The organism is Arthrobacter sp. Y3223065, assembly GCF_059090885.1.
In genome coordinates this window covers 1-56512 of record NZ_JBNHGC010000005.1, presented here as the reverse complement: position 1 = coordinate 56512, position 56512 = coordinate 1, and the positions used below count along the sequence as shown (strand labels likewise).

The following is a 56512-nucleotide window of genomic DNA, read 5'->3' as shown; positions in this document are numbered from 1 at the left end:
TCGTCCGGCCCAATTCAGAGACTTGAGCATCGGTCCACAGCCCCGGGATGTCGGGTTCGGCCCACTCCTGCGGGAGAAATGGCGGTTCCTTCCGCAATGATCACTTGCTGGCCGGGTCTGGAAACGGTGGTCCACCCTGAGTCGCTTGACGGCACTCCGAACGCCTCCACTGTCTGAATCCTGTTCCACGGTTCATGATTCGTTTCCGCCCTTCCTCGGAAACACCCGCTCCTATAGAAATCGATTTAACATTCATTAAGGAGATGCGTCAAGAGTTTGTGAATATGTCTTCGTTCTGGTTCAGCACAGGCTCCCTGACCGAATAGTCACTCGGCATGGGCCTAACTCGGGCTTCGATCGGCGGAGTGGTGTAGAAAGCCCAGCCGATAGCATGTCCGGAGCGGTGTCGGCGCGACCGGAGGATAGCGACACCCCGATATCAGCTGAGAATGCTCCTGCGTTAAGCGGCCTGCCGCGACAATGCAGCTATTCCTTCCAGCCCAACCTTCGGTGCGGCAGAGCACGGCGGCTCATATCCCCCCGGCGGGCAGGTGCAATAGAACGCGGCACAGGTTAGCTGCCGCGAGCTCGAGGAACCCAACGCCGTCACTCTGGGAAGGCCCGTCGGCCGTGGTCATCGCTGCGGAAGCGGAGAGGCAGGATTATCGCTCCAGAATCCGGCCTGTACGGGGAGCAGGTGGCGGGCAAACCAATCTGCTGCAGCAGAACTTGCCACGTCAAAATAGGAGGAGTACACGGAGTAGTGGTCTCCAGAGACCAGAAGCAGCTGTTTCGGGTGATGCGCCCTCTGATAGGCCTCCTGCTGGAGATTTGTTGGGGTCACCGTGTCCGAATCCGCAACGATCATCAGGAGCGGGGTGGGCGCGATCCGTTCGACGAAAGCGCCGGGTTCGTAGCCGCGCGATAGTTCCAGTGAGCGGACCGTCACCGAGTTGCGCCAGTTCTCGCAGACCTGTCCCTGCCCCCACATGTACTCATAGGAGTCTCGGCCCGGGTAAGCGACGGCTGCAGCCGGTTCCGGACTGACCATCGGGATGGCAGCAGCATCCGCTCCGGCAAACCGGGCCTCGCGTTCTTCCTCGAACCAGCGCTGTTGGTGGAGCAAGTCCTTGCTCGACAACTTCTGCCGCGCCGCGCGCCAGCCGCTGATCGTGGGCACCTGTGCCACGACGCAGCGAACCCGTCGGTCCAATGCAGCAACCACGAGAGCGTGACCGCCGCTGTAACTGCTCCCCCATACGCCGATGCTTCCACCGTCCACATCCGGCCGGGAACGAACGTAGCTGATAGCCGCTCTGAAGTCCTCCACCTGCCGGTGCGGATCTATCTCCTGACGTGGCTCGCCGTCACTGGCTCCGAGATTGCGGAAATCGAAGGTCAAGGCAGCGAAGCCACGGGCGACAAACGCGGCCGCATAGTCCTCCAGGTCACCGCCCGCGACCATGCCCCAGCCGTGCCCAAGGACGATCACCGGCCAGGGTTTGCTCACACGGACAGGCGCGTAGTAGGTCCCTCGGACCGTACAGCCCTCTACATCAAATGCGACCTTCTCCCCCGCTTGCACGGCCTGATCCTGACTTACCCCTGGATATGCCACAATCACCACTCCCTAATAAGTTCGACAAATTTCTGCAAAGTGATAGGCCGCTGGCCAAGACGAGCCCAAATAACCTACTTGTCCAGCAGACCCCTTGACGTTGCCGCGGAGGTGGGCCATGGCCCGGTTTGGAATGGGCAGAGCACCTGCTCGCCCGCCTCTTTCCGCCTCCCTCAGAGCTGTTGAAGGGTGACCGTCGCTGCATTGCTTATTTAGCGTTAACTCAAGTATTGATCAAGGGTACAAAGCATTAGGAACATGATCAAGAAACGCCTGCAATTGTCGTTGGACGACGCACGGGGTTGAACCGTGGAGGCCGGTCCATGGCCGTGGAGCATCGGGCTTAGGGCACCCCCGACGCTGAAGGACACGGCCGGACTCACCTCCAACAGGACCTCGAGCGTTTTGAGCGTCGCGTGACCGCTTTACGTGGAAGTGCGCAGAAACTCATAGGACTTTGCGATCCAAGGCGGCCCCTCGTGACACTCCGATCTTTTGTGATCTCCCAGTGAGTGCCGGACGCAAGACACAGCTTAGGTTCCCGGCGGAATCATGGCTTCCGGCAGTGTCCCCACTACGATCAGGTTGGCGGTCCGGCCCAACAACAAGCGGGTCACTTTGGGCTGCGGGTAAAGGAGCCCTATCCGACCCGCCAGTCGCCCTGTGGGATAACCTCCGCGGGCTCAAGGTGACGCCGTCGAACGGCGTCCACCCAGCTGACCAACATTTGCTTTATCAGGGAGAGTTCTTTTACTTAGCCAAGACCTTGGCGGTCGCGGATCAAACGTCCGCTCGGTACGTAGCGCCGATTGATGCCGACTTTGCGCTGCTGAAGGCTTATGCCACGGCGAACCTGCCACAGCTTCGAGGGTTGGAAAAACATCCAGAGAGGGTGTTGTCAGAGGTCATGCGTCTGACCCTGCCAAATATGGAGTTCGATCCCAAGACAACAGTCAGTCTCAGAGAAGACGAGGAAAGCTTCGCAAGCTGGAGGCACTCACTGCGCAAGCTGGCACGCGATGGCCAAGAGGATGACGACGACACTCCGGCACAGCGTGTCGAAGATGAGTTGGTTCCGCGAATTCACGAGATCAGGAAGAGTCTGAGCGGGAGCCAACGCATCAAAAACCTCATTCCTGACGGCATAGAAGTATCCCTGACGATCGGCATTGGCATCCTCGGAGCAGCCTCTGCGGGTCCCGCTGGAGCTGTCATCGGCGCATTACCGGGCGCAGCCGCCTGGGCATACAACGCCCTTAAGAAGCCCGACATCAATCGCAACGAAACTGTCCTTGCAAGGCTCATACAGAAGTAATTCTTGTCGTGTCAATCGGCTATCCCGCAGGTCCTGCCTGCTTTCCAAGCAGAGTCTGCCACGGCAACGCTTTGCGAACTGGCAGGCCCTAGACGCCGATAACAGCGCATATGTTCGTTGGGGTATCCCCAGGGCGGCATTCTCCGCGTGCACGAACGAGCCACTCTTGCGCGGCGGAACGGGACCGCAGCCACGAGTGTGACGGGATTCGGTGGTAAGACACTGCACAGGGATGGTTGTTAGTTGGCGGGCAACTCGTCCAGGCGGCGGTGAGCTTGTCTTCCCCAGGGCCGACGGCCACGTACGGCCGGGCCCGGCGGGTGACCCGGGTGTGGGCCTCAGCTGTGCAGCGGCGGAACGATCAGGTACGGAACACAGCCGTGCGAGACAGGACCGCACAGGCCAATGACGGCGGTACAGGAACAAAAGGGCGAAAGCGGTGCTGCGAGGTCTAATTATCCGCCCCGGTGCCGACGAGGCGCCTGCGCAGGCCAGGCTTTGCCGCCCGTTCACCCGGTCGTGGCGGAACAGGGACCAGCCCGTCATACGGAAGCCCTAGCTTGAGGGATTGCTTCCAACAGCAATCATCCTGGCGAAAGGATTCTGAATGTCTTCCCCTGTCTCCCGGCGTCGTCGTGCCCTGACGGGCGGCACCGCACTGGCCCTGCTGGCACCGCTGGCGTTTTTCGGCGTGCAGATCGCTTCGGCGGATCCGCCGAAGCACTCCGGCGCGCAGGGCAGCCCGCCGGCCCATGCCCCCGCCAAGGGTCACGGGGACAAGCCCGTCGATGACGGGGTGGACCCCACGGCGTACGTCGGCGGTCCCGAAGTCGTCGCCGAGGGCGAGGCCGGGGAGGATGTCCTAGATGGTGTGGTCTTCGATGACACCAACCAGAACTCGGTCCGGGATAAGGGCGAGAAGGGCATCCCGGGGGTGGCGGTGTCCAACGGCCGCGAGGTGGTCCAGACCGATGCCAAGGGCCGCTACGAGCTGCCGGCGAAGGACAAGGACACCTTCTTCGTCACCAAGCCCGCCGGCTGGGACACCCCGGTCGATGAGAACAACATCGCGCAGTTCTCCTACACCCACGCCCCCAAGGGCACCGCCGAGCAGGAGTTGCGCTTCGACGGCCTGAAGCCCACCGGGGAACTGCCCGCCGCGGTGCACTTCCCGCTGACCAGGAATCCATCCTCGGCCGGCGAGGACATTCGGTGCCTGGTGCTGGCCGATCCGCAGACCTACTCCAACCAGGAGATCTCCCATGCGCGCAACGGTGCCCTGCGCGAAGCAGCGGCCTATGATGCCGCCGACTGCGGCGCCCTGTTGCTGGGCGATATCGCCGGCGATGACCTGGGCATGTACGACCGGGCGAAGGAGGCCCTGGGCCTGATGGGCATGCCCGTGCGCGCGATCCCCGGCAACCACGACCTGGACTTCGACGCCACGGACGCCAAGTGGTCGTTCGATACCTACCGGCAGCACTGGGGACCGGAGAACTACTCCTACGACGTCGGCGAGGTACACGTGCTGGCGCTGAACAACGTCAAATACCCGTGCACGCCCGAGGACGACAACGCCGACGGCAAGCGGCCGGCCTGCGAGGACCCGGCCGCCGCCCCGGCGTACAACGGCCGCCTCGGGGAAGATACCCTGGCCTGGATCAAAAAGGATCTGGCCACCGTGCCCAAGGACAAGCGCGTCGTGGTCGCCACGCACATCCCGCTGGTGTCCCACTCCGGCGCGGACAGCGCCCAGCACCAGACCGACGACGTCCGCACACTCTACGAACTCCTCGAAGGACGCGAGGCATTGTCCCTGTCCGGTCATTCGCACTGGGTCGAGTCGATGGCCGAGGGGGATTCCCTCGGGGCGTGGGAGGAGGCCGTGGGGGTGAAGGCCGTGCCGTTCGACCACATCGTCGCCGGCGCCGTGTCGGGAGACTGGTACGCCGGGGACTACGACGTCGACGGCCAGCCGATGAGCTTCCAGGGCGACGGCGCGCTGCCGGGCTTCTGGACCTTCGACTTCTCCGGCACGGACTACCGGCACGCCTTCCATGCCACCGGCCGGGACGGCGACCAGATGGGCCTGGGCCTGAGCTCCCCGCACTACCGCCACTGGGCGCAGGCCCTGATCGACTGGCGCGACGAGCACCCCGTCACCTGGGAGAACAAGCACAAGGACGCGGTGCCCCCGCTCACCCTGGGAGATCTCGGGGATCAGAACATGATCACCCGCGACGACCTTGACGGAGGCACCTACCTGACCGCCAACGTCTGGGCCGGCACCACCGACTCCGCCGTCACCGTCTCGATCGACGGTGCCGAACCCGTCACCGCGGAGATCACCCAGCCCGCGGCGGGCGAAGAGGTCCGGCGCGGCGTCGAGTGGTCCGACCCGTCCGCGCTGATCCGCCAGCTCACCAGCGCCCGGATGTCCTATCAGTCGACCTCGGGGAACCCGGAGGCCCAGGGCCTGCACCTGTACAACGGCCAGGTCTACGGACCCTCCGCACCGCGGCCGGTGGAAGGCAACCTCGCCGATGGGTCCCCGCACCTGTGGCGCATCCCGCTGTCGGCCGACCTCGAGAACGGCATGCACCTGGCCGAGGTGGTCTGGACCGACCGCTATGGCAACGGACACACCGAGACCCTCGCCTTCGAGGTCGTCGACGAACGGCCACAGCAGAGCTTCCGGCTGGACACCTTCGGCGAGGACGTCGTGTGGTGATCCAAGGCCGCTAATCAACCTCAAGTCGAGCCCGAAAGCGTCCCCGGCGTTCAGCCGGGGACGCTTTCCGTTTTTAACATCATCTTGATGCGGCGAGCGCCCGCACCGGTTTCGCCGGTTTGTTCCGTCCCGCCGGAGCCTTGGATCCCCTGCCCGGTTAAATGCCGCTTGGGCTAATCCTGCGGGTGCCTGCCAGCCGTGCTCACAGGAACGCGGGGGCTACGGCGAAGACGGCGGTCAGGACGTGCCGTCGGCGGCGGGAGACGTCGTGCATCAGCAGCGGCGCGTCGTCGTAGGGTACGACGTCGGAGATCAGGTGCTTGCGGATCGTGTCACCGTGGGTGCCGAGCAGCTTGATGGTTTCGGCCGAGAGCCGCGCCCGGTCCCACTGTCCCGTGAGTCCGCGCGGCACCCTGCCGATCTGCGCGCAGCGCAGGTTGAGCCCGTTGTGGTGGAATTCCTCGCCCAGCCGCACCGCGTCGGCCCCGCTGGTGTAGAAGGCCAGGTCGATGATGCTTCCCTGCGGGCGGGCCGCGCGGAGGGCGGCGTGGAGCGCTTCGGGGCGACCCCGGCATTGGAAGACGACGTCGGCGCCACGGTCCCCGGGATTGTGGCGCCATCGTGTTTTCAGGATTTTGCCGGGGTCGTCATTCAGGTCCAGGGGCAGGAAGCCCAGCTCTTCGGCCAGCTGCCGGCGGCGGGGGTCGGAGTCAGCGACGGCGACTTCGCGCGCGCCGAGAGACCGGGCGAACAGGGCGGTGACCAGCCCGATGGGCCCGGCGCCGGTGACGAGCACCAGCCGGCCGTCCACGCCGTCACCCAACGCGCGGACCAGGCCGCCGGTTTCATCTGCCGCCGCGTGCAGCAGGCCGTTGGCACAGATGGGCCCGAAGTGTGCGACGAAGACGCCCAGCAGCGGGTCAAGGTCGTCGGGCAGCGGCACCAGATGCTCGCGCAGCGGGTCGGCCACATGCGCGGTGGCGTGGCCATAGGCGGTGGCGAGGATGTCGCCTTCGGCGAAGGCCGGGGTGCGGGATTGGGCGACCCGGGCGACTTCCATGTAGCCCAGCCGGCGGATCGGATAGGCGGCCTCGGCCGAGTCCTGCAGGAACAGGCCGAGCTCGTGATCCAGGCGGGACCGCAACCCGGGGTGGTCGCCCTTGACGAAGGCCAGTTCCGTGCCGGCCGACAGGCCGGTGACGAGGGTTTCGAGCAGCAGCCCGCCGTCGGGGACTTCGGGCAGCTGCTCCTCGACGATTTCCAGGGCTCCTGCCGCGGGAATGACGAGGTTGCGCCGGTTCCTCATGGCGCTGCCCCTGCCGTGGCCGGTCGCTCTTCGGGCAGCTTCACCGGCAGCCCCGTGCGGGCCGATTCGGCAATGGCACAGCCGAGCCGGTGGCTGCGCAGGGCCTCGGCATAGGGTGCGCGGGTGCTTTCCCGTTCGCCGCGGACTGCTTGGATGAATTCCCGGTCGACCGCGATGCGGGGGTCCTCGGCGCAGCCCAAGTCGGTGCGCGACGTGCCGTCGAAGCTGCTCAGGCCGGCTTCGGACAGCTCCAAATACAGGCCTCGGCTCACGATGTGCAGAGCGGCGCGGTGTTTGGCGGCCAGCACGGAGGTCGCCGCCAGCGTGGCCACGGTCCCGCTGGCAAAGCGGACGGTGGCCGCGGTGGCGTCGTCGACGTCGTCCGGCTCCGGCCCCGGCCCCGATCCGTCGCCCGGCGGATGCACGGTCTCCGTCCCGCGCACCCCGGCGGCGTAAACCTCGACGGCTTCGCCGAGCAGGAAGCGCGCGGTGTCCAGGACGTGGGTGAGCTGCTCGACCACCTGACCGCCGGAGCGGTCCATGCGCCCCCACCAGGGGACCGGCGGCCGCTTGTCCAGCCAGTAGCCGTTGGCCAGCAGGGCCGGGGCCTCCTCGAGCAGACCGCGGGCATGTCCGACGGCGTCCATGCAGCGCCAGTGGTAGCCGGTGCCGGTGACGACGCCGGCCGCTTCCACGAGCGCTCCAATTTCCTCCGCGATTTCCCGGCCCAGGCCGACCGGCTTTTCCACGAACAGCGGCAGTCCCCTGGAAAGAGCGGCTCGTTCACCGGGCCCGTGCGCGAACGGCGGAACGCACACGTAGACCGCGTCCACTTCCGTGTGGTCGAGGGCCGTCTCGGGATTAGTGAAGGCCGGGGCGTCCACTTCACGCCCCAGCTTCTCCGCCGCAGCCGCATGCGCGTCGGTGACGCTGGTGATCCGGGCGCCGAGCTCCTGCAGGACGCCGACGTGCCGCCGCCCAACGGAGCCGGCCCCGATCAGGGCTACTTTCACCCTCATATGGCCTCCTGGATAAGTTGGTCGTACAGGCGCAGGTAACTGGCAGCCATCGCCTCGGGTGTCCACGCCGCTGCCGCGTCGATGCAGTCCTGCGGGCGGATATCGTCCAGTTCCTGCAGGAACCGGGCCATTTCGTGCTCATCGACGGCGAGGAAACCGGTACGGCCGTGGTCCACCAGCGAGGGCAAAACTCCCAGCGGTGTCCCCACCACGGGGATGCCGCGTGAGAGGGCTTCCACTACCCCGGTGGCTCCGGGTTCGGCCCACCGGTTGGGGGCCAGCAGCACCCGGGCCGAGCGCAGGACGCGCTCCTTCGCTTCGCCTTCGACCCCGCCGATCCAGCGGTATCGGCCGCCGTCGAGCAGCGGCCGGACCTCATCCCGGAAGTATTTGGCATCCGGGTGGGAGGCCAGCTGCGGGTCCCCTTCGGCCAGCCGGCGGTCCAGCTCTGCCGGGTCGTTGATTCCGGCGACGGGGCCGGCGAGTACCAGCGGCAGGCCGGCTAGGCGGCAGATCCTGAGTGCCGTGTCCTGCCCCTTGTCGCGGGTAATACGGGCCAACACCAGGGCGTGCCCGGCTCTCTCTGCGTGCACGTCCAGGGCGGGCGGAGCGGCCAGCGGGACGACGCCGATCGTCTGGTGCTGCAGCGCTACTGGTGCGCGCTCCAGCTGGGACTGCGAGACCGCGGCGAACCGGATGCGGCCGCGGCCGTTGAAGGACGAATAGAACGCGCTGTGCTTGGCCAGATCCCAGTGGAGGGTCTGCAACACCGGCGGAGCAGCCGGTCCCATGGCGGCAAACACCGCCGGTCCCACCACCTCAAGGTGGTCGTGCACCACGTCCCAGGCGCCGCCGTCGTACATGGCCTGCACAACGCCCTGCATATGCGCGTGGGCGATACCCGAGACCTGGTTATAGGGCAGGGCGATCGAAGCGAACTGGGGTTCATTGAGCGGGCACAGATAGGCATCGGCCTCGATCGTGCTCGGACCCACCGTGGCGAGGGTGACATGCACCCCGGCGCGGCGCAGCTCGGGAATCAGGGTGGCGATGACCGTTTCGATGCCTCCGTACCCGCGCGGCGGAACAGGCAACCAAGGGCCGGCGTTGATGAGGACCCGCACGGCTTAGGCCACGTGCCCGGTCGCGATCCGGTACTGGCCAATGTCCAGCATCGCCGGACGTTCGGACACTTCAACAGTGGAGGTTTCCCCGACGTAGTCCTCCCCCTCGCGCATGAACTGAGTCAGCTCGACGGCGGGAGGGGCAGCCGGGGCCAAGCCACGGCGGTGCAGTCGCGCCTGCACGGTGAGCTGGATCTGCAGGGCCATCCGGGCCAGCTCAGCGTCGGTGGAGTTCCGGTGGCAGCGCTCGCCCAAGTCCACCTGGGCCATCCCGTCCAGGCCCACGGCTTCCAGCACGTCAATCAGCATGCCGGTTTCCACCCCGTAGCCGGAGACGAAGGGTATGCGTTCGAGCAGGCTGCGCCGGCCGGCGTATTCGCCGGCCAGCGGTTGGACGATCCCGGCCAGTTCGGGCCAGAACAGGTTCAGCAGGGGGCGTGCCACCAGTTCCGTGACCCGGCCTCCGCCCGCGGGCATGATTTTGACGCCGTCGTCGAGCGGCCGGTCATAGTAGCTCTTGACGAAGTGGGTCCGGGGATCGGCCAGCAGTGGGCCGATCAGTCCGACGGCGAACTGTGCATCGAACCGGCGCAGGTCCGAATCCATGAACACCAGAAGGTCGCCGCTGGAGACGGCCAGGGATTTCCATAAGGCTTCGCCCTTGCCCGGAGTGCATCCGGTGCCGGGCAGAATCAGGTCCTGGTGGGCAACCTTTGCGCCGGCGGCCGCGGCCACGGCGGAGGTGTCGTCCGTGGAGTTGGAATCGATCACGATGATCTCGTCCAAAAGCGGTACCGCCTCGACAAGTTCGGTGCGCAAAGCGGTCACGATCGACCCGACCGTCGCCGACTCGTTCTTGGCCGGAAGTACCACGCTGATCCGCTGGCCGTCCTTGCCTTCCACGAGTTCGTGCCGGTCGAAGCTTTTGCCTTGATAGTTTCTGCCGGAGAACCACTCCAGAACGTCTGCCCGCATTCCGGCTTCCTCTCATCGAGCGCCGGTTCATCCCCCAAGACCGGCTGTCGGTAGGATCAAGTCGAAGCCTACGGGTCCGGATCCTGCTCTGTGAATAGTTTCCGCGAGATTGGCAGGGAGGGGCGGCCCCAAGAAAGGGCGGCGGTTATCGTTGCAGACGGATCGGAACGTCTGCGCGAGGCGGCGGCCGTCGGCGGCAGTGAGGAGAATTGATGCAGCAGCAGGTCCCAGCCGGCGGCCACGTCCATCGGCCCCGCCTGGTGCTGTGGCGGCACGGCCAGACCGAGTGGAACGTCTTGGAAAAAGCCCAGGGCCATGCCGACATCCCGCTCGATGCGACCGGTCGTGTCCAGGCCAAGCAGGCTGCCAGGCTGTTGGCAACGTTCCAACCCGATTTCATCTGGTCAAGTGACCTGGAACGTGCCCGCCACACTGCTGCAGAGCTGGCCGCGTTAACCGGGCTGGAACCGGTGCTGGACAAGCGGCTGCGCGAGTACGATGTGGGCATCCGGCAAGGCACCACGTTCGCGGAGTTCCGGCAACAGCATCCCAGCATCTACGAGAAGTTCTTCCGTGAGGAGAACTACCGGGTTCCCGGAGCCGAGCTGCCCTCCGAAGTAAACGGGCGGATGAAGTCGGTCATGCAGGACGCCGCCGCACAGCTGGGCCGTGGCGGCACGGGCGTCCTGGTGGGACACGGTGCCGCGCTCCGAAGCGGGCTGTTGGCCTTCTTCGACGCGCCGGCCCACATGCGCGAGATGTTTGCCGGCATGGCAAACTGCGCCTGGACGGTGCTGGAAAAGCACCCGGACCGCGGGTGGCAGGTCATCGACTACAACGCCCAAACCCTGCCCGATCCCTCCTCAGCCTTGGCGGACGAAATGCCCGCCGAACACGATGACCGGGCGTAGGATCCAGCCGGCTAATCCCGAAGTTGAGACGAGGCGTCCATAGATCCAGCGCAGCGTCAGGCCCTGGGAGTGCGACTATGGCGGCGAGTGGTGGTGGCATCGCGAAAGACTGCACCTACCCGGGTTCGGCGGACAAACCACGGCCACGGCATCTCAGCCCTGTAGCCGCTGTAAGTGGACTGGGCGCAGCAGGTATCAGCGCGAAAAGCTATTCCTCACTGCGGAACCGCACAATCCGGGCGTGTCTGCGCACCTTCCGATTGATGAGAATTGTTGTGGAACCGACGATTAGGCCTCCCGTGACGAGGATGAGCGGCCCCAGCCATCCCCACAATTGGTACATCATCCACAACAAGATCAGGTACCAGGCAATCCATAGGGTGCGTTTGGTCCGCTTGCTCATGGCTCATCGTATGGCAGGACTCTTTCCTTGCACCCCTCGGGACGAATGAGCTCTGAAAGCAAGACCAGCCCTCATATCTGGAGTGCGAGGAACAAAGGCACCGCCTGAGGCCTAACTGCAACCTTGTTCAAGGCTGTTTATGCTCGGATACCGGTATGCGAGGTCGCGTCGAACTCATTGCGCTGGCCCTTTGGGGCGGCTATTGGCTTCTCTTCGTGGCCCTCATCCTTTACCTCTGGATTGAAAGATCAAACCCTTGGCCTATCATCGGGGCTCTGATTGGTGCGGCGTTGGCCCTGCTCCTGAACCTCGGACTTAGAAGGCGTCGAACTCAGAGGTTGCAGATTCGGGACCAGTTTGAGGGTTATCTCCGGGCCTCGGCGGAGGTTCTTCCGCGGCCGGAGAGTAAGTGGCAGTTCGGCCTGGCCACTCCGGCCTTTGGAAGGTTAGTTTTCCAGCCGCGCTGGAAGAATTCACGTCACGACTATGGGGACGTGGTCATTCTGGCCGTCACCGGCATCGGTCAGGTCAGAGAGCCTACAGTCTTTGACGCGGTCTTCCGGATGCGAGCCCGCACCTGGGTACTTGAGCTTGACACCAATTCCGGCCCGGTAGAACTGGCCGGCCCCTTCAAGGACCTCCACAACACCGCACACATCATCAACGGGTCCCACCCTTCCACCGACCAGGCGACGGCCTGATGAACGTTGTCCCCCAACAACTATCCAGCTCTCATCCCGGCCAGAAGGGGTGGTCCAGATAACCGGATTAGGACTAGATAACACGGCGCCCGTCCTTCTGCGCCAACACGAGCTGGTCAGCACGGTGATGAAAACGACGAGCAGAACGACCTGACCAATGACCGAAACCCATATCCACCGCGCCCTTGGACGAAGGAAGGTCCGGATGAAATTCCCGACCCCGAGCAAGCCGATTGCCACCCACATCGTTGGTCCCGGCTTCCCTATGGACGGGGTGAATGCTGGAACAAGCTTTTTACAAGAGGACCAGTGAAGGATACGCCCTATGCCGCGCATCATGCCGGCACGTCCACGGCCGGTGACCGGCGAACCGAGGGAGACGGTAAGAATGGCACGCACAACCGGGGTTTACGCAGTGCTCCTGTCCACAATGCTGATGCTCACAGCCTGCGGAGGTGAAGCAGCCCCGGAAGGGACCGCCGAGCCGGCCGCCCCTACCGCCCAATCGCCGCAGACCACCTCGGCGGCCAGAACGTACACCAACGACGACCTCAAGGAAGTGATCGCGGGTCTAAAAGACGCGCAGGGCCAACAACTTTCAGTCGTTCCGGCAGCCCAAATCGATCAGGGACTCGCGGCCGCGAAGGAACTGCTGGCGAACGCGACGATCACCCCTAAAGCCTGTTCCATGTTCGCGACCGAACAGACCCAGATACCCGACGGCAGCACCTACGCCGCGGGAGCCAGCCAATCGGTCGAAGAAAAGTCCCAGACCGTCATCACCCTCGTCTCCGTCAAAGACGCGCAAGTCGTCGCCGACCAGCACGAACAAGCACAAGAATCCATGCAGCAGTGCGCCGACTTCGAAATCGAAGCGGAAGGACAGAAAATCAGCAGCAAGATCACCCCACTGGACGTGACCACAGACGGTGAGCAGTCCCTCGGCTCCATCACCACCCAGAAGTTGCCGAACGGGCAAAGCCAGAAGGTCATGTCCGTAGCCGGAACGCGAGGGACCCTCGCGGCAACCGCCGTGAAAATCGGCCTCGACATCGAGGAAAAAGCACAGGACGAACTCATCAAGCTCGTCAACGACGCCCTGGCCCAAAGCGAGTAACCAACGAGGTGCCTAAAGGACAACATGACCTTGGAAGAGTCACCGACGGCTTATCCCCAAAGAGTTACGGGATCCCTACCAGACCCAAAGTACGCAATATAGCCCCGATCCCGGGTTTGTCTCCTGCGGTCGGAACGAGGCAAGCGCAATGACCAATCCAACGAAACAGGCGCTGAGGCTTCTAGGAAAGGTATCGCATGACCCACCAGACTCCAGAACCGAATCAAGACCCAGGTTCCGCCTCCCTAGTAACGTACCCCATGCCTCATCAGCAACAGCTGAACCCGGTCGCTCGTTGGGGATAGCCGCGTTCATCTTGGCATGAATCACCATAACTACGGGCTCCGGATATCGTTACACACAGCATTCCCGGTGACCGAGCTCCCGGATTGGAGAGCGCGCCCCCGGGCATCCAAGATACTTTGGAAGGTTTCAAGCTCTAACTCGAAACCTAGAGGAGAAAGTTATGCAAGCAAGAGATGTTCTGAACCAGGAGCAGATTCAAGCAAATCTGCTCCAGTTGCCGGATTGGCGCTACGGTTTGGGTGCTTTGCGGACCGCAATTAGATGCGAATCATCCGCAACTGCCTTGGACTTGCTTTCCACTATTGGTCAGCTGGCACAGGAATCCGACCACCACCCTGATGTGGACTGGCGCTACGACACATTGTTCGTCACGCTAACTTCGCATGACGCCGGAGACAGGGTGACGGCGCGTGACGTAACGCTGGCCCGTTCAATATCGAAGCAGGCCCAAGCCACTGGCGTCACGCCCCTCCCGGAACTCCTGCGTACGGTGGAGATAGCCATAGACACAGATGCCCCGGAAGCCATCTCGGAAGTCTGGCGAACTGCACTGGGCTACAAGATGCATGAAGACGGAAGCCTGACCGATCCCTATGGCAGGGGTCCGGCCGTTTGGTTTCAGGACTCCCAGAGTCCCAACGTGAATCGTTTTCACGTGGATGTCACCGTCCCCTTCAGCGAAAGCGCCTCGACTCTGGATGCCCTGGTAAGCGTTGGTGCAACACTCGATGATGAACATGCGCCCATGTGGGTAGTTGCCACTGATGCCCAAGGCAACCGGCTATGCATCAGTACTGAAGCCGGACGCGGCGACTAGACGGGGTAAATGCACTGCCACGGCCAGGGTCCGCAGCCTGACCTGGCCGCACCGGCAGCAGCCAGCCCCGCCGCAGATCGCCCGGCTGCTGGGACCGCAGCAAGAAGCCCGGACCGATGACGGTCCGGGCTTCGTTGTTTCCTGTCAGCCGCAGTCGCCGCCGCCGCCTCCGGCATCTCCTCCATAGGCAGTGGCTCCAAAAGCTCCCGTGCTGGCGGCATCCGTGTTCACGGGAGCCCGGGCACTCTTTACTGGCCGGCGGTCAGCGCGGGCACCCAAAACCACCCAGGCAATACACGCCGCACAAAGGATTGCAATGATGATGGCGAATTCCATGCCGGTCTCCTGTCGTTGAGCTCAGGGTATGTGCGGAATGAGTCGCGGGCAACAGTTCCGGGTTTTTCCTTGTCCGGCGATGGTTACGGAAAGCTCGGCACGAATGGAAATCAGCCAGCCGCCAACGCCGCCCCGGCAAGGCCGGGCAGCTGGCCGGACTTTTGCACCCCGCAAATACTCGTCCCCCGGTAGTCGGTAAGGGATGGCCGGGAACTTTGCCTAGTCGGCAGGAGGGAGGTGAATTCGTCTCATCTCGTGGGCGAGGTGGGGATTTTGCTGATTCAGATGATCAATCACATTCTGCACCACGTCCGGCTGCTTGTTCTGGCTGAGTTTGGCCCTCGCGTCGAAGCGTTCTACGCGCATCCGCAGCCCGACGGTACCCTTCGCCGCGCGTCGGGTTCCCTGTTCGTCTTCGCTCAAATGCCGACCGCCCGGGTGGTGCTGCTCAAAGTGCTTGGTGAGACGCGTGAGCATTTCGTAGTTCTCGTCGTCGCTGAGAATTTCCGGGATGCCATAAAGATGTGCGGTGAGGTGGTTCCAGGTGGGTACGAGATCGCCGGCCGCGTACCAACTGGGGGAAACGTAATCGTGCGGACCTTGGATGATGACAAGGATTTCGTGCCTGCCAAGTTCGTGCAGGGTGTCGTCCGGGCGGCCGAAGTGGCTGACGATTGAGATCTCGTCGCGGTCTTCCTCGAGCAGCACCGGGTAGTGGGAGGCGATCAGTCCGTTGCTGGTCGCGGAAACGAAGGTGGCCCAAGGGTGCCTCCGGATGAGGCGCTTGACTTCGTTGGGCTCCGTCATGAGGTAGCTGGGTGTGTGGCGCATCAGGGAGTTTCCTTTCGGTTGAGGTGATGGAGCGGGCGCCGGAGACGGCTTCGAGGGAGATGTTCACCCGGAGCGAGCGCGATGCCGGCAGCGAGGGCTATTCGTGGCGGCGACGCGATGATGGCGAACGACCCGGCCACATTCTGCCCGGCGAGCGCGACCAGCGGGTTCGCGCCGAGACCGGTGGCCGCCGTCGTGGTTGCGGTGGAAAACATTGCAGCGGCACCCGTGTTCGAGCCGGTGAGGTACCTGCCAAGGGCTCCCAGGGCCGGGATTGCGGCGACGAAACCGTAACCGCCCTGCGCGGCAGTGGTGGCCAGATGCTCGGCCATGCCCGTCGCGGCCATGACGATCCCCAGGACAATGAACACGATCGCGTTCCCCGCGATCGGCACCCTTCTCCGCAGCGCGTGCCCTGCGAGGCGCCACTGGTCCCGGACGGCACGCCGGGGCCAGGCGATGTCCCCCACGGTCCTGCCGGCGAACAGCTGACAGCGAAGTCGGTGGCGGCCAAGGTCCGTAATCGGATCGAACGCACTCCCGGAATTCGACACTTGGCATGGTCCTTGATGTGATGGAGACGGAGGAGCGAAAAGTTGACATGTCAACTATTGGCACTAGAGTAGATGCATATGCATGTACTGCATATACTCGTCCTGGACCTGCATCGGTTCGCACTCCCGAGGGCTGCTGTGACAAGCGTCCGTCGCATGTTTGCAGCGCCTCGCTGAACCGGTGAGGCCAGGTGACGGGGACTATCTGTAAGGAGGAAATCGTGGTTGACAGTTCGACTCGGCACAGCGGCTCCATCGGGACAGTATCCCAAAAGGGCATCCCCGACGAGGTAGATGTAGCAATCGTCGGTTCCGGCGGGGCTGGCCTGATGGCGGCGCTCACCGCTGCCAGGGAGGGCGCAAGGGTTCTCGTTCTCGAGTCCCGGGAACTCGTCGGAGGCGCCACCGGCATCTCCGCGGGTGCCGCCTGGATCCCCAACCACGGCTTCTCGACCAAGGACCTCAAGGTCAAGGACAACCTGGACCAGGCCCGGCGCTACATCTACGGCCAGGGTCGGGACAAGGTTCTCGACCACGACCTGGTGGAAAAGTTTCTGGAAGCCGGACCCGACGTCGCCCGCTTCATCGAAGAGCACACCTCCTTCGGGTGGATCCCGACCATCTGGCCGGACTACCGCTCCGACATTGACGGCGCGTCGGTCGGCCGGGCGCTCTTCCCCGGCCCCTACTCCCCCGAGGGACTGGGAGAAGCCGCAAAGTACGTGCGGCCGGCCCTCACGACGGGCATGGCCAAGAACCCGCTCCCGTTCTGGTTGCTGGGCGGCATCGGCATCGACGACGTCTGGCTCGCGGGACCGGCACTGGTCGGCGCCCTGCTCGAGGGCAGCCTGCGCAACGGCGTCGACGTACGTGTTGAGGCGCCCGCAGTTCGGCTCGTGACGGACGAGTCGGGCGTGCGGGGGATCGTCGTACGAGCCGATGGTCAAGAGCACACGGTGCGCGCCACCAAGGGAGTCCTGCTGGCCAGCGGCGGGTTTGAAAGCTCCGACGAGGTTACCACCACCTACCTCGACGCGCCCTTCGGCGTGCAGGTCTCACCGAAGGGCCACGACGGCATCGCGGTGCAGTTGGCCAACGAGGTAGGCGCCGACCTGACCGGGATGGAAGACGCCTGGTGGATGCCGGGGGTGCAGTTGCCCGGTGAAGAGTTGGAAGGCCAGCCGCTCAGTCGCGTGTTCCTGGGTGAGCGGGCACTGCCGCACAGCATCATGGTGAACAGCAAGGGTGAGCGCTTCGCAAACGAGGCGCTGGCCTATGACCAGTTCGGGCAGATTATGCGCGAGGTCGACCCGGAGACGGGCACCATGCCTAACGCCACCGCGTGGCTGATCTTCGACCAGAACTACTGGGAGAAGTTCGGGATTTTCGGAATCACACCGGGCGGAGAAGTGCCCGAGTACCTCCAGCGCGCCGATACCCTCTCGGAACTGGCGGCCAAGATCGGCGTCGACGAGGTGGGACTGCTCCGCACCGTTGACCGCTTCAACCCCGAGGCCGCACGGGGACGCGACCCGCAGTTCAACCGCGGTGACACGATGTTCGACCGCTACTTCGGTGCCTACTATCCGCGGCTGGGCAAGAACTCGCCGGACGCGCGCTTCCCCGCCGCCACCGCAAAGGCCAGGGTGCTCATCGCCAAGGCCGTCGGTCCGATTGCGAGCAAGCTAGCCGGCCGGGTGGCAAAGAGGAACGATCCCGAACGCCTCCGTTCCGTGGTGGTCAAGCCCCTGGCGAAGATCATCCGACCGGTGCTGAAGAGCCCCAAGTCGAGCGTGCTGGGGCCGGTCGACACTGCGCCGTTTTACGCGCTCAAGGTCGAGGCCAGCGCGCTAGGCACCGTCGGAGGGCCGAAGACCGACGCACTCGGGCGCGCCCTGAACATGGAGGGCAAGGTTATTGAGGGCCTGTACGCCGCCGGCAACGCGGGCGGCGCACCCACAAAGGGGTTCTACGGAGGCGCCGGCGGGACGATCTCGCTCGGACTGGTGTTCGGCTACTTGGCGGGACGCGAAGCAGCCCGACGGCAGGATAACGCCTGAGCATTTCGTTGGCGACCTCGACCGACGAAACGGCGGTCGAGGTCGCGCCGCACAGCGCTGATCCTTCCCCGCGAACGTAAGGAATCCCGCGATGGCACGGTTGTTCGACAACCCCATGGCGCGCATCATTTTGCTGGTGGTGCTCCTGCTGCTGTTCGGAGCACCCAAACTGCCCGGCATGGCCCGCAGTTTGGGACAGTCGATGCGCATCTTCAAGTCCGAGGTCAAGGAGCTGGCGGCTGACGATCCTGAGGCCCCTGAACCTGGCCGCGAAGGCACCGGCCTCGATCCGGAAGCCAGCCCGGGGGCGAAGGGCGCATCCTGAGACGGGACGGAGCATAGCCCCGCCTTCCGTCACTGAACGAAACCAATTCGCAGGGACGTCGGACTAAGGTCCGGACTCCCTCCGCCTTCAAGGGGGCGTGATTTGGGGGATCCTAATCTGTACCCCATCTTCAATCTGTGCCGCATCTTCCGAGGAAGCTCATGCACCTCGTTGCAGCAGCCCGCCTGTGCCCAGTATGCTCTGAGCTGACGTGATCGACGTCGCAATCAGTTCCCCTCTTAACCGTGACCGCCACATTGTTGGCGGCGTTCCCGTTCGGCTCTTCGCGCAGGCACCCCCGAACGGTGAGAAATCGAGAAATCACCGCGGTGGCAGGTGCTCTGCAAGCCCGCGCGAGGCAGCCGGAGCGGCATGCCATCACCCCATAGTTTCGCGGAGGAAACTATGCGCACGTCCATATTTTTGAAGCGTTCTTCAATCCCCGTAGCTCTGCTGCTGTCCATGTCCTTGCTGCCAGGTTCGACCGCTGCCGCCTCGCCGGCGCCCCTGGTCACGGCGCCTGCGGAACAGGACCAACCCGGCGATCGGCATTGGATCAGAGCCGAGGAGCTGCCCCCGCCGGTCAACGAAGGGGACCCCGAAGCACCCGACTTCGAACGGCAGCCCACGGTGGTCGATCGGCCCGCCGGGGTGATGCCGGAGGTTCCGGAGGGCTTTGAGGTGGAGGAATTCGCCAGCGGCTTCAACCAGCCCCGCGTCATGCGCCTCGCCCCCAACGGCGACGTCTTCTTGTCCGAGAGCGGCGCCGGGCGCGTCCTGGTCTTCGCCGCCGACGCCGATGGAGAACTCTCGGCCGAGCCCGAAGTCTTTGCCGAAGGCCTTGATCGGCCCTTCGGCATCGCGTTCTACCCCCAGGAGAACCCGGAGTATGTCTACGTGGCCGCGGCAGACCAGGTCGTGCGCTACCCCTACAGTGAGGGCGACCGCGTGGCCGCCGGGCCGGCCGAGGCGATCATCCCGGACATCCCCACCGAGCGGCACTGGACGCGGGATCTGGCCGTGGCCCCGGATGGGGAGCACCTCTTCGTCTCGATCGGCTCGGCCTCCAATGTCGCCGGTGACATGCCGGAGAAGACCGCCGAGGAAATCCAGGACTGGGAAGCCACCCACGGACGGGGCGCTGCCTGGGCCGATGAGGAGGACCGGGCCGTAGTCCGCGTCTTCGACCCGGAGGGCGAGAACGTCCGGAACTACGCCACCGGGCTGCGTAACTGCTCAGGCATGACCATCCAACCGGCCACCGACGAACTGTGGTGCACGGGCAACGAACGCGACCATCTCGGCGCCGACGTCCCGCCCGACTTTCTGACCACCGTGCAGGAGGACGGGTTCTATGGCTGGCCGTGGTTCTACACCGGCGGCTTCGAGGACCCCGCCCACGCCGGTGAGCGCCCGGACCTGCAGGACGAGGTCATCGCGCCCGAGGTATTGATCCAGGCCCATTCCTCCACCCTGCAAGTCCAGTTCTACGACGCCGAAGCGTTCCCGCGTAAGTACCACGGTGATGCCTTCGCCACGCTGCGCGGGTCCTGGAACCGTGAACACCGGACCGGGTACAAAGTGGTCCGGGCCGTCATGGTCAACGGCGAGCCGACCGGGGAGTACGTGGACTTCATGACCGGGTTCGCGCTGGATGAAGAACGGGTTTTCGGCCGCCCCACCGGCATCACGATCACCCAAGACGGCGACATGCTGGTCAGCGAAGACGCCAACGGAACGATCTACCGGGTCGCAGCCGAACCGGAGAAATGCGACCATCATGGGCACTGCAAGCACAAGCACTAACTCAGCACACCGCACCGAGCAGCGACGAGGCCCGACTGAGCGCGCGCTCAGCGTAAGCCTCGAACTGCCTGGTGAGCTCTGACCAACAGTTTGAAACCGTCTGCGGACCCGCATCACGCGGGTCCGCAGACGGTTAACCACCACATCGGCCTGGCTTGTATCCAATCCTGACTTCCCGGTACAGAAGCACCGGAAACCCTCGCGGCCTGAAACTCTGACAGCGCCCCCGATAGCCTTCCACGGGCAGCCGCTGGCGTGGGGACGAACCAATGGGGGGACCGGCCCATTCGCCGCCCTTGGGTGTGGTGTCCCTCTTCACCGGGCTCCTCCTTGTGAAGCCTGGCTCAAGCGGAGCGCACCGTTGCCCTGCCGCGTGCATTCCCGCCAGCCCGACTGGGCGCCGGGGTTGTGATGCCAACCCGCGCCTGTGGGAAAGTAGCCGCAGGAGACCCCTCCAGGGGCAAACGCTTCCATGAAGAGATGGTCCGCTGTTTTCCTTCGCGGTAGTGAGGGAACAAAAGAAAGGGCAGTCGATGACGTTAAGCCAGAGATTGGTTTTTGAGCACGAGACCCTGGGGCAGCGAGTGCTGTTCGGTGCCGGAAGGGCGGCCCAATTCCTTTCCGAGGAAGTTCAGCGGCGCGAGGCGGGGCGGGTGATGGTGATCGCCAGTGACCGGGAGCGGGAGCGCAACGGAGCAGTGCTTGAGGGTCTCGATGCCGCTTTTGTCTTTGGCGACGTTGCGCAGCATGTTCCGGTTGAGACGGCCGAGGAAGCCCGGCGGCACGCTGCTGAACACGGGATTGATCTGCTGGTGAGTCTTGGCGGCGGGTCGGCGACCGGGTTGGCCAAGGCCGTGGCCCTGACCTTGGGATTACCGATCGTGGCGGTTCCCACTACCTATGCCGGTTCGGAGGCCACGAATGTCTGGGGCCTGACCGAGAACGGGCGTAAAACCACCGGGGTGGACAGGCGCGTACTGCCCGAAACGGTGGTTTACGACGCGCGCTTAATGCTGTCGCTCCCCCGGGAACTGAGCATTGCCAGCGGGCTTAATGCCCTGGCCCATTGCATTGACTCGCTGTGGGCACCCCGGGCCGACCCGATTAACGCCGCACTGGCAACAGAGGGCATCCGCGCGCTGGCCCGGGGCTTGCCGACGGTCAAGGCCGCCCCGCAGGAACTCCCCGGGCGTGAGGACACCCTGTACGGGGCGTACTTGGCCGCGGTGGCGTTCGCCAGCGCCGGCTCGGGGATGCACCACAAGATCTGCCATGTGCTCGGCGGCCGGTTCGGACTCCCGCACGCCCAGATGCACGCCGTCGTGTTACCGCACGTACTGGCATTCAATGCCGGAGCCGCCAGTGGCGCTGCGGAGAGGATTGCCGCCGCGTTCGGGGCCGGGTCCGCGGCGGAGGGCCTGGAAGACCTGCGGTCAACGGTCGACGCCCCGCAGGCCTTGAAGGATTACGGGCTGAAGGAATCCGACCTTGAGGAGGCGGTGGAACTGATCCTGCCGTACATCCCGGAATCAAATCCACGGCCGGTCAACGCGGGCAATCTGCTGCCGTTGCTGCATGCGGCTTGGGCCGGAGAAGAACCGGTCTCCTAGTGTCCCAACGGTCTCTTCGTCGTCGACTTCCGTCGGGTCCTACCAAAGGTTCAGGAAAGAGGGGCGGACCGTAGCCCGCCCCTCTCAGTTCCCGTCAGGAGAGCCGATTCAGCCAATCCCTGGTAGCGGCGAGGTCGGCGTGCTCTATGCCGTGTCCGCCCGGACGCAGGACCTGCTCCGCGTCGGCGCCCTGCCGTTCCAGCGCCGCCATGAGGTCCTTGACGCTCGCCATCGGGGCCATGGGATCGTTATCACCGTTCAGGACCAAAATTTGGCTGCCGGAGAGGTCCTCGGGGCTCTGACGGTCTCCTAGCGGGTACATGCCCGACAGTGCAATTACCCGGTCGAGGGCCTGCGGGTGCAGCAGCGCAGTGGCCAGGGCGATGTTGGCTCCGTTGGAGAAGCCCACCGCCACGATTCGGCGGCCACCCAGTTCGTAGTGTTCCCGGGCAGCCGCAATGAAGGCTGCCAGGTCCCCGGCGCGGGCGATCACGTCGTCGATATCGAAGATTCCTTCCGCGCGGCGGCGGAACCAGCGGAGCATGCCGTGTTCCTGGACCTGTCCGCGGGGAGCCAGTACGCCTGCGTCAGGATCGATTTCCGAGGCCAGTTTCGAAATTTCGTGTTCGTTGCCGCCGGTGCCGTGGAGCATCAGCAGCACCGGCGAGCCGGGGTTGCCCGGGTGGTAGAGGTGCTGCCAGCCGGTAAGTGCGGCGGTGCCCATCCCCTGCTCCTTACTTCCCGGCCAGGGCCGGGTTGTTTTCGGCCGGCAACTGAATCTTGGCGACTGACTGTTCGATGGCTTCGCGGCCGGGCTCAAGCCACGGCGGCATCTTCAGGGAGCGGCCCAGTTCAAGCAGCGGTTCGTCGATGTCGAAGCCCGGAGTGTCCGTGGCGATCTCGTAGAGCACTCCCCCGGGTTCGCGGAAATAGATGGAAGTGAAGTACTGGCGGTCCAAAATCGCGGTGACCTGGAAGCCGCGTTCGGCCAGGTCCTGCCGCCACTTTTCCTGGGTTTCGGTGTCCGGGACCCGGAAGGCGATGTGGTGCACGGTGCCGCCGGCGGTCAGACCGCGCGGCGCAGACGGGTCCGCGATGACGTCGACGATGTTCCCGGGGCCGCCCTCGCCTGCCGCCAGGCGGGTGCGGTTGCCCATCTCGCCGACAAGGCGAAGGCCCAAATCATTGGTCAGCACGTCTACGGTTTTCGCGGGATCCTTGACGGTCAGCACCGAGGAGTGCTGGCCCCGCACGGCATATTCGGCGGGCACGGAAGCCGAGTCCCACGGGTTGCGCGGATCAATGGTGGACGAAGCGATCAGGTCCAGCCGCAGGCCGTCAGGATCGCGCAGCGACAGGCGCTCCTCGTCGGAGGAGACCCGTGTGATCGCGGATTCCACGCCCAGACCCTTGAAGTGGTCCTGCCACCATCCCAGAGACCCTTCGGGCACGGAGAACGCGGTCGACGTAGACTGTCCCGCACCGATCCGGCCGGCAGGCACTCCGCCCCAGGGGAAGAAGGTCATGAGCGTGCCGGGGCGGCCGGCTTCGTCCCCGTAGTACAGGTGGTAGGTGGAAGGGTCATCGAAGTTAACGGTCTTCTTCACCAGCCGCAGGCCGAGGCCCTGGATGTAAAAGTCGATGTTAACCTGCGGGTCACCGGCAATCGCGGTGACGTGGTGCAGACCCGAAGTGTTGGCGGTCATGGAACCCTCCCTGAATTAATACGGATCCGTCCGGAATCCTCCCGGGCAGCTGATGTATATGCAAACACATATATCAGGGGAAATATTCCACCGTCGGATAGGTCGTCCGACTAAAGGCGGCCTCCCGGCCAGTGCGACCCATGGATGGGCATCCTCTGCAGGGGGTCGTCGGCTCAGCCTTCGTCGCAGAGCAGGTGGTACCAGCTTTCCGCGAGGACCCCGAGCGCCCGGTCACGGTTTGGTTTGGATTTGCGGCTCGTCCAGAGGGTGGAGACGTAGTTGAGCTGGGTGAACGCGAGCGTTCCGCGGACGTGGCGCGTCTCCTCCGGAAAGCGGCCGGCCTGCTGCATGCCGCGGATGAGGTCGGAGACTACTTCCTCACGCCAGTCCATGACCAGGGCCCGCACTTCGCGGTCGACGGCAGCGGCCTCGTCGAGGACGTCCAAGTAGGGGCGGAAGACGGGCCAGAGTGCCGCGCGCGACTCGAGCCAGTCGAGGATGCTCGCGAGCTCGCCCGCGCGGACCACGTCCACGAGCTCGGGGGCCGTCGACGCGTCATCCGGTCCGCCGGCGCGTTCAAGGACCGCATTGACCCGGGCCATGAAGTCCCTCATTAGATCGCTCCGCGAGGGGTAGTACGCGTAGAAAGTCACCCTGGTAGTGCCGGCAGCGGCGGCGATATCGTCGATCGTCGTCGCGGCGTAACCCTTGTCGATAAATAGTTCGAGCGCCCGTTCGACGATCCTGTCGCGGGTCAGCTGCTTCTGGGCTTCTCGCAGCGACGGCATGAGGCAGTCCTATCCGTGGTGCAGGCACGCCTATTCGGTAGAACGGCACCCCTGCTGCCACTGGAACCCTGACGTGCGGTCAGGAGTAACACCTGCTCACAGCTTTACCGGTGGAGCCGGTTGCAGCGCCGAGGGTCCCGTGTTGGCGAGCCGCCGCAGTTTGGGAATGGGGATGCGGTAGTTGATCGCCGCCGCGGTCCCGGGGCCGCCGCCCGCCTTCTCCCAGTGCAGCAGCATCGAGTCGGTCTCGCCGCCCGGCTCCAGGTGGTCGGGCGCCCCGGTCACGGGTGTGAAGCCGATTGCCTTGAGGGACAGCCCGAAACCTTCGGTCCAGAAGTACGGTTGGAAGTCGAGCTCTGGCGCCGCGTCGCCTTTCAGCAGGCTGGCAGCCGCGACCCTGGCCTGGTCGATGGCACTGGTCCATAACGGCACGCGCCCTACGCCGCGGCCGGTCGGGAAGAACGCCACATCACCGGCGGCAACAACGTCCGGACGGACCCGGCCGCGTGAATCGACGCGCAGCGCACCATCGACGAGGAGACCCGAACCGGCCAGCCAGTCGATGTTCGGCTCGTCGCCGATGGCCGTGACGACGAGGTCCGCCTCGAGCTGGGTACCGTCGGCGAGGGCAACCCGAATCCCCGAGCCGGAGTCAAGGAGTCGCGCCCTGCTGCCGCTGACAAACCGCAGCCCGCGCCGGGCGGCGGCAGACGTGAAGATCCCGGACAGGTGGTCACCGAGTTGGCGCGAGAGGGGCTTCACATCGGAGACCAGCGTGACCGTGCAGCCGACGTGCAGACAGCTTGAGGCGACCTCCATGCCCAGCGGTCCGCCGCCGACCACGATCACCGAGGGGCGGCCCGCGACCCGCTGCTTGAGCGCCACCGCGTCCTCGATCGTGCGCAGGGTGAGCTCCCGGGGAGCGCCCTCGGGCGGCGGACCCCCGGCGAGCCGCTTGGCCCGTGAACCGGAGGCGATGACCAAACCGTCGTACGGCAGCTCCCCGCCGCCGTCGGTGCGGACGATTTTGGCTTCCGGGTCGATGCCTGCCGCGCTGACACCGAGAAGTTCGGTCGCTTCGTGGGTTGGCTCGGGCAGCTCGTGGGCTTGCAGCCCGCCGTCGCCATGCAGCAGCGCCTTCGACAGGGCCGGACGGCTGTACGGGTGGTGCGGCTCGGCGCCGACGACGGTCAACTCGCCGTCGAACCCGTGCGAGCGCAGCGAGTCGCAGGCGGTGAGTCCGGCGATGCCGTTGCCGACGACGACGATCCGCCGCATTGTCATTTTTCCGCCAGCCGCAGCGCGGCCACCGGGCACACCCGTACCGCGGCTTTCGCAGCGGCCAGCTCCGCCCCGTCGACCACGGGGACGTCGATCACCAATTCGCCGTCGTCGTCCAAATGCATGAGCTTCGGTGCGGCTTCCTCGCAGAGTCCGTGCCCTTCGCAGCGGGGGCGGTCAAGTTCGATCCTCACACTGCCACCACCTTCACGACGTCGAGCCGTTCGTGGCTGCGGGTGATGTTGCTGGGCACCCGGACCTCGTCCCCGATTTCCAACACCTTCGCCCGGCGGGCCAGGGCCTCGATGATCGCGTGAGCCTCAAGCTTCGCCAGGCCCTGGCCGGCGCACCCGTGCGGCCCGTAGCCGAAGGCGAGATGGTCCACCGGGTTGCGCGTGACGTCGAAGACGTCGGGATTCTCGTAGTGCCGCGGGTCGCGGTTGCCGGCGCCGAACAGGATGCCCAGCTGGGCTCCTGCGGGAACGGTTGCTCCATCGATTTCAACGTCGCGGGTCGCGGTCCGGCCCCAGACGTGGATCGGGGGCCAGTAGCGCAGCACCTCTGCGAACGCTGCGGGCACGAGCTCCGGGTTCTGGCGGACGAGCTCAAGCTGCTCAGGATGGCGGCCGAAGAGTGCGACGATGTTCCCGATTGAGGCGATCGTGGTGTCGACGCCGGCGCCCAGGTACTGGTGGATGATATGCCCGGCGGCTCCTTCCGGGATGTCGCCGCGGGTCTCGGCGTCGAAGATGCCGCGACCGATCGACCCCGGTACGAGGTCCTCGGCGGTGACGGAGGAGCACCAGCCGTAGAGCTCGCCGGCGATCGGGAAGTTCTCCTGGGTGCGGTGGTTCATCGGTCCGAGGACCTGCATCGCGGCCTGCCCCCAGCGCAGCATGTTGTCCTTCACATGGCCGCTAAAGCCGATGAGGTCGGCGACGATTTCGAGCGGGAAGGCGCGTGCCAGGGAGTCGATGGCCTCGAAGCTGCCGCTGGCGATGAGCTCGGCGACGAGCTTGTCCGCTTTCTCGTCGATGGTGACCTTCAGTCCGCGCAGAGCGCGCGGCGTGAGGTTCTCCGACAGGGTCGCGCGCAGCTGGGTGTGCGTTGGCGGATCGGAGGCCAGCGAGGTGCCCTGCAATGCCTCGTTCACCATCGGGTTGAAGCCAAGGCTGGTGGAGGAAAACGCCTCCGGGTCGGCGAGCACGTCGCGGATGATGTCGTAGCGGGTCAGGACGTAGAGGTCATTCTTCGGCAGGCGCACGACCCCGGCCTGCTCGCGCAGGGCGGCGTAGGTGCTGTAGGGGTCGACGAGGACGTCGTCATCCCAGATGTCGATGTCTGCTTCGATCGGTGCGGTCACGGTGTGCTCCTTTGATCGTCCTGGGGGCGGGCTTGGAAGCGGACGATACGGACGCCCATAGCTTCGGAGAGCCGCGCCTCGGCAGTGAGGCGTGGAACACAGTCTGCCCGGAAGCTTTACAGCATGTCAAGTAACACTATGGTGTGCATCACGGCAAGACGTCTTGTAAGGTATTGCCTGCCTTCCCGGGCCAGGGTGATGACTTCCGGTGCCTGACTGGCGCAGTAGTGTGATCCGGAGGTCGTCGAAGGAGAGCCGTCTAGGCAAGGCGTCAACGCGCCAATGCTCGACGGGTTTCGCTGCTCATCACGTGTGGCATTCGGATGCCATAACCCGCTTCGCGCGGGCCGTTGGGGAAAGCATTTAGGGTGCGGATAGGTCCAGCGCGACGCCGTCATGGCGTCTTGGTCTGATCAGGCCAAGGGACATAGCGCTGCTCGCAGCAGCGCGGAGGCGAGAAGGGGCGCACGGCCCTGCTCGGTTGTGGCGTACCGATCCGTCCGCGCCGGGGAAGCGACCTGCGTGCCGAAAACGCAGTGGAGGTACAAGAGGGCCTAAGCGCACCCGCGCCTAGGCCCTCTTGGAGCGTTGCGGACAGCTACATCTGGACGGCGCCGATCTGCTGAAGCATCTTTAGCGTGTCGGTCGATCCCCAGTGCTCGACCACCTTACCGTCCTGGATGCGGACTATGTCGATACCGCTGAACTCCACTGTGTTGCCGGTGGGAGCCGTACCCATGAGCTCGCCCTGGTGAGTGCCGGTGAGGACGACACGGGCTGCCTCCAGGTCCCCGTCGACCATCGTAGGCTCGATGGCCTTCACACTGAGGTCGGGGAAGGCCGACCTGAACATGTTGACGTAGAACTTGATGCCGTCCAAGCCGGGCGGCTGTCCGGGCATGGGCTCTTCATGATCCGTGTAGTTTTCGCTGCCCAACTCGTCGATCAGGTCAAAGTTTCCCCTCTCCATAATTTCCCGGTAGAACCGCTCGATCAGCCCTGATCCGCCTGCCATTTCCGATTCCTTCCTCGAAATTCCCCTTTTTAATGCTCCCACCGGCGACACTGCGACACGCCGGGAGGCAGACTTTCGGATCAGGCGGTCACCGGGCCGACGGTCCGGGGGACTTGATCCTCACCCCCGCAGACCGGCCGCCAGAGTATCGCTGACCTGCACCGGGAGGTTAGACTGCCACCGTCTCCGTGTCGTACTGGATAGGGACGATATGAAGCTGAGCCGGCGCCTGAGATCAGGTCTCGTCATTTCACCGGGCAAGGTTCCCGCCGCCTACGAGCACCTGGAGAAGTTCCAGGCGCTGGCCGAGGAGCACGGCGATCGTGCCACCGGCACCTCCGGGTACGAGGCCGCGGCCCAGTACGTCGAACGCCAACTCGCCAGCGCCGGCTATCGCAGCACGCGCCAGTACTTCACCTTCAAACACCGCGGCGAGCAGATCGAGACCTTCAACATCCTCGCCGAGACCGCATCCGGCAGCGATGAGAACGTGATCATGCTCGGGGCCCACCTCGACGGGGTGCCGGGCTGTCCGGCGATCAATGACAACGGCTCCGGGGTGGCGGCCGTGTTGGAGGCCGCCAAAGCGCTCGGCCGGCAGGAGGGCCTCAGCAACACGGTGCGCTTCGCCTGGTGGGGGGCCGAGGAGTACAAGAAGGAGTACGGGTCCCGGCACTACGTCAAGCACCTGGCCAAGAGCGACAGCGAGGCACTCGACAGGATCGCCGTCTACTTGAACTTCGACATGATCGCCTCGCCCAACCCCATCATCGGGGTCTACGACGCACGGGACGCCAAACCCCATCACGACGTGCCCGAAGGTTCGACGGAGATCATGGACGTCTTCACTGACTACTTCGACACCCACGACCAGCCCTGGGTCGCCACGGATTGGGACATGGACTCGGATCAGTTGTCGTTCGTCAAGAAGGGTGTCGCCGTGGGCGGGCTGTACACCGGAGACGACGAGAAGAAAACCACCAAGCAGGCCCGCCTCTTCGGCGGCACCGCGAAGCGGCCCTGCGATCCGAACTATCACCGGCCAGGCGATGACCTCAGTAACGTCGATCTGGAGGCGCTGAGCCTGATGACCGACGCGATCACCCATGCCGCCACCCGCCTGGCCCACGACCACGGCGCCCTCAAGCCAGCAGGGCACCGGTAGAACCCCTCCCCAAAGGTCGAAAACGACAACCGGGCTGAGACCCTACAGCTGCTATCCGTGCTCAACCGCCATGTTGGCGAAGCGTGAGTAGTGGCCCTGGAAACCGACCACGATCGTCTTGGTCGGGCCGTTACGGTGCTTGGCAACGATGACGTCGGCTTCGCCGGCGCGCGGGGATTCCTTGTCGTAGATGTCCTCGCGGTGGAGCAGGATCACCATGTCCGCGTCCTGCTCGATCGAACCGGATTCGCGAAGGTCGGACACCATCGGCTTCTTGTCCGTACGCTGTTCGGAGCCACGGTTCAGCTGCGAGAGCGCGATGACGGGGACTTCGAGTTCCTTGGCCAGCAGCTTGAGGGCACGGGAGAACTCCGAGACTTCCTGCTGGCGTGATTCGACGCGCTTGCCGGAGGACATCAGCTGGAGGTAGTCGAGCACCACCAGCTTCAGGTCGTGCCGCTGCTTGAGCCGCCGGCACTTGGCGCGGATTTCCATCAGCGACATGTTGGGGCTGTCGTCGATGAACAGGGGCGCATCATTCATCCGGCCCATGGTGGTGGCAATCTTACCCCACTGCTCGTCCTTGATGGTGCCCTTGCGCAGGTCCTGAAGCCCGATGGTGGCTTCCGCGGAGAGGAGGCGCATGGCGATTTCGTTCCGGCCCATTTCCAGGGAGAAGAAGACCGTGGTCATGTTGTTCTTGATCGCGGCAGACCTCGCAAAATCCAGTGCGAAGGTGGATTTGCCAACGGCCGGCCTCGCCGCGATGACGATCATCTGCCCACCGTGCAGCCCCTGGGTGAGCTCGTCGAGTTCGTAGAAGCCGGTGGGCACGCCGGTCATGCCTTCGCCGCGGTGGCCGGCGGATTCGATTTCGTCGACGGTGCCTTCGATGATGTCCTTGAGCGGGACGTAGTCTTCGGCGGTGCGGCGCTCGGCGACGGCGTAGATCTCGGCCTGCGCCTGGTTGACGATGGCGTCGACCTCGCCGTCCTGCGAGTAACCCAGCTGGACGATCTTGGTGCCGGCGTCGACCAGGCGCCGGAGCACGGCACGTTCCCGGACGATCTCCGCATAGAAGCCCGCGTTGGCGGCCGTGGGGACGGACTGGATCAGGGTATGCAGATAGGCGGGCCCGCCGATGCGGGAAATTTCGCCGCGCTTGGTCAGCAGGTCGGAAACGGTGACGGCGTCGGCGGGTTCGCCACGGCCGTAGAGGTCGATGATGGCCTCGTAGATGCTTTCGTGGGCGGGCCGGTAGAAGTCCACGCCGCGGAGCACCTCAACGCAGTCGGCGATGGCGTCCTTGGAGAGCATCATGCCGCCCAGGACCGACTGTTCGGCCACCAGGTCTTGCGGCGGCGTGCGGCCGAATTCGGAATCCCGACCTGTTGCCGAATCCGCGTGCGCTAATGACACCGCTGCCTGCTTTCTTTGCTCCTCGAACCGGATACCGTATCCCCCTGGACCCAGAACTACCAGCCGGATCGGACCATTTCGTCGGATCGTCGTGGGCGCGCAGATTGCCATTAAGCGCGCGGCTCCAAGGGGGATACTCCGGCAACGGTAGCCCCCTTCCCCCTTGCTACCAAGCGAGTTATCCACTGACCCTGTGGATAAAATGTGGATCAGTGGGCGTCTCTTGTGCACAGGCTGTGCGCAGAGCTGTGGAAACAATGCTGAACTCGCGAGTAACCCGCTCCTGACCTGCGGAAACGCTATCCACCGGGTGTGGACAAAAAGAAGTTCACTGTTGATTTTCCGGCCATTTTTGCGGTTGACAGATCCGGAATAGACGCGTAGGGCAAATGTTATCCACCGGTTATCCACAGGCGTGAATTACAGGGCTGTGATGCCCGCTTTCGATGACTGTTGGCGCGCGGGCCATCGTGCGGGACGTACGATTCAAGTATGGAATTTGTGGTGCCGTTGCTCATCGCCGTACTGGTGGTCGTGATCGGCCTGGTGATTATGCGGTTGGTCTCACGCAACAAAGCCCGCGGGCCCCGCCCGGGGAGCGGATCGTCGGCGAGGCCGGCACCTGCCACGACCCAGGAAGCCGCCGCCGCGGCCAGCGGGCGTTTGAACCAGCAGCAACATACCGCCGTCTACGCCCTGATTGCGCAGGGACAAGCTTTTGCTGCAATTCGCGAATACCGGACCGCCACCGGTGCGGGGCTCAGGGAGGCTACCTCCGCCGTCGCACAGATGTCCGCGCACCCGCAGCCCTACGCGGCACCCCGCCCGGAGGCGCCCCCGGCGCGCCCAAAGCACGAGGGGCCCCGGGAGGTGCCGCCGGCGCGTCTTGAGGACGAGGCACCGCGGCAGGCAGCCGCTGCAGATCCGTCACAGGGCGAGGAGCCCCAGTCCCCCGCATACCCCACGGAAAAGGTTGTGCCGCCGGAGGAGCCCGCTCCCACACCCCTTCCCGAGCCGGCCGGCTACCGGTACCGGGCCATCGTGTCAAAGGGCGACACCATCAGGGAGGTGGCCAGCACCCGCCTGAACGACGACGTGTTTCAGCGCATCCGCACCGCGGCCCTTGGAGGCGATCGCGACGGCGCCATCCGGCTGCTCTTGGAGCACTCGGAAGCGACCGAGGTGGAAGCGCGCGAATTCGTGGATTTGATCGAGCCGGACGAGGAGCCCTAGCCACGGGTCAGCACGCCCCCGACCGGCGCCGCAACGGCCCCGGGTCCTGGCGGTGCTGGCAGCGGGCAGGGCTTTCTGGAACACTTCACCCATGGCCGAGAACAAGACTGCACCCACGGACGTACCCGTCGACGAGTTTCTAGCGTCAGTGGAGCACCCCGTGCGGCGCCGGGACGGCGAGACCGTGGTGAGCCTCATGCGGGAGGTTACCGGGCTAGAGCCGGTCATGTGGGGCCCCTCGATCATCGGCTTTGGCAGCTACCACTACAAATACGCGAGCGGCCACGAGGGTGACGCCGCCGCCGTGGGCTTCTCGCCGCGGAAGGCCAACCTGGCGCTGTACGGCTTGACGTACGCGCCGGGCTCCGCGCCGCTGCTGGAGCGCCTGGGCAAGCACAAAACCGGTGCCGCGTGCCTCTACGTCAACAAGCTCGAAGACATCGACCTTGACGTGCTCAGGGATCTGGTCGCGCTCGGCTACCGGCACATGACCACCACCGACCACGAGTCCCTGCAAAGCCAGCGTTAGGGCAGCCGGGTCAGAGCTCCACAGTCCCGCCGATCACGGTCTCTACCGTCCCGCCGACCCAGACATCGCCGCCGTCGGAGTCGATGTAGACCCGCGCGTCGCGGCCGAGCACTGTTCCCTGGCGAACGGAGTACGCGGCGGGTGCGGCGCCCTCGGCAATCAGCCACTGGGCCAGCGCGGCGTTCAGGCTGCCGGTTGCCGGGTCCTCCGCCGGAAGGTCCTCGAAGCCCATCAGCCCGCGGACTTCGAAGTCGACGTCGGAGCCGCCGGGGTGGGCGCCGATCAGACCGACGCCGAACGGTGACAGGGCGGAATAGTCGGGCACGACGTCGAGGACGGCCCGGGCGTCGCGCAACTGCAGGGCCTGCCACTCGGGGCCGTTGTCCGCCCACTGGTGGCGCAGCACGTCGCCGCGCTCAATCCCCAACGCGGCACAGATCTTTGCGACGTTCCCCTCGGGGAGCGGCCCGGTCCGCCGCCGCGGCGGAGCAGCGAAAGCCAGCCGTCCGCCGTCGTGCTTGACCTTGACCAGGCCGGCTCCGCATTCCTGCACGATCGCTCCCCCGGCCTTCGGCTGCCCGTCCGCGGCCAGCCAGACGTAGGCCGTACCCAGCGTGGGATGGCCCGCGAAGGGCAGCTCACCGCTGGGCGTGAAGATCCTGACCCGGTAATCGGCTTCCGCGCTCTCGGGCGGCAGGAGGAAGGTGGTCTCGGAGAGGTTGGTCCAGTTGGCGAAGCGCTGCATCTGCTCGTCGCGCAATTCACCGGCGTCCGACACGACCGCCAGCGGATTGCCCGTGCACGGTCCGGTTGCGAAGACGTCCACCTGGCTGAACTGATGTGTGCTCACGTCCTACAGCGTACCGGGCGTTAACCGCTGCAGGCCGGGTCCTGAACGGACCCGGCCTGCAGCGACAGCGAGGCTGTTAGCCAGCAACGACCTTGAGGTCGATGACGGCGGAGACCTCTTCGTGCAGACGCACGGTCGCCTGGTAGTCGCCCACCGACTTGATGTGCTCGGTCAGTTCGACCTTGCGCTTGTCGATGGCGCCGAGGCCGGCGGCCTCGACAGCGGAAGCCACGTCGGCCTGCTTGACGGTGCCGAACAGGCGGCCCGACTCGCCTGCCTTGACGGTCAGCGTGACCGGCTTGGCGGACAGCTGGGCAGCGAGCTGCTGCGCGTCTTCCAGGGATGCGATCTCGCGAGCGGCACGTGCAGCCTTGATGGACTCCACCTGCTTCTCGCCGCCCTTGGTCCAGGTCAGGGCGAAGCCGCGGGGCAGAAGGTAGTTACGGGCGTAACCGTTCTTTACCTCGACGACATCGCCAGCAGTGCCGAGACCGGTCACTTCGTGGGTCAGAATGAGCTTTGCCATGTCAGTACTCTCTCCTCTTCGCTTCGCTTAGCCGCGGCCAGCGCCGGAGTAGGGCAGCAGGGCAACTTCGCGGGCATTCTTGATTGCCAGTGCGATCTTGCGCTGCTCCTGCACGGTGACGCCAGTCACGCGGCGGGCGCGGATCTTTCCGCGGTCAGAGATGAACTTGCGCAGCAAAGCTACGTCCTTGTAGTCGATGACGGTGACGTCAGCGGCCTTCAAGGGATTGGACTTTGGTTTGGGCTTACGAATTTCAGCCTTAGCCATCGTGGAGCTCCTTTATCTTGTGGAGCCCGTGGATCTTTTCCACGGGATGGGGTTTGTTTTAGAAGGGAGGTTCGTTGGAGTCCGGACCGTTGCCCCAGCCGCCGGACGAGCCGCCGGCCGGTGCGCCCCAGGGATCGTCCTGTGGGGCGGGCTGCTGGCCGGACTGCTGTCCGCCCCAACCGCCCTGGTTCTGGCCTCCGCCGAAGCCGCCGCCGCCAAAGCCGCCCTGGCCGCCGCCGAAGCCGCCCTGGCCACCGCCGGAGCGCTGGGTACGGGTGACCTTGGCAGAGGCGTAGCGCAGCGAGGGGCCGATTTCGTCGACCTCAAGCTCCATGACGGTACGCTTTTCGCCCTCTTTGGTTTCATACGAACGGGACTTCAGCCGGCCCTGAACGATCACGCGCATGCCCTTGGTCAGGGTTTCAGCGACGTTCTCGGCAGCTTCGCGCCAAACCGACGCCCGGAGGAACAGGGTTTCCCCGTCCTTCCATTCGTTGGACTGGCGGTCGAAGGTCCGCGGCGTGGATGCAACGGTGAAGTTCGCTACCGCGGACCCGGACGGGGTGAACCGCAGCTCGGGATCGTTGGTGAGATTACCGACGAGCGTGATAACGGTTTCGCCTGCCATGTTGCCTCCTGATGTCCTAGTCCCGCTTGCCGGCGGCGCGCGGGAATGTCTTCGTCAAAGCCGCTCCCGGAACGGGTGCGGCGATCACAGCTGATTACTCAGCGGAGATCTTCTGCTCCTCCGGGCGGATGATCTTGGTGCGCAGGATGGTCTCGTTCAGACCAAGCTGGCGGTCAAGCTCAGCAGCAGTGGCGGGAGTGGCGGTGAAGTTGACCACCGCGTAGATGCCTTCTGACTTCTTCTTGATGTCGTAGGCGAGCCGGCGGCGTCCCCAGATGTCCACCTTGTCGATGGTTCCACCATCGTTGCGGACAACGTTGAGGAACTTGTCGAGCGAGGACTCTACGGTACGCTCTTCGACCTCGGGGTCGATGATTACCATCAGTTCATAAGCACGCATTGTGAACCCACCTCCTTCGGGCTAAGCGGTCACGGTCTTTCCGTAACAGGAGGTTCTGTTGCGTTGCCTGCCTGCCACCGCGCGGCGACTTCCGTGTGTTTTGGCTATTGTCACAGGAAATACCAGCCAGCGCTGACAGCACAGACTTACCAATGGTACCGGACGGCGGTCCGGGCTCGTGAATCCGCCGCGCGGACCTCTCCTCCACAGGCCCGTGCGGCCGGAAGCGCTGTCCGCCACAGGCAGGAACCGCCGCCCGGGATCGGCGCTCTCAGTAGTCCAGCCCCAGGCTGGGCACCACCAGTCCGGTCTCGTACGCGTACACCACGGCCTGCACCCGGTCGCGCAGGTGCAGCTTGGCGAGGATCCGCCGCACGTGCGTTTTGACGGTTGCCTCCGAGAGGAAGAACCGGTGGGCGATCTCCGCGTTGGAAAGCCCCTCCGCGATGGTCCGCAGCACTTCCAGTTCACGCGGCGTCAGGTCATCCAGCAACGGGTCGCGCTGCGGCGGCGCGGCCGGGCTGCCGCCCGGGGCCAGGCCGCGCACATAGGTCTCCAGCAGGCGCGCCGTCACCCGCGGCGCCACCACGGCGTCGCCGGTGGAGACCAGGCGCACCGCCCGGACCAGTTCCGCCGGTGCCACGTCCTTGAGTAGGAAGGCACTGGCCCCGGCCTGCAGCCCGGCAAAGGCATACTCGTCCAGGTCGAAGGTCGTCAGGATGATCACCCGCGCGCACAGTCCGGCGGCGACGATCTGCCGGGTGGCCTCGATTCCGTCCATGACCGGCATCCGGACGTCCATCAGCACCACGTCCGGGGAGAGCGACCGCGCCAACTCCAGCGCCTCGGCGCCGTCGGACGCCTCCCCCACCACCGCGACGTCGTCTTCGCCCTCCAAGATGAGCTTGAAGCCCATCCGCAGCAGCGGCTGGTCGTCCACCAGCAGCACCCTTACCGGCCCGGCCTCGCTGCCGTCCGTGCTCTCAGACACTCTCGTTTTCCTCTCCGGGCCAATACAGTGTTGCCTCCACCATCCAACCACCGCCGGACCGCGGACCGCTGGCAACGCGGCCGCCGTAGACGGCGGCCCGCTCGCGCATGCCCGGAATGCCCTGCCCGGCCCCGAGCGAGTCGACCGGGCCGACCTGCCGGCCGTCGTCGGCCACCGTGATGTGGACGGCGTCGCCGTCCCGAACCAGGGCAACATCCACCCGGGTCACGTCCTTGGCGTAGCGCAGCACGTTGGTCAGCGACTCCTGCACGATGCGGAAGACGATGAGCCGGAAATTCTGGTCTTCCGGGAGTGGCGGCCCGGCCATCACCGTGCGCAGCGGCAAGCCGGCGGCCCGGAAGCCGTCCAGCAGGCCGGTCAGCTGATCCCCGGCCGGTGCCGGCGCCAGCGGGGCAGCATCGTCGGCACCGTTCGCGCCGCGCAGCACGCCCAGCACCCTGCGCATGTCGGCCAGTGCCGACCGGCCGGTGGCGGAGAGCTGGTCCAAAACCTCGCCGGCGCGTTCCGGGTCCTTGCGGACCACGACGGCGGCGCCATCCGAGAGGGCGATCATCACCGAGAGCGAGTGCGCGACCACGTCATGCATCTCCCGGGCGATCCGGGTCCGTTCGGTCGCGGACGCCAGCCGGGCGTTGTCGTCCGCCCAGCTCTGCAGCTCGGCATCATGGAGCCGGTCCCGGCGCACGGTGACACCGATGCCCGCCGCGATAATGTTCGCCAGGATCAGCACCAGGCCGAACACCAGCCCCACATACCCCGGAACATCGCCGGTGGCGATTTGTTTGGTGATCTCCGGCGGCATCCGGACCGCCATCGCCACGATCATGGGCAGGGCCGCCAGCACCGCCGCGGCAAGGGAGCGGACGGCCGGCCGGGTGGTTGCGACCGTGTAGACGGCAAACCACATGGCGAGCGAACCGCTGCCGGTGCTGGTCAAGACCACGATCAGCATGTCCACCACGGCAATCGCCGCGAGCACCAGCAGCGGTGCCCGGCGCCGCCAGACCAGCGCGGCCCCGCCGGCCAACAGCAGCAGCAGGGGCGGCCATTCGCCGTCGAGCGCGGTGGTCAGGGCATTGGGCAGCCCGAACAGCACGTGGATCGCGACCAGCGCCCAGTCCGTGACCACGGGGTGGGTATGGAAGTAGCGCCGGATCGGGCCCCGGCGCCTGGACGATATTTCGGTGAAGGAGACGGCGGCCGTTCGTTCCGCCGCCTCCTTCACCGAGGCTTGATGAGTCACGCGTCGAGCCCGGCCGCGCCTAGACGTCCCGCGTCTTGGTGGTCACGGCCGCCCCGGCCAGCAGCACTGCGGCCCAGGCGGCCATGACCAGCCCGCCCTGCCACTGGGTCAAGTCGCCCTCGGCCGTCTCGAGCATGAGCATTTGGCGTCCCGCATTGGAGGGCAGGTAGGGCATCACGCCGTCCTGCACCCAGTCGAAGGGGATGATCTGGGCGACGATCGGCAGCACCAGCAGCAGCACGACCAGCGTGACGATGCTGCCGGCGCTGTTGCGCAGCAAAGATCCGAGCGCCAGCGCCATCAACGCCACCACCGCCAAATAAAGGCCGGACAGCAGCATGGACTGGACCAGGTTTTCCACGTCCAGCCCGAATTCCCTGCCGTAATTGGCCAGGATCGGCTGCAGCAGGAAATAGGTGGCAAAGCTGGAAGCGATTCCGACGACGGCCGCGACGACGGCGACGACCAGCGCCTTGGCGAACAGCGGCGACAGCCGGGACGGCACGGCCGTCATGGTCGAGCGGATCATGCCGGTGGAGTATTCGAAGGCGATCAGCAGCACGCCCAGCGACCCGATGATCAGCTGGCCGAAGTCAATCCCGCCGCTGGTCATGAGGTAGAGGATGGACTCATCCATGCCGGCGGCGGCCGGATCCTGGCCGGCGGCCTCCATCTGCTCCATGCCGGTGGCGACGCCCCAGCCGCCGAGCAACCCGATGCCGACCATCACCACGACGGTGGTGGCCAGCAGCACCCAGGTGGAGCGCAGCGTGGTGAACTTGATCCACTCGCTCTTCAACGTCCGGGGGAAGCTCACGCCGGGGCCGGTGACACGGCCGGCCTGCGGGGTCAGGGTTGCAGCGCTCATGGTCACTTTCCTTCCTGGCCGACGCCGGCGGCGACGGCAGCGTGCCGTCCCGACCCTGCGCTGCCGGCATTTTCGTGTACATCGGCCACCGGGCCGGAGTGGTATTCGACTTCGTCCTTGGTCAGGTCCATGTAGGCCTCCTCCAAGGACGCCTGCAGCGGGGTCAGCTCGTAGACGAGCACCTGCTGGGCGAGGGCCGTCTCGGCGATGGCCCGCGCAGGGACGCCGCTGACCTCCAGCAGTTCCGGCTCGCGGGCTTCAACGGTGACCCCTTCCCCGGCCAGCGCGCGGGTGAGGACGTCGGGCCGGTCGGTGCGTACGCGCACCCGCTGAGCCCGGTTGTTGAGGATGTCCTGAATGGGCGCATCGGCGATGATCCGGCCGCGCCCGATGACGATCAGGTGGTCTGCGGTCAGCGACATTTCGCTCATCAGGTGCGAGGAGAGGAACACCGTCCGGCCCTCCGCGGCAAGTGTCTTGACCAGGTTGCGCACCCAGAGGACGCCTTCCGGGTCCAGCCCGTTCACCGGTTCGTCCAGAATGATGGTCTGCGGATCCCCGAGCAGGGCGGCCGCGATGCCCAGCCGCTGCCCCATGCCCAGCGAGAAGCCGCCGACGCGCTTCTTGGCCACGGCCCCGAGGCCGGTCAGTTCGATCACGTCGCGCACCCGCTTGGTGGGGATGCTGTGGGTCGCGGCCATGGCCCGGAGGTGGTTGTACGCGGTCCGGGAGGTGTGTACCGCCTTGGCGTCCAGCAGGGCGCCGACTTCGCGCAGCGGTGCCCGGTGCTTGGCGTAGTGTTTGCCGTTGACCAGGACGTCACCCGAGGTGGGACGGTCCAGTCCCATGATCATGCGCATGGTCGTGGACTTGCCGGCGCCGTTCGGCCCCAGAAAACCGGTCACCCGGCCGGGCTGCACTGTGAAGGAGACGCCCTGCACTGCCGGTTTGTTTCCGTAGACCTTGACCAGGCCCTGTGCCTCGATCATCTGAACCGTCCTTCGTGGATTGGAAGAGCGCCCGGATTCCCGGGGGCCACTGAATACGTTACGGACCGCCGGCCGGCCGCACACCGCACTGCGGGATGATCTTCGCGTCCGTCCGGTCGTCCTTACGGATGACGCTATCCGCCGGTGAGCTACCGGCCATTGAACATGCTGCCCTGCCTCTCCGCCTCCAACGCAAACTTCAACATCAATAGATCGCCTACCAGGGTGTATGCGAGACGGGCATGGTGTGGCGGGGCGATTCATGCACCGCCGCCCAGGTTGCAAGACGCCCAATCCGTGCGGCCGCCGGTCTCGAATACATGGCATGAGCGAGACACCGGATATCAGAATTGCCACCGGCGATTCGATGGTATTGGCTCTTGCACGGCGCGCTGCCGTAGAAACACTCGCCGAGCTTGAGCGGACCTGGCGCTATCCCCAGCCTGATGCGGTGGTGGCCGCGGCGCGGCGGCATCTGGCAGCCGCCGAGAACTGGGCCGATGCCCGCCGCGAAGGGGTTTAAAGGGACAAGCACCGCACATAGATTTACGTGCCGGGCCGCTCGAAGGTCGCCTCGACTGTTCCTGCCATGGCTGACTCTTTCGCAGGACCGAGGAGCCGGACCTCTCGCCTGCCCGCTGCTTCCCTCACGATCCAGGTCTGCAGACCCGATTGCAGATGGACCTGCCGCAGGGTCGTGCACAGATATTGACGGCACGTTGGACGCCAGAGAGGACGGGCCCCGGACCTCAAGGCCGGGACCCGCACCCTCAGCGACGCGTCAACCGCTGTCGCTCCTTTCGATGACCACGGCAGGCCGTATCAGTGGTGGGCCCGGTCCAACTCGCCGCACGCGACCGGAAGTGTCGCCCACGCCGGCAGCCCCGGCAGGGAGGCCACAGACGCCGGGAGCGGATTCACCCGCGCGACCGGGTTGATGCCGTGGATCACCACGTGACGGGTGCCCAGCTTCAGTGCCTCCTTCAACTCTGCCTGCAGGTGCGACTTGGAGGCGTGCTCATGGTACCGGTACCGGCCCTTCGCATCGGCGACGGGGAAGTCCAGCGACGGCGCGAAGCTGTCAAGCTCGCTGTCCAGGGAAACAAGGATGGGTCCGTACTTCGGCAGGCCCTCGATGACATCCACGAAGCCGTCGCGGTTTTTGTCGTCCGAAGCGTTCGGGCACTTCTCGCCTGCGTGGATGTGCTGCGGGTGCAGTGTCTTAGCGGTGACGCCCCGGACCTTGATCGTCACGCTCACATCGTCGCCCTTGACCCTCACCACCGCGGTTCCCTGGGTGGAGGGAATGGTGTAGGTCTTCTCGGCCACGGTGTGTTCGCCTGCGTTCAAGGGCTTCAGGTGAGCGACGAAAGTCCGCCCCGCATCCCGGTGGTGGTGGTTGTTGCCTCCCCAATCGGGCTGCGGGCCAGAGGAGGCGGAAGCCCCTCCGGCCCCCAGCAGCACCAAGGCGGCCGCCGCGGCCCCTGCGAATCCGGCTGTTTTACGCATGATGGCTCCTGAAATAATCTCGGGCTCTCTACGGCAAATCGGGGTAGCGTCGCCCGTCTTACAACGGGTATTCGCAGTGATGCAGCCTACGGATTGGAATCTTCCGGATTTTCATCTGCGGGGCTGCGTCTTTCCGGCCGGAGCGAGGGGTGAGAGGGACGGGGCGATCGGCAACCGTACCGGCCACGACGAGGAGACTCTCGCAGCATGAGCCAAACGAACGTGTGCTCACGATTGCTTGCTGTCCAGCCGGGCCGGGCAACCCGTTTCGCACCCGCCCTTGAGGCCCGCTGGAACTCCCTCGTCCGGTGTGAAGGTGCATGGCGTTTGCAGCGGCTCCGTGGTCCGCAAAGCCGCGTGATTCGTAGAGTCTGCGGCCAGTTGGGTCTGCGGTGAGGCTGACGTGAGCAACGCGTGGCACGCGTGCGGATATCTTCGGGCAGGCTATCGAGCACGGCACCGCCAACGCCGCGCTGCTGAGGCGGGGGCAGCGGCCCGGAGCCTACACCGGAGCCTTGGGGATCATGATCCACAGCGCGATGTAAACCAACTCCCCGATACCGACCAGTCCGAAAATAATCAACGCGAGACGCACGAGCACTTTCGGAAGGCCGAAACGGGCGGCCAGGGCCGCGCAGACACCGGCAATCAGTTTGCCGTTCCGGGACGAACCAATGCAGCAGCCATGGCCACAGTCTGGAACCGGCGCCGCTTCCCGAACAGCATCCAGCGGCGAGCGACCGCGCCGACGAGGGGGTCGTCGAAGAGCGGGCGCAGCTTAGCAACCCAGTCTGGACTTGCGATGGCGTCAGCATCGAGGTAGGCGACAAACGGCGCCGTCGTCGCCTCGAAACCGGTGTTTCTCGCCCCACCCGGTCCGCCGTTATTCTTCCGCACGACGAGTCGCGCGCACCAGCCGCCTGGGCAACCTGCTCAATGCGCGCTGCGTCGGAGCGAAACGACGCATCGTCGACGACGGTGATGGGGAGTCCAGCGTCGGCAAGCGAGGCGAGGCACCGCTCGAGCGGCCGAGCACCGCCGTGTACGGGAATCACGATCTCGACATCGTCGACGCCTCAGGCCTCGATAGGAAGCGGGTCCGCGATGCCCCGGTCGAGCAGGTAGATCGAGGCCTCCCGATCCTCATCACTTTGCGCAACGATGCCGCTGCGATTCGCCGCATACAGTTTTCGTGCAAACGGTCGAATCGAGCCGGGCAGCAGCGCCACCTCCCACGGCGATCCGCCGATGGTGACCTTTCCCGGCACGAAGGACGACCCCCGACGTCCACGCGGGCGGTATACGCGTCGTGAACTCCGAGGTCTCGAATGTCCGAAGCGGCGGTACTGGGTACGGCTGTGGCACTGGAACCGGCGGTGGTCGCCGATCCGAACGCGCCGGGCGTGTCACCGACTGAGTCGCCTTCCAAGGCATCAACATGGAGTCTACTGCACCGTCATTTCGACCGGGCGATCCGCAGCGGGTTTGCGCGGCTGCGACTTCTTCTCCTGTACCGAATCAGGCGCGGGCGCGTCTATTGCGCCGAGCACTGGAGTAGCGCCCGGAGTCCCGGAGCCAATGAATACGTTACGGAGTGCCGGCCGGCCGCACACCGCACTGCGGGATGATCTTCGCGTCCGGCCGGATCGTCCTTACGGATGACGCTACGTGCTCCTGTCCGGCCCTAGCGGCCTCTCCCTGTCTCTCGTGGTGTCACGGTCACGAGTCGCGAGAGGTCGGTGCCTGGCGCGGCGAGTCGGTCCACGGTTTCGAAGACGAACTGTTGCATGGCCGCTGCCGCGGCCGAGGGTGGGACGTCGGTACGCCGGGCCAAGTTGACAGTTCGGGTCAGCTGGGGGCTCACCAGGCGGGTGCTGTCCAGCGTGGGGCGGTCGATGACCACCATGGCCGGAACCACGGCCACTCCCAGCCCCCGTTCCACGAATCGGAGCACTGCGTCCATCTCGGCGCCCTCGACGGCGATCGTCGGGGTAAGTCCTGCAGCGGAGAATGCCGCGTCGGTGGCCACGCGCAGATCGTAGCTGCGGTTGAACGCGACTTGGGGGATCTCCGCCAGCTCCGCCAGGGTGAGCTCGGCCCGGGCCGGGCTTTCGCCCCGTTGCTCCTGCCCGTGTCCTGGCATCGGGGAGCCTGCGGCTGAGATCACCACCAGTTCCTCGGAAAGCAGGGGGATCAGCTCGGTGCCGGGTGCGGATGGTTCGGACCCGCGGGTGACCATCAGGGCAAGGTCCAGTGCGTTCTCGTTCAGAGCGTCCACCAGGGAGCGAGAGCCGCCCTCGGTGATGTGCAGGTCCACTCCTGGATGCGCGGCCCGGAAGGCCGCCAGCACGTCGGCAACCAGTGATACGCAGAGAGTAGGCGGGGCGCCAAGCCGGACGTGGCCGCGCCGAAGCCCGGCCAGTTCGTCCATCTGCTCGCGGGCGAACCGCGCGTCACCCAGCATCCGGCGCGCGATGGGCAACAGCACCTCGCCTGCGTCGGTCAGCGTCACCCCGGCCGGTCCGCGGCGGAACAGTTTGGTGCCCACGTCGGCCTCCAGCGCGGCGATCTGTCGGCTCAGGGACGGTTGGGCGAGGAAGAGCTCCTCGGCGGCACGGGTGAAGTGGCCGTTCCGGGCCACGGCCTCAAAGGAGGACAATTGCTCGAGTTTCATCATAGCCTTTTCGCATCAGTTCTATCCAGACAATGCATTGGACTCATGATACCCGCCTTCCTAGCATGGAGATATGAGCACAAAGCACGCCACCGAGCGACTGTTGTCCACCTCTGTCCTCGTCATCGGTACCGGTGGTGCTGGATTGCGCGCCTCGATCGAACTGGCGCAGCGGGGGGTCCAGGTGCTGGCGGTGGGCAAGCGGCGTAAGCACGACGCCCACACCACGCTGGCGGCCGGCGGCATCAACGCCGCGCTGGCCACCATGGATCCGGAGGACAGCTGGCAGCAGCACGCCGCCGACACCTTGCGCGAGTCGTATTTCCTGGCCGATCCGGCCATCGTGGAGACCGTGGCGCGCAATGCCGCCGGCGGCATCGAGGACCTGGAGAGGTGGGGGATGCCCTTCGCGCGGGAGGAAGACGGCCGGATTTCCCAGCGCTTCTTCGGCGCCCATAAGTACCGCCGAACTGCCTACGCCGGCGACTACACCGGCCTGGAGATCCAGCGCACCCTGATGCGCCGCGCGGCCGAACTGAACGTGCAGATCATTGACAGCATCTATATCACCCGCCTGCTGGTAGCCGACGGTACCGTCTTCGGCGCCTACGGGTTCGACGTCGTGGACGGCACGCCCGTACAGATCCACGCCGACGCGGTGATCCTGGCCGCCGGCGGACACACCCGCATCTGGCGCCACACCTCCTCCCGGCGGGACGAGAATACCGGCGACTCCTTCCGCCTGGCGGTCCTGGCCGGAGCCCGGATCCGGGACGCCGAGCTGGTCCAGTTCCACCCCTCCGGACTGCTGGAGCCCGATGACGCTGCCGGCACCCTCGTCTCCGAGGCAGCACGCGGCGAAGGCGGCATCCTCACCAACGCCCTCGGCGAGCGCTACATGGAGCGCTACGATCCCGAACGCATGGAGCTGTCCACTCGCGACCGGGTGGCCCTGGCCGGATATACCGAGATCGCCTCGGGCCGGGGAACCGAGAAGGGCGGGGTCTATCTGGACGTGTCCCATCTGCCCCGGGAGGTTATCCTGCAGAAGCTGCCGCGGGTCTACCGCACCTTGATCGACCTGCAGATGGTGGACATCACGACCACGAAAATGGAGATCGCACCGACCGCGCACTACTCCATGGGCGGGGTTTGGGTGGCTCCGGAGGACCACGGCACCGGCGTGGACGGGCTGTACGCGATCGGCGAGGCGTCCTCGGGCCTGCACGGGGCGAACCGCCTGGGCGGAAACTCGTTGATCGAGCTGCTCGTCTACGGACGCATCACCGGCGAGTACGCCGCAGAGTACGCCGCCTCCCGCACCACTGTTCGCCGGGACCCCTCCGCCGTCGAGTCGGCACGCGCCGAGATGCAGGCCCTGCTCAGTGAGCGCGGGACCGAGTCAGCCCGGCGGCTGCAGCGCGAAGTGCGCAACCTGATGACGGAGCACGCCGGCGTCGTGCGCACCGGGCAGGGGCTGCAGGACGGCCTGCATAGGCTTGCCGCCCTCGAAGAACGCGCGCGGCACGTCACCGCGCACCCGGACATCGCCGGGTTCGACGACTTGGCGCACGCGTACGACCTGCTGGGCTCGCTCCTCGCGGCCCGGGCCACGCTCGAGTGCGCCCTCGAGCGGCGTGAGACGCGGGGCTGCCACAACCGTGCGGACTTCCCCGAGATGGATCCGTCACTGCAGGGCAACTTTGTTTGGTCCCCGACCGAAGGAGTCAGCTTCGAGGCCCTGTCCCCTGCCCCGGACTCCTTCCGGTCACTGGCCGAAACCGACGCCGACGACTCGATGGCCGGCAAGCTCGTCGAGTAGCCCTGACCTGCGTCAGCCGTCATCAATGGAGCGTTTTGGGGCGTGAGTGTGCCGAGGGACGGACCTGCATGGCAGGCGCCAGGACGGACCTGCATGGCAGGCGCCAGGGACCCCCGGCCTCCGGTGGGCCGGGGGCGGCGGCGCGAAGCCTACACCTGGGCCTTGGGGATCATGATCCAGAGCGCGATGTACACCAGTTCCCCGATACCGACCAGTCCGAAAATAATGAACGCGAGACGCACGAGCACTTTCGGCAGGCCGAAACGCGCGGCCAGGGCCGCGCAGACACCGGCGATCAGCTTGCCGTTCCGAGGACGAACCAATGCAGCAGCCATGGGCACAGTCTAGTAACCGGATCCCGTTCCCGAACAGCATCCGGCGACGGAAACGGCCCGGAGGCACCGATCCTGCTTCCCGACCCTTTCCAGCACGGTCACTTCTTGCGGGCTGTGAACAACAGATACTCCCATTCCATCCGGCCGCCCCCGAGATCGTGCCGGCTGGCCAGTTCTTCGAGTTCCCCATCGAGGGCTTGGACCCGGTCCGGTTGGTCCGCGATGAACCTGTACGTGTTGATAGTGGGCCCGTAGCGGGCCTTGAAGAAGTCGCGGAACTCCCCGGCGGTGGCGAACCTGTCGACCGTCAGCTTTTCCCGCCGGGCGACGACGTCGGTGGCCCGGTCCCCGAACAGGTCCAGCACGTGCTGCTGGTTGCCCCAGAGCGGCGGGGGTTGCGCCCCCGGAGGCGGCGGTGGTGCGTATGGCCTCATGGTCGCAAACATCTGGCCGATGAAGCCTTCCGGCGTCCAGTTGGCGAGGGCGATCGTGCCGCCGGGCCGCAGCACGCGGACGAGTTCGTTGGCACTCGCCTGGTGGTTGGGGGCGAACATGATCCCCACGCAGGAGATCGCGGCGTCGAAGGTACCATCCCCGAACGGAAGGTGCTCGGCGTCGGCCTCCTGCCAGTCCACGGAAACACCCGCCTTTTCGGCCGACCGGCGCCCCTGCTCAAGCAGCTCGGGAGTGAGGTCGGCCGCGGTGACCTGTGCCCCGGCCTGCGCAGCGGGGATGGCCGCGTTGCCGGAACCGGCGGCAATGTCCAAAACACGGTCGCCCTTCTGAACGCCGCTGGCTTCGACGAGAGCGGTGCCCAGCGCCGGGATCACCTCAGTAGTGACGGCGGGATAGTCGCCGAGGGCCCACATGGCCCGGTGCTTTGCCTTGATCCCCGAATCGTCCGGTTGATTGCTCATGGCCATTGCCTCCTGCGATTGAAGGCCCCTCGTTTTGGGGTTCTTCAAGGATGGGTCCGGGCTCGAATAATTTCCAGCAGAAAATCTGGATGGGGGGCCGCGGGCCGAACCTGCGCTGGCGCCGCACACGGCGGGCCGAGGATCTCCGTGGCCTTCGCGGGGTGGTGGCTGGCGGCGCCCGGGACCGGGGCCGGCGCTGTTGGCGGGTGGCGGGGCTACTGAACCGGTTGGAAGTCGCGTCAACCCCAAATAAGGAGTCTCCGCACGACCCTTTGAGCTCAGTAGTACCGTGGGACCGTGGCAGAAGACTCATGGCGGGCAGAACACACGCAGCTCTTGCGGGATAGTGAACGGGGTGCAAAACATCCGGCTGGCCCGCGTTCGCTTGTCGCAGCAACGGCGGTGCGGCTTTATGCGACCAACGGCTTCGAGGCAACCAGCGTGGAACAAATTGCCCAAGCCGCAGGAATATCACGCAGCACATTCTTCCGCCAGTTTCGTTCCAAGGAGGACGTGGTTTTTGCCGACCATGACGAATTGGTGGACCAGACGGAGGCCTACCTAGCCAGTGGGCACAAGGACCCCTGGTTGGCGGTTTGCGAAGCTGCCGCCTTGGTGTTCGAGCATTACGCACAACAGGGCGAGCTTGCCAGGCAGCGCTATGCCGTAGTCAATTCGATCCCCGCGCTGCGGAATAAGGAGTTGGTCACCGTCTTCCGGTACGAGCGCTTGTTCAACTTGTACCTGAACCGGACGCTGCCGGGACTGGCACCATTGGACGGGATCCGTTTTGCGTCAGCCGTTGTCAGCACTAACAATTACTTCCTGCGCGCCTTAATGAAGGGCGACGACGGCCCTCCCGCTGCTACTGAACTATGGGCGGAACTCAACAAGGTGCGGCGGATGCATGGCGTCTTAACAGATTCCTCGGGCAGGGCTGATGACGTAGTCGTTGCGGTCTTTCCTCGCTCGACGCCGGGGGTCGAGATCGCCCGAGAGATTCAGCGGCGACTTCAGCAAGAGTAGCGGGACATGAAACGGAGTCTTACTTGACGTGAGACTCCGTTTCACATCAGACTGGTCAGCAGTCGACCTGTGAGGGAGCACCATGGGCCAAAAGCTGGCCGGTACTGAAGGCCAATCAGCACATTCTGCGAACGTCGAGATGATTACCCGGATTGATACTGCTTATGTCGACCATGCCGGTTTCCGCTTTGCCATTCTGACTCTCGTGACTTCTGGCGGCCGCCCCGCGACGCTGAGTCCGGCATCGTTGGCCGAATTAGAAGCCGTAATTCAAACCTTGGATTTGTCCCGTGCCGACGCAGTGGCTCTGACCGGTACGGGATCGGTGTTTTGTGCCGGAGCTGACCTGAAGAGAATGGTCGAGGCCACCACGCGGGAACAGGCCGAGGAAGTGGCCCGGCAAGGTCTGGAAACGTTTGCCCTGTTCGCTGCCCTTCCGGTGCCGACCTTTGCCTTCGTCAACGGGATTGCGCTGGGCGGCGGACTGGAACTGGCACTTCACGCGGACTACCGCACTGCCGCCGACTCGGTGCGCGCTTTGGGGTTTCCAGAAGTGCGGCTCGGCCTTATCCCCGGCTGGGGTGGAATCCCCCGCACAACCGCGCTGCTCGGTCCCGCCGAGACGGCCAAACTAGTGGTCACTGACTCATTGGCAGGCAGGAATCTCTCCGCGAATGCCGCAGCTGATCTCGGCTTGATCGATGCTGTACTTCCCGGGACCGGTTTCCTGGCTGCCTCATTGGATTTCGCTGCGGGCATTCTCTCGGGCGCCGCCCCGGAGCCTACGCGAGCCGACGCGGCTCCGGAGCCCGAGTTCATGGGTGGGGATGGGCAGACATCGTTGGAGACCATCCGGACGAAACTGGACGAGCGGTTGCACGGCGCTGCCCCCGCCCCCTACCAAGCGTTGGAGCTGATCGCCGCTACGGCTGAATCCACGGGCGGTTTCGGGCAGCAGGCGGAGAAGGAGGTGTTCGGCGAACTGTTGCTCTCAGATCAGGCCCGCGCCAGCATCTACGCCTTCCATCTCACCCAGTCACTGGCGAAGAAACCGGCCGGCAGGCCCTCGGTCGAACCTCGACCCGTGCGCTCGGTCGGCGTGGTCGGCGCCGGACTGATGGCCAGCCAACTCGCCCTCGTCTTTGCACAACGGCTGCGTGTCCCTGTGCGAATCACGGACCTGTCGCAGGAGCGCATCAACGCGGCGATGACCTGGATCCTCGCGCAGCTGGAGAAGCAGGTGGCGCGCGGGAACATGCAAGACGCGGATGCCCAAGCCATAGGCAACCTCATCAGCGGAGGCACCGACAAGGCCGCCTTCACGGATTGCGACGTGGTCATTGAGGCGGTCTTCGAAGAACTGGAAGTAAAGCGCGCTGTATTCGCCGAGCTGGAACCGCTCCTGCGGCCGGAGACTCTGCTGCTGACCAACACCTCCTCGCTATCGATCGAGGCGATGGGCACGTCCCTGACCAGGCCCGAGCGGCTAATCGGCTTCCACTTCTTCAACCCGGTGGCCGTGCTGCCCCTGGTGGAAATCATCTCCGCACCGAAGACGGATGACACTACTCTTGCAACAGCATTTGAGCTCGCTAAGCGGCTGGGTAAGACACCCGTACTGACCAAAGACAGGGCGGGATTTGTGGTGAACCGCGTCCTGACGCGGCTCTTTGACGAGGCCCTTTCCCTGCTTGACGAAGGCGCTGATCCGGCCGCAGTGGATCATGCCCTGGATCCACTGGGCCTGCCCATGACTCCGCTGGCACTCCTGCAGTTCATCGGCCCGGCAGTGCAATTGCATATCTGCGAGACCATGCAGCGGGCTTATTCTCAGCGCTTCGGCGTGAGCCGGAGTTTGGCTGCGCTCGTCTCAGCGGGGCTGCCTGGCTATCTGGACAACGAGGGATGCCTTTCCCCCGCCGCGGCCGCCCTGCTGCCGGCCTCACATCCCGTCGATCCCGCCATAGTCCGGGGCAGAATTCTGGCTGCACTCGCTGAGGAAGTTCAGGAAATGCTGAACGAGTCAGTCGTTGCGGGACCGGAACAGATAGACCTGTGCATGATCCTGGGCGCCAACTATCCCTTCCACACCGGCGGCCTGACCCCGCTCCTGGACCGCGAAGCCGGCACGGGATTCCATCGGGGGTTGCGGGTTCCTGTCCCCGCCGCCTCATAGTCGCAGCCCCCGGCTGGCGGCTGTTGAACCCATTCCGCCGGTACCCCTTACTCTCTAGGAGAAAAAATGAACCGCGCTGAAGATGTTGTCCTCGTCGGAGCAGCCCGAACGCCGCAAGGCAGGCTGATGGGACAACTCGCGCCGTTGACCGCCGTCGAACTCGGTGGAGCGGCGATCGCCGCTGCCCTTGACCGGGCCCGTCTCCGTACTACCGCCGTCGATGCCGTCATCATGGGACAGGTCCTACAGGCCGGTGCGGGACAAAACCCTGCGCGACAGGCAGCCGTCGCTGCGGGAATCCCGCTCACGGCCCACGCCGCAACGGTCAATAAGGTCTGCCTCTCGGGACTTAGCGCCATCATTGAGGCGAGCCGGATGCTGCGGTTGGGAGAAGCCGCTGTGGTCGTCGCCGGTGGACAGGAATCGATGAGCAACGCACCGCATCTGCTGCCAGGTTCTCGCGCCGGCCACTTGTATGGGAACGCTGCGCTAGTGGATTCCGCCGCCCATGACGGGCTCACCGACGCCTTTGACCAGGAGGCCATGGGCCTGGCCACGGACCGCGCAAATCAAAACCTCGGCCTCTCGCGGAGCGAACAAGACAAGGTCGCAGCCGACTCCCATCATCGTGCAGCCGTTGCCCAAGGCACTGGCGTCTTCGACGCCGAGATTGTCCCGATCAAAGTTCCGAAACGTCGGGGAGAGGCCGTGCTGGTGGAGACAGACGAGGGCGTGCGACCGGAGAGCAGTGAGGAGTCACTCGCCAAGCTCAGGCCTGCTTTCTCCCCCGACGGATCGATAACCGCCGGGAACGCCTCGCCGCTCAACGACGGCGCGGCCGCCACGGTGCTGACCACTCGCGCTTACGCTGAGGCCCATGGCCTTGAAATCCTGGCGGTGGTTGGCGCTCCGGGACAGACGGCGGGCCCGGACACGTCGCTGCCGGACAAACCCGCTCGGGCCATTACCAAGGCACTTGAGACTGCCGACTGGGCAGTGGAAGATCTGGACTTCATCGAGATCAACGAAGCGTTTGCCTCGGTAGCTCTGCACTCGGCACGGCAGCTCGGTGTCGGGATGGACATAGTCAACGTCAACGGCGGAGCGATCGCCCTCGGCCATCCAATTGGCGCCTCCGGCGCGCGTGTTGTTGTCACCGCCGCCTACGAGCTCCACCGTCGAGGCACAGGCAAGGCAGCCGTAGCCCTGTGTGGCGGAGGCGGCCAAGGCGAGGCGCTGCTGCTGTCACGGTGAACCGCCCGTGCTTCTTCCGAACACTGGATCGCCCCGCCCTTTCGTGACTGAAAAGGCGGGGCGACACGTGAGAACGCGGCGGGAGCGTTTTTACTCGGCCAGGCGTCCGCCGTCGACGACTAGCTCGCTGCCGGTCATGTAGGAGGCCTCGTCGGATGCGAGGAACAGCACCGTGTAGGAGACCTCCCGCGGATCGGCGAAACGGCGGTTCGGGAGCGTCTGAGCGATCGCCTCGAGTGTCTCGGCATCGTTCAGGTTCTTGGCCATCGGGGTGAGGATCGCGCCCGGGTGCACCGAGTTGACGCGCACATTCTGCGGACCGTACTCGATCGCGGTTGCCTTGGTCATGCCCCTCACTGCAGCCTTGGCGCCGGTGTACGCCACGTTGGGCGTGCCCGAGAGGTGGGCCATTGCCGCGGCCGATGAGATGTTCACGATCGAGCCGCCACCTGCCTCAATCATGCCGGGCAGCACGGCGCGCATGCCCAGGAACACCCCTGTCTGGTCCACCGCGACGACCTTGTTGAAGGTCTCGAGGTCGAGATCCGCGGTGAAGGCATTGGGACCTGGGACCCCCGCGTTGTTGACGAGTACCGTGACCGGACCAAACTTCTCGACAGCCGCCGCCATGACTTCGGCCCACGAGTCGGGGTCGGAGACGTCATGCTTCACGAAGAAGGCGTTCTCGCCGAGCTCCTTCGCGAGCACTGCGCCGTCCGTCTCGTTGAGGTCGGTGATGACGACCTTCGCGCCCTCCTCGACGAACAGGCGTGCGTGCTCGGCACCCATGCCCACTGCTGCGCCGGTAATAATGGCGACCTTATTGTCCAAACGTCCCATGAGGACCTCTTTCTTCCAGTTGTGCGCCGGAGATGCGGCGCAGAGTTCTTGTCATCGATTCCGTCAGGCTGCGTGGGCTGCCGGAGGATCCGCGAGCTCGCGGAACGTCGATCCATGCCAGACGAGCGGTTCGTTCTCACCGGCACCAAGCCGATGCGCTTCGAGCAGTACCATCCAGTGATCGCCGGCCTCCGTGACCGCGGAGATCGAGCAGTCGAGCCACAACGCCGCCCCGTCGATGAAGACCGCGCCGTCGTCGCTGACCTCGAAGGCGACCTGCTCGAACCGCGCGGCGCGGTCCTTGCCGGCGAGCTGTCGTGTAAGACCGCCCTGGCCCTTCCCGAAGATCGAGACGCCGAAGCGGCCCGCCTTCGCAATGTGCTCCCACGTCTCGGACGTCTTCTGCACCGCGACGGCGACGAGGCAGGGTTCAAGGGACACACCGACCATGAAGGAAGATGCGACGAGCGCGTGCTTCGCGCCGTCGACGTCAGCTGCCAGCGCGGCAACACCCGAAGGGAACTGCGCGAACGTCTGACGCACGATCATCGGATCGGCGTCAAAACCGCGCAGATTGTCCTGGATCGTGACCTGTGCTCCCCTCTCCCTCACAGACATCGCGATCACCTCGACACGTCCGCCGCGTCGGCGGGGAGCACCGTGTCGAGCTCGGGCGCCAGGTACACCATCTGGTCGCGGAATGACGCGCTTGCGTTGCGGAACTGACGCAGTTCGCCGTCCTTCATGAGCGCATCCCCGCTGTCGGCCCAAGCCTCGGGCGTAGGCTCCTCGACCTTCATTCGCGGCATTCCGGCGATTGCCACGCGGCCGGCTGCTACCCCGGCGATCTCGAACGTCTCGCCGAACACTGTGGTGTCTTGATGAGCCAGCCACGTCACGAAGGCAGATACAGAGCTGGGCGGAACCGTCGTGCGCATAGCGTCCTGGATGACCGGGTTCGGGAACGCGTCCTCGGTCATCGGCGTCAACGCCACCGGCATAAGTGTGCTCACCTGCACGCCGACCTCTCGAGCCTCGATCGCAAGGCTGATGCTCAGCCCCCAGATCGCGGCCTTCGCAGCGTTGTAGGCCGTGTCAGTCGGTACACCCATGACCCCGTTCGACGAGATGTTGATCAGGCGACCGCTCCCCGAGGCGATGAGGTGCGGCATCGCGGCGCGCGAGACCCCGACGACGCCCTTCACGGCAACATCGAAAATGCGCCACCACGTTTCTGAGTCCATCTCCCAGAATCGACCGAAGGCGTTGATGCCCGCGTTGTTGACGACGATGTCCAGCTGCCCGAACGCATCGAGCGCCGTCTGGACGATGTCGGACGATCCGGTGACCACGTTGTGGGTATCAACCACCGCCGTGCCGCCGGCCTCAGTAATCTCGGCCACCGCCCCGGCAGCATTGGTTGCGTTGACGTCGTTGACGACGACGCGGGCTCCGCGGGAGGCCAGCATTTTGGCATGCTCGCGCCCCATCCCCTGCCCGGCACCGGTGACGATCGCCACCCGTCCATTGAAATCAAGCTGTGCAGTCATCAGTAGCTCCGATCGTTAGCGTGGAGGTTGTTTTCGTAGTCGCGCTGGGAGTCCTGAGGAAGGAACTTCTCTTCCGTCTCACGCACGTAGTCGGTTAAGGGTCGACCGAACATCGCGCCCCAGCCAATGCCGTCGGTGTCCTCGTTCATGCGGTCGATATATTCAGCGAGCGGCGTCGCCTCGCCCGACTCCTTCACTTGCATGAGCAATCGCCACACCTCGTTAATCCCGGGCAGCACGAACGGCACGGGCTGGATGGCCTGGCCGATGGCCGTCATCTCGGCGACACTCTTACGCCCGATCATCGGAACTCCGATGGCGTAGGCCGGCCCCGGGGTCTCCTTCAGCGCGAGCTCTGCCTGCTCCCAGGTGTGGAAGCCCTCGAAGAAAATGACGTCGGCGCCCGTCTCGGCCTTGTAAAGCTGTGCACGGCGAATCGCCTCATCGACCCCGCCGCCGGCCGCGCCGTATCCGTCGGTGCGCGCGACGATCACGAAGTCCTCGCCGTACTTGTCACGTGCGTCGACCGCGGCATTAAGGCGACCCACCGCCTCGGCGTCCGAGACCAGCTCGATCCCCGCGACCCCCCCTGACTTCTTAGGCTCACGCTGATCCTCGATATGGATGCCGCCGACACCCGCATCGATGAACTCCATGACCGTGCGCTGCACGTTGATGGGCGCGCCGAATCCCGTGTCGGCGTCGCAATAGATGGGGATGTCAACGGCGCGGGCCGTCCGCTTCGCATGTTCGACGACCTCGGTCAGCGTAAGCCAGCCCGTGTCGGAGACGCCCTGCCACCAGGCCGACATGCCGCCCGAGAGCTGGAACGCGCCGAAGCCGGCGTGCTGCGCCATTTGCGCGTGGATCGGCAGGGCCCCGAAAGGCATCAGTGCCGTCTCTTCGCTCTCGAAGATCTCGCGAAGAGCCTTGCCTGGCGATGTCACGGCCATGCTCACAGCTCCTGTTTCGAGTTGAATCCGACGGTCACGACCACGTAAACGCAGTCCTCGTCGTACGGGTTCTTCCACGCGTGGGGAACGCCTGCCATCACCAGGAGGTCGCCGGGAACGAGCGTGCGCTTCTTGCCTCCCGGGAGTACCAGGTCGACCTTGCCCGAGATCACGACCTCGTAGTCAATCGTGTCGCTAGCGTGCATGCCGGCGTCGCCGTCGTCCTCCGTGGCGGTCATGCTCTCGTCGAGCGTTGCCGAGTCGACCTCGCCGGACGAGTGCGCGGGGAAGCTGCTGATGCCGAATGTGGATCCGTTGGGTCCAGCCAGCGCGACCTTGCTCGGAGGGGCACCGAAGTTTTCCTTGCTGTGTCCGCCCTCGACGGCCCAATAGAATGCGCCTGCGGACACACCGGGGAAATCGAACTCGGCGGCAGGGCCGGGCTCAATGAAGTCGACTTCGCCCGACTCGGTCGTGCCCGCAACGACGAGACGGAACTTCTTTGGATCAGGAAATGTCATTTGGGTCTCTCCTTCGTGAACGGTCGTGGCAGGTATCAGGCGCGCAGGCCTGCTTCGCGCATCAGCGGGAAGATCTGCTCGTGCATCCGGTCCAGGCCTTCGTCGTAGTCCACCAGGCCCGTGCAGATGCCGGTGATGCCCGATTTCTGCAACTTCTGCAGCTCCTCGACGACCATCTCGGGCGTACCCGTGATTGGCATCAGCGCCGCGCGACCGAACGCCCTCACCGTCGCGTCCTGTTTGTAATCCACGTTCTGCTTGTACTCATCCCAAGATGAGAAGCTCTCCGCCCCGCCGCTGCGGATAACGTCGAGGTAGCGCACCGCACTCTCCCAGTCGGTGTTCTCCATCACGTAGTCGGCGTACTCGCGCGCTTCCTTCTCGGTGTCCTTGACGATGATGTGCGCGCCCGCCCACAGTCCGAGGTCCTCGCGGCCGGCCGCGTCGGCCTTCTGCCGCAGTTTCGGCGTGAGCTCGGCGCTTTGTTCGACGGTGGCGACCGCCGCGAACAGGATATTTGCGTGCTTGAACGCGAACTCTTGGCCTGCGGGGCTCGAACCGGCACTCATCACCATCGGTTGGGGTGACTGCACCGGCTTTGGGTACGCCTGTGCGCCCTTCAGGTTGAAGAACTTGCCGTCGAAGTCGAACGACGGCTCCTCGTCCGACCAGAGGCGTTCGCAGATCTCAATCCACTCGTCCGCAAGTTCGTAGCGCACATCGTGCTCGGGCAGCTCCACGCCGAAGATGTCGTACTCGGGCTTGAAGTATCCGGCTGTTACATTGAGCCCCATGCGACCGCCACTGATGTGGTCAATTGTGGTCATCATCTTCGCCCCCAGCACCGGATTCATGAACTGCACGTTGCACGTCGCAAAGATCTGAATGTTCTGCGTCACCGCGGCCAGCCCCGCTGCCCAAGTGAACGTCTCGAACTGACGACCCCACGGACGATCGGGACCCGCGAGCCCCTGCCAGCGCGCGATCGGGATGAATCCGTCGACGCCATATCGGTCCGCCTTCTGCGCGAGAGCCTGCACCTCTCCCCAGTTACCAAGCTTGATCGAGTTCTCCGCGAAGTTCAGGCCGCCCTGCCCCGTGGAAACGTTCGCTCCGAAGATCGCGACTTTGAACGCATTGTCGCCCCCAATCATCGGGCTCTCGTCACGCTCAACGGTGTAATCCGCGACAAAGTCGCGATCTACGGTGTTTGTTTTGGTTGCCATGTCGGTCATTGGTGTACTCCCATTCGATGCGTCGGGGAGCGCCTCGAGCGCTTCGACTCTCTTGTGATGTCCGTCCGCAAGCACCTGGTTGGCAGCGGTTGTGCCTAATGCTATGAACCAGCTCACTCTCGCCGGTACGGTAAGCAACGCCAACTAAGCCGGAAATCACGCCAAAGGGCTCTGGGTTGTCACCCAGCCCTGCTTATCACGCCAACCCGATGGCACTTCGTGGGGCACCGAACAACCTCACAGCAGTTACAGAAAGCAAAAAGCCTGTAGGAGGGGGCAGGGTGTTTGCCCCAACTGCCATAATGTGACTATCGTCCTCTAATGGTGATAGTAATACCCTATTCTGCTGGCAGGGCTCCCGACGCCTTGCTTATCGCCAGCGAATGATGGCGCCAGTAATTCCGTACATGCCCAAGGAGCGAGACCGTGTCTATCAATCAACCTCAGAACCACGCAGGTGAGGTGGAGGAGTATTCGGTCGTTGTGGTCGGTGCGGGGATGGGGGGCATTTATGCCCTTCACCGGTTTGCTGAGCTGGGCCATGATGTGCACG

54 protein-coding genes and 1 pseudogene are annotated in these 56512 nt (G+C 65.1%); 18 read left to right on the top strand and 37 right to left on the bottom strand.

The window, feature by feature from the left end; all coding sequences use genetic code 11:
* Positions 1–634: 634 nt before the first annotated feature.
* Positions 635–1585: an alpha/beta hydrolase gene (locus AC5RUK_RS13590; protein ID WP_494152658.1), complete on the bottom strand. Its 951-nt coding sequence runs from the start codon at positions 1583–1585 to the stop codon at positions 635–637.
* 721 nt (positions 1586–2306) lie between these two features.
* On the opposite strand from AC5RUK_RS13590, the gene AC5RUK_RS13585 reads away from it, so the two are divergent.
* Positions 2307–2933, top strand: coding sequence for a hypothetical protein (locus AC5RUK_RS13585; protein ID WP_494152487.1), 627 nt, complete (start codon positions 2307–2309; stop codon positions 2931–2933).
* Positions 2934–3540: 607 nt separating this feature from the next.
* Positions 3541–5664: a calcineurin-like phosphoesterase C-terminal domain-containing protein gene (locus AC5RUK_RS13580; RefSeq protein WP_494152486.1), complete on the top strand. Its 2124-nt coding sequence runs from the start codon at positions 3541–3543 to the stop codon at positions 5662–5664.
* A 202-nt stretch (positions 5665–5866) separates the two neighbouring features.
* Here AC5RUK_RS13580 and AC5RUK_RS13575 read toward each other — a convergent pair whose 3' ends face one another.
* The 4 genes from AC5RUK_RS13575 to AC5RUK_RS13560 are packed head-to-tail and all read right to left on the bottom strand — an operon-like array spanning position 5867 to position 10088.
* The gene (locus tag AC5RUK_RS13575; RefSeq protein WP_494152485.1) at positions 5867–6970 is read right to left on the bottom strand and encodes a zinc-binding dehydrogenase; all 1104 of its coding nucleotides are present in this window, start codon (positions 6968–6970) and stop codon (positions 5867–5869) included.
* Positions 6967–7989, bottom strand: a complete 1023-nt coding sequence (locus AC5RUK_RS13570) for a Gfo/Idh/MocA family protein (RefSeq protein ID WP_494152484.1) — start codon at positions 7987–7989, stop codon at positions 6967–6969. The genes AC5RUK_RS13575 and AC5RUK_RS13570 overlap by 4 nt, the downstream gene beginning before the upstream one ends.
* On the bottom strand, positions 7986–9083 hold the full coding sequence (locus AC5RUK_RS13565; protein ID WP_494152483.1) for a glycosyltransferase: 1098 nt from the start codon (positions 9081–9083) through the stop codon (positions 7986–7988). Before AC5RUK_RS13565 ends, AC5RUK_RS13570 begins: the two co-directional genes overlap by 4 nt.
* A gap of 33 nt (positions 9084–9116) precedes the next feature.
* A complete protein-coding gene (locus tag AC5RUK_RS13560; protein ID WP_494152482.1) occupies positions 9117–10088 on the bottom strand; it encodes a glucosyl-3-phosphoglycerate synthase in 972 nt (323 codons plus the stop codon).
* Positions 10089–10300: 212 nt separating this feature from the next.
* On the opposite strand from AC5RUK_RS13560, the gene AC5RUK_RS13555 reads away from it, so the two are divergent.
* The 4 genes from AC5RUK_RS13555 (at position 10301) to AC5RUK_RS13540 (ending at position 14343) form a co-directional block, all read left to right on the top strand.
* Positions 10301–10999 carry a histidine phosphatase family protein gene (locus AC5RUK_RS13555; protein WP_494152481.1) on the top strand — a complete coding sequence of 233 codons (699 nt, stop codon included), beginning with the start codon at positions 10301–10303 and terminating at the stop codon, positions 10997–10999.
* 558 nt (positions 11000–11557) lie between these two features.
* On the top strand, positions 11558–12103 hold the full coding sequence (locus AC5RUK_RS13550) for a hypothetical protein (RefSeq protein ID WP_494152480.1): 546 nt from the start codon (positions 11558–11560) through the stop codon (positions 12101–12103).
* 388 nt (positions 12104–12491) lie between these two features.
* Positions 12492–13220 (top strand): hypothetical protein, encoded by a 729-nt coding sequence (locus tag AC5RUK_RS13545; protein ID WP_494152479.1) that lies wholly within the window; start codon positions 12492–12494, stop codon positions 13218–13220.
* Between the two features lie 466 nt (positions 13221–13686).
* A complete protein-coding gene (locus tag AC5RUK_RS13540; RefSeq protein ID WP_494152478.1) occupies positions 13687–14343 on the top strand; it encodes a 4a-hydroxytetrahydrobiopterin dehydratase in 657 nt (218 codons plus the stop codon).
* A gap of 555 nt (positions 14344–14898) precedes the next feature.
* On the opposite strand, the gene AC5RUK_RS13535 is transcribed toward AC5RUK_RS13540, so the two are convergent.
* Positions 14899–15510 carry an FMN-binding negative transcriptional regulator gene (locus AC5RUK_RS13535; RefSeq protein WP_494152477.1) on the bottom strand — a complete coding sequence of 204 codons (612 nt, stop codon included), beginning with the start codon at positions 15508–15510 and terminating at the stop codon, positions 14899–14901.
* On the bottom strand, positions 15510–16064 hold the full coding sequence (locus tag AC5RUK_RS13530; RefSeq protein WP_494152476.1) for an L-lactate permease: 555 nt from the start codon (positions 16062–16064) through the stop codon (positions 15510–15512). Before AC5RUK_RS13530 ends, AC5RUK_RS13535 begins: the two co-directional genes overlap by 1 nt.
* 221 nt (positions 16065–16285) lie before the next feature.
* Between AC5RUK_RS13530 and AC5RUK_RS13525 the strand changes: the two genes are divergently transcribed.
* From AC5RUK_RS13525 to AC5RUK_RS13510, 4 genes are all read left to right on the top strand, one after another.
* Entirely contained in the window at positions 16286–18124 is a 1839-nt protein-coding gene (locus tag AC5RUK_RS13525; protein WP_494152475.1) for an FAD-dependent oxidoreductase, read from the top strand.
* A 91-nt stretch (positions 18125–18215) separates the two neighbouring features.
* Positions 18216–18449, top strand: coding sequence for a Sec-independent protein translocase subunit TatA (tatA, locus tag AC5RUK_RS13520; RefSeq protein WP_494107090.1), 234 nt, complete (start codon positions 18216–18218; stop codon positions 18447–18449).
* Between the two features lie 462 nt (positions 18450–18911).
* A complete protein-coding gene (locus AC5RUK_RS13515; RefSeq protein ID WP_494152474.1) occupies positions 18912–20255 on the top strand; it encodes a PQQ-dependent sugar dehydrogenase in 1344 nt (447 codons plus the stop codon).
* 533 nt (positions 20256–20788) lie between these two features.
* On the top strand, positions 20789–21865 hold the full coding sequence (locus AC5RUK_RS13510; protein ID WP_494152473.1) for a maleylacetate reductase: 1077 nt from the start codon (positions 20789–20791) through the stop codon (positions 21863–21865).
* A 94-nt stretch (positions 21866–21959) separates the two neighbouring features.
* On the opposite strand, the gene AC5RUK_RS13505 is transcribed toward AC5RUK_RS13510, so the two are convergent.
* The 7 genes from AC5RUK_RS13505 to AC5RUK_RS13475 form a co-directional block, all read right to left on the bottom strand.
* Positions 21960–22589 (bottom strand): alpha/beta hydrolase, encoded by a 630-nt coding sequence (locus tag AC5RUK_RS13505; protein ID WP_494152472.1) that lies wholly within the window; start codon positions 22587–22589, stop codon positions 21960–21962.
* A gap of 10 nt (positions 22590–22599) precedes the next feature.
* Positions 22600–23571: a ring-cleaving dioxygenase gene (locus AC5RUK_RS13500; RefSeq protein ID WP_494152471.1), complete on the bottom strand. Its 972-nt coding sequence runs from the start codon at positions 23569–23571 to the stop codon at positions 22600–22602.
* A 173-nt stretch (positions 23572–23744) separates the two neighbouring features.
* Entirely contained in the window at positions 23745–24359 is a 615-nt protein-coding gene (locus tag AC5RUK_RS13495; protein ID WP_494152470.1) for a TetR/AcrR family transcriptional regulator, read from the bottom strand.
* Positions 24360–24455: 96 nt separating this feature from the next.
* The gene (locus AC5RUK_RS13490; protein WP_494152469.1) at positions 24456–25643 is read right to left on the bottom strand and encodes an NAD(P)/FAD-dependent oxidoreductase; all 1188 of its coding nucleotides are present in this window, start codon (positions 25641–25643) and stop codon (positions 24456–24458) included.
* Entirely contained in the window at positions 25640–25834 is a 195-nt protein-coding gene (locus tag AC5RUK_RS13485) for a ferredoxin (RefSeq protein ID WP_493988318.1), read from the bottom strand. Before AC5RUK_RS13485 ends, AC5RUK_RS13490 begins: the two co-directional genes overlap by 4 nt.
* Positions 25831–27003, bottom strand: a complete 1173-nt coding sequence (locus AC5RUK_RS13480; protein WP_494152468.1) for a cytochrome P450 — start codon at positions 27001–27003, stop codon at positions 25831–25833. The genes AC5RUK_RS13485 and AC5RUK_RS13480 overlap by 4 nt, the downstream gene beginning before the upstream one ends.
* A 598-nt stretch (positions 27004–27601) precedes the next feature.
* Positions 27602–28018, bottom strand: a complete 417-nt coding sequence (locus tag AC5RUK_RS13475; RefSeq protein WP_493988321.1) for an ester cyclase — start codon at positions 28016–28018, stop codon at positions 27602–27604.
* A 211-nt stretch (positions 28019–28229) separates the two neighbouring features.
* Between AC5RUK_RS13475 and AC5RUK_RS13470 the strand changes: the two genes are divergently transcribed.
* On the top strand, positions 28230–29183 hold the full coding sequence (locus AC5RUK_RS13470) for a M20/M25/M40 family metallo-hydrolase (protein WP_494152467.1): 954 nt from the start codon (positions 28230–28232) through the stop codon (positions 29181–29183).
* Between the two features lie 51 nt (positions 29184–29234).
* Here AC5RUK_RS13470 and dnaB read toward each other — a convergent pair whose 3' ends face one another.
* Positions 29235–30602: a replicative DNA helicase gene (dnaB, locus tag AC5RUK_RS13465; protein ID WP_493941666.1), complete on the bottom strand. Its 1368-nt coding sequence runs from the start codon at positions 30600–30602 to the stop codon at positions 29235–29237.
* 492 nt (positions 30603–31094) lie between these two features.
* On the opposite strand from dnaB, the gene AC5RUK_RS13460 reads away from it, so the two are divergent.
* Complete coding sequence (locus AC5RUK_RS13460) at positions 31095–31835, top strand: hypothetical protein (protein WP_494152466.1); 741 nt, start codon at positions 31095–31097, stop codon at positions 31833–31835.
* Between the two features lie 91 nt (positions 31836–31926).
* The gene (locus AC5RUK_RS13455) at positions 31927–32364 is read left to right on the top strand and encodes a DUF1801 domain-containing protein (protein WP_494152465.1); all 438 of its coding nucleotides are present in this window, start codon (positions 31927–31929) and stop codon (positions 32362–32364) included.
* Between the two features lie 10 nt (positions 32365–32374).
* Here AC5RUK_RS13455 and AC5RUK_RS13450 read toward each other — a convergent pair whose 3' ends face one another.
* The 9 genes from AC5RUK_RS13450 to AC5RUK_RS13410 form a co-directional block, all read right to left on the bottom strand.
* The gene (locus AC5RUK_RS13450) at positions 32375–33214 is read right to left on the bottom strand and encodes a PhzF family phenazine biosynthesis protein (RefSeq protein ID WP_494152464.1); all 840 of its coding nucleotides are present in this window, start codon (positions 33212–33214) and stop codon (positions 32375–32377) included.
* 76 nt (positions 33215–33290) lie between these two features.
* Entirely contained in the window at positions 33291–33740 is a 450-nt protein-coding gene (gene rplI / locus AC5RUK_RS13445) for a 50S ribosomal protein L9 (RefSeq protein WP_493988326.1), read from the bottom strand.
* Positions 33741–33767: 27 nt separating this feature from the next.
* Complete coding sequence (rpsR, locus tag AC5RUK_RS13440; RefSeq protein ID WP_136787674.1) at positions 33768–34007, bottom strand: 30S ribosomal protein S18; 240 nt, start codon at positions 34005–34007, stop codon at positions 33768–33770.
* Positions 34008–34065: 58 nt separating this feature from the next.
* Positions 34066–34635: a single-stranded DNA-binding protein gene (locus AC5RUK_RS13435; RefSeq protein WP_493988327.1), complete on the bottom strand. Its 570-nt coding sequence runs from the start codon at positions 34633–34635 to the stop codon at positions 34066–34068.
* 94 nt (positions 34636–34729) lie between these two features.
* Positions 34730–35035, bottom strand: coding sequence for a 30S ribosomal protein S6 (gene rpsF / locus AC5RUK_RS13430; RefSeq protein ID WP_136787676.1), 306 nt, complete (start codon positions 35033–35035; stop codon positions 34730–34732).
* Positions 35036–35306: 271 nt separating this feature from the next.
* Positions 35307–36026, bottom strand: coding sequence for a response regulator (locus AC5RUK_RS13425; protein WP_494152463.1), 720 nt, complete (start codon positions 36024–36026; stop codon positions 35307–35309).
* Positions 36019–37290, bottom strand: coding sequence for a sensor histidine kinase (locus AC5RUK_RS13420; RefSeq protein WP_494152462.1), 1272 nt, complete (start codon positions 37288–37290; stop codon positions 36019–36021). Before AC5RUK_RS13420 ends, AC5RUK_RS13425 begins: the two co-directional genes overlap by 8 nt.
* 19 nt (positions 37291–37309) lie before the next feature.
* Positions 37310–38158, bottom strand: a complete 849-nt coding sequence (locus AC5RUK_RS13415; protein WP_494152461.1) for an ABC transporter permease — start codon at positions 38156–38158, stop codon at positions 37310–37312.
* 2 nt (positions 38159–38160) lie between these two features.
* Entirely contained in the window at positions 38161–39147 is a 987-nt protein-coding gene (locus tag AC5RUK_RS13410) for an ABC transporter ATP-binding protein (RefSeq protein WP_494107072.1), read from the bottom strand.
* A 325-nt stretch (positions 39148–39472) separates the two neighbouring features.
* Here AC5RUK_RS13410 and AC5RUK_RS13405 point away from each other — a divergent pair, with 325 nt between their 5' ends.
* Entirely contained in the window at positions 39473–39670 is a 198-nt protein-coding gene (locus AC5RUK_RS13405; protein WP_494107071.1) for a hypothetical protein, read from the top strand.
* Between the two features lie 299 nt (positions 39671–39969).
* Here the strand turns inward: AC5RUK_RS13405 and AC5RUK_RS13400 are convergent, their stop codons facing one another.
* From AC5RUK_RS13400 to AC5RUK_RS13380, 5 genes and pseudogenes are all read right to left on the bottom strand, one after another.
* The gene (locus AC5RUK_RS13400) at positions 39970–40656 is read right to left on the bottom strand and encodes a hypothetical protein (protein ID WP_494152460.1); all 687 of its coding nucleotides are present in this window, start codon (positions 40654–40656) and stop codon (positions 39970–39972) included.
* 502 nt (positions 40657–41158) lie between these two features.
* On the bottom strand, positions 41159–41284 hold the full coding sequence (locus AC5RUK_RS13395; RefSeq protein ID WP_494152657.1) for a PspC domain-containing protein: 126 nt from the start codon (positions 41282–41284) through the stop codon (positions 41159–41161).
* A 20-nt stretch (positions 41285–41304) separates the two neighbouring features.
* A pseudogene (locus AC5RUK_RS13390) lies at positions 41305–41559 on the bottom strand (glycosyltransferase family A protein); the annotation flags it as partial.
* Positions 41560–41732: 173 nt separating this feature from the next.
* Complete coding sequence (locus tag AC5RUK_RS13385; protein ID WP_494107068.1) at positions 41733–41924, bottom strand: hypothetical protein; 192 nt, start codon at positions 41922–41924, stop codon at positions 41733–41735.
* A 416-nt stretch (positions 41925–42340) separates the two neighbouring features.
* On the bottom strand, positions 42341–43330 hold the full coding sequence (locus AC5RUK_RS13380; RefSeq protein WP_494152656.1) for a LysR family transcriptional regulator: 990 nt from the start codon (positions 43328–43330) through the stop codon (positions 42341–42343).
* Between the two features lie 73 nt (positions 43331–43403).
* Between AC5RUK_RS13380 and AC5RUK_RS13375 the strand changes: the two genes are divergently transcribed.
* A complete protein-coding gene (locus tag AC5RUK_RS13375; RefSeq protein WP_494152459.1) occupies positions 43404–45152 on the top strand; it encodes an L-aspartate oxidase in 1749 nt (582 codons plus the stop codon).
* Positions 45153–45301: 149 nt separating this feature from the next.
* Here the strand turns inward: AC5RUK_RS13375 and AC5RUK_RS13370 are convergent, their stop codons facing one another.
* Together AC5RUK_RS13370 and AC5RUK_RS13365 are read right to left on the bottom strand one after the other, a co-directional pair.
* Positions 45302–45487, bottom strand: coding sequence for a PspC domain-containing protein (locus tag AC5RUK_RS13370; RefSeq protein ID WP_494152458.1), 186 nt, complete (start codon positions 45485–45487; stop codon positions 45302–45304).
* A 98-nt stretch (positions 45488–45585) separates the two neighbouring features.
* A complete protein-coding gene (locus AC5RUK_RS13365) occupies positions 45586–46404 on the bottom strand; it encodes a class I SAM-dependent methyltransferase (protein WP_494152457.1) in 819 nt (272 codons plus the stop codon).
* 297 nt (positions 46405–46701) lie between these two features.
* On the opposite strand from AC5RUK_RS13365, the gene AC5RUK_RS13360 reads away from it, so the two are divergent.
* The 3 genes from AC5RUK_RS13360 to AC5RUK_RS13350 all read left to right on the top strand — a co-directional run bounded on the left by AC5RUK_RS13360 (position 46702) and on the right by AC5RUK_RS13350 (position 50860).
* Positions 46702–47430 (top strand): TetR/AcrR family transcriptional regulator, encoded by a 729-nt coding sequence (locus AC5RUK_RS13360; protein ID WP_494152456.1) that lies wholly within the window; start codon positions 46702–46704, stop codon positions 47428–47430.
* Between the two features lie 82 nt (positions 47431–47512).
* The gene (locus AC5RUK_RS13355; protein ID WP_494152455.1) at positions 47513–49606 is read left to right on the top strand and encodes a 3-hydroxyacyl-CoA dehydrogenase NAD-binding domain-containing protein; all 2094 of its coding nucleotides are present in this window, start codon (positions 47513–47515) and stop codon (positions 49604–49606) included.
* Positions 49607–49672: 66 nt separating this feature from the next.
* Entirely contained in the window at positions 49673–50860 is a 1188-nt protein-coding gene (locus AC5RUK_RS13350) for an acetyl-CoA C-acetyltransferase (protein ID WP_494152454.1), read from the top strand.
* A 90-nt stretch (positions 50861–50950) separates the two neighbouring features.
* On the opposite strand, the gene AC5RUK_RS13345 is transcribed toward AC5RUK_RS13350, so the two are convergent.
* The 6 genes from AC5RUK_RS13345 to AC5RUK_RS13320 form a co-directional block, all read right to left on the bottom strand.
* Complete coding sequence (locus tag AC5RUK_RS13345; RefSeq protein WP_494152453.1) at positions 50951–51700, bottom strand: glucose 1-dehydrogenase; 750 nt, start codon at positions 51698–51700, stop codon at positions 50951–50953.
* A gap of 63 nt (positions 51701–51763) precedes the next feature.
* Positions 51764–52318: a flavin reductase family protein gene (locus AC5RUK_RS13340; protein ID WP_494152452.1), complete on the bottom strand. Its 555-nt coding sequence runs from the start codon at positions 52316–52318 to the stop codon at positions 51764–51766.
* Positions 52319–52323: 5 nt separating this feature from the next.
* Positions 52324–53250 carry an SDR family NAD(P)-dependent oxidoreductase gene (locus tag AC5RUK_RS13335; RefSeq protein ID WP_494152451.1) on the bottom strand — a complete coding sequence of 309 codons (927 nt, stop codon included), beginning with the start codon at positions 53248–53250 and terminating at the stop codon, positions 52324–52326.
* On the bottom strand, positions 53250–54203 hold the full coding sequence (locus tag AC5RUK_RS13330; RefSeq protein ID WP_494126007.1) for an isocitrate lyase/PEP mutase family protein: 954 nt from the start codon (positions 54201–54203) through the stop codon (positions 53250–53252). Before AC5RUK_RS13330 ends, AC5RUK_RS13335 begins: the two co-directional genes overlap by 1 nt.
* A gap of 2 nt (positions 54204–54205) precedes the next feature.
* Positions 54206–54724 (bottom strand): cupin domain-containing protein, encoded by a 519-nt coding sequence (locus tag AC5RUK_RS13325; RefSeq protein WP_494152450.1) that lies wholly within the window; start codon positions 54722–54724, stop codon positions 54206–54208.
* A gap of 35 nt (positions 54725–54759) precedes the next feature.
* Entirely contained in the window at positions 54760–55959 is a 1200-nt protein-coding gene (locus tag AC5RUK_RS13320) for an LLM class flavin-dependent oxidoreductase (protein ID WP_494152449.1), read from the bottom strand.
* Positions 55960–56512: the final 553 nt, after the last annotated feature.

Bases quoted from the DNA above. Each gene is read 5' to 3' on its own strand.
- AC5RUK_RS13410 (WP_494107072.1), bottom strand. From the start codon at position 39,147: ATGATCGAGGCACAGGGCCTGGTCAAGGTCTACGGAAACAAACCGGCA.
- AC5RUK_RS13460 (WP_494152466.1), top strand. From the start codon at position 31,095: ATGGAATTTGTGGTGCCGTTGCTCATCGCCGTACTGGTGGTCGTGATC.
- AC5RUK_RS13365 (WP_494152457.1), bottom strand. From the start codon at position 46,404: ATGAGCAATCAACCGGACGATTCGGGGATCAAGGCAAAGCACCGGGCC.
- rplI (WP_493988326.1), bottom strand. From the start codon at position 33,740: ATGGCAAAGCTCATTCTGACCCACGAAGTGACCGGTCTCGGCACTGCT.
- AC5RUK_RS13540 (WP_494152478.1), top strand. From the start codon at position 13,687: ATGCAAGCAAGAGATGTTCTGAACCAGGAGCAGATTCAAGCAAATCTG.
- AC5RUK_RS13405 (WP_494107071.1), top strand. From the start codon at position 39,473: ATGAGCGAGACACCGGATATCAGAATTGCCACCGGCGATTCGATGGTA.
- AC5RUK_RS13550 (WP_494152480.1), top strand. From the start codon at position 11,558: ATGCGAGGTCGCGTCGAACTCATTGCGCTGGCCCTTTGGGGCGGCTAT.
- AC5RUK_RS13340 (WP_494152452.1), bottom strand. From the start codon at position 52,318: ATGTCTGTGAGGGAGAGGGGAGCACAGGTCACGATCCAGGACAATCTG.
- AC5RUK_RS13535 (WP_494152477.1), bottom strand. From the start codon at position 15,510: ATGCGCCACACACCCAGCTACCTCATGACGGAGCCCAACGAAGTCAAG.
- AC5RUK_RS13330 (WP_494126007.1), bottom strand. From the start codon at position 54,203: ATGGCCGTGACATCGCCAGGCAAGGCTCTTCGCGAGATCTTCGAGAGC.
- tatA (WP_494107090.1), top strand. From the start codon at position 18,216: ATGGCACGGTTGTTCGACAACCCCATGGCGCGCATCATTTTGCTGGTG.
- AC5RUK_RS13455 (WP_494152465.1), top strand. From the start codon at position 31,927: ATGGCCGAGAACAAGACTGCACCCACGGACGTACCCGTCGACGAGTTT.
- AC5RUK_RS13415 (WP_494152461.1), bottom strand. From the start codon at position 38,158: ATGAGCGCTGCAACCCTGACCCCGCAGGCCGGCCGTGTCACCGGCCCC.
- AC5RUK_RS13350 (WP_494152454.1), top strand. From the start codon at position 49,673: ATGAACCGCGCTGAAGATGTTGTCCTCGTCGGAGCAGCCCGAACGCCG.
- rpsF (WP_136787676.1), bottom strand. From the start codon at position 35,035: ATGCGTGCTTATGAACTGATGGTAATCATCGACCCCGAGGTCGAAGAG.
- AC5RUK_RS13380 (WP_494152656.1), bottom strand. From the start codon at position 43,330: ATGAAACTCGAGCAATTGTCCTCCTTTGAGGCCGTGGCCCGGAACGGC.
- AC5RUK_RS13490 (WP_494152469.1), bottom strand. From the start codon at position 25,643: ATGACAATGCGGCGGATCGTCGTCGTCGGCAACGGCATCGCCGGACTC.
- AC5RUK_RS13335 (WP_494152451.1), bottom strand. From the start codon at position 53,250: ATGACTGCACAGCTTGATTTCAATGGACGGGTGGCGATCGTCACCGGT.
- rpsR (WP_136787674.1), bottom strand. From the start codon at position 34,007: ATGGCTAAGGCTGAAATTCGTAAGCCCAAACCAAAGTCCAATCCCTTG.
- AC5RUK_RS13400 (WP_494152460.1), bottom strand. From the start codon at position 40,656: ATGCGTAAAACAGCCGGATTCGCAGGGGCCGCGGCGGCCGCCTTGGTG.
- AC5RUK_RS13345 (WP_494152453.1), bottom strand. From the start codon at position 51,700: ATGGGACGTTTGGACAATAAGGTCGCCATTATTACCGGCGCAGCAGTG.
- AC5RUK_RS13435 (WP_493988327.1), bottom strand. From the start codon at position 34,635: ATGGCAGGCGAAACCGTTATCACGCTCGTCGGTAATCTCACCAACGAT.
- AC5RUK_RS13555 (WP_494152481.1), top strand. From the start codon at position 10,301: ATGCAGCAGCAGGTCCCAGCCGGCGGCCACGTCCATCGGCCCCGCCTG.
- AC5RUK_RS13515 (WP_494152474.1), top strand. From the start codon at position 18,912: ATGTCCTTGCTGCCAGGTTCGACCGCTGCCGCCTCGCCGGCGCCCCTG.
- AC5RUK_RS13545 (WP_494152479.1), top strand. From the start codon at position 12,492: ATGGCACGCACAACCGGGGTTTACGCAGTGCTCCTGTCCACAATGCTG.
- AC5RUK_RS13320 (WP_494152449.1), bottom strand. From the start codon at position 55,959: ATGACCGACATGGCAACCAAAACAAACACCGTAGATCGCGACTTTGTC.
- AC5RUK_RS13325 (WP_494152450.1), bottom strand. From the start codon at position 54,724: ATGACATTTCCTGATCCAAAGAAGTTCCGTCTCGTCGTTGCGGGCACG.
- AC5RUK_RS13495 (WP_494152470.1), bottom strand. From the start codon at position 24,359: ATGCCGTCGCTGCGAGAAGCCCAGAAGCAGCTGACCCGCGACAGGATC.
- AC5RUK_RS13355 (WP_494152455.1), top strand. From the start codon at position 47,513: ATGGGCCAAAAGCTGGCCGGTACTGAAGGCCAATCAGCACATTCTGCG.
- AC5RUK_RS13560 (WP_494152482.1), bottom strand. From the start codon at position 10,088: ATGCGGGCAGACGTTCTGGAGTGGTTCTCCGGCAGAAACTATCAAGGC.
- AC5RUK_RS13470 (WP_494152467.1), top strand. From the start codon at position 28,230: ATGAAGCTGAGCCGGCGCCTGAGATCAGGTCTCGTCATTTCACCGGGC.
- AC5RUK_RS13505 (WP_494152472.1), bottom strand. From the start codon at position 22,589: ATGGGCACCGCCGCACTTACCGGCTGGCAGCACCTCTACCACCCGGGC.
- AC5RUK_RS13475 (WP_493988321.1), bottom strand. From the start codon at position 28,018: ATGGCAGGCGGATCAGGGCTGATCGAGCGGTTCTACCGGGAAATTATG.
- AC5RUK_RS13375 (WP_494152459.1), top strand. From the start codon at position 43,404: ATGAGCACAAAGCACGCCACCGAGCGACTGTTGTCCACCTCTGTCCTC.
- AC5RUK_RS13370 (WP_494152458.1), bottom strand. From the start codon at position 45,487: ATGGCTGCTGCATTGGTTCGTCCTCGGAACGGCAAGCTGATCGCCGGT.
- AC5RUK_RS13580 (WP_494152486.1), top strand. From the start codon at position 3,541: ATGTCTTCCCCTGTCTCCCGGCGTCGTCGTGCCCTGACGGGCGGCACC.
- AC5RUK_RS13500 (WP_494152471.1), bottom strand. From the start codon at position 23,571: ATGACCGCCAACACTTCGGGTCTGCACCACGTCACCGCGATTGCCGGT.
- AC5RUK_RS13575 (WP_494152485.1), bottom strand. From the start codon at position 6,970: ATGAGGAACCGGCGCAACCTCGTCATTCCCGCGGCAGGAGCCCTGGAA.
- AC5RUK_RS13570 (WP_494152484.1), bottom strand. From the start codon at position 7,989: ATGAGGGTGAAAGTAGCCCTGATCGGGGCCGGCTCCGTTGGGCGGCGG.
- AC5RUK_RS13510 (WP_494152473.1), top strand. From the start codon at position 20,789: ATGACGTTAAGCCAGAGATTGGTTTTTGAGCACGAGACCCTGGGGCAG.